Below are 57,671 nucleotides of genomic sequence, written 5' to 3' on the forward strand. Positions count from 1 at the left end.
AGGAGACCGGTATGTCATACCAGTAAAAAAGGAATACAGGGGAAAAATCAGAGGTGCGGTATTGGATACTTCGGCATCAGGTTCTACCTTATATATTGAACCTGAAGAGGTCGGTTATCAGCAGGATCAGTTAATGTATCTGAAAATGGAAGAAGACTCCGAAGTCGAAAGCATTTTACTTTATTTGACAGGCCTTGTTCAGCAGAATGAAAAAGAACTGAAGCTGGCTGTTGAAGTGATGATCAATTATGACCTTCTGTTTGCGAAAGCAAAATACAGTAAGGCTATTAGCGGGAACCCTGTTGAATTAAATGAGTCTCACTATATCTTGTTGAAAAATGCAAAGCACCCTCTCATCGGAAAAGAGGCTGTACCTCTCTCTATTGAATTGGGAAAAGAGTTTCATGCCTTGTTAATAACCGGCCCGAATACAGGTGGGAAAACGGTAACCATTAAAACTGTGGGCCTTCTTACTTTGATGGTTCAATGCGGCATCCATATTCCGGTCGATAAGGGAAGCCATATCAGCATCTTTCAAAAAATTCTCCTTGATATAGGGGACGGGCAAAGCTTGCAGCAAAACCTTAGTACATTCAGTTCCCACGTGAAAAACATTATTGAGATCCTTCAGGAAGCAAATGACAGGAGTTTAATTCTTTTAGACGAACTTGGTTCGGGCACCGATCCCGGCGAAGGGATGGGACTGGCGACTGCCATTCTACAGAAACTCTACGACAAGGGAGCTGCACTGTTGGCTACGACCCATTACAGTGAAATTAAAGAGTTTGCAGAGCGAGAAGAAGGGTTCTCAAATGGATCAATGGAATTCAATCTTGATTCATTAGAACCGACTTACAGGCTCATTGTGGGAAGAGGCGGAGAAAGCCAGGCATTTTCGATAGCTCTTAAATTGGGAATGCATCCCGAGCTTATTGAAACAGCTCACAAAGTCACTTACAAGACAGCAAAAACCTACCATGTCGAACGAGAGGATTATGAATACCGAAAGAACCTCGAGAAACAGGTGGCCATTAACCGCCACGCAAGGAGAAATCGCGAGGATAAAGATAGGAGTAAAGACAAAGTGACCCAATTTAAGATGGGTGATAATGTGAAAGTAACCTCAACGGGTGAGTATGCCATTGTCCAAAAAGGCCCCGATCAACTAGGGAACTACACCGTATTTATTAAGGGAGAGCAAGCAGAAATCAATCACAAACGGCTTGAATTGTATATTTCTGCGGAAGAAATGTATCCGGAGGATTATGATTTTGATATCGTATTTAAAACGAAGGAATACAGGAAACAGAATCATCAGATGAACCGAAAGCATGATGAAAAGAATGTTATTTTTCATGAAAAAACTGAATGATACAGTTTCGGTGTCCCTCGAAATGAGGGACATTTTTTTTGAGTAAGCAATTTACATAATTTTTAAGCAATATTGCCCCTCATTTTTGTTATAATTACGGTTGATAACTAAAGAGGTGGATTGTCCATGGAACCTAATAAACGATTCGAACAGCCAATGGAAATAAATAAAAAGAAACCTATTTTAAATAAAGTGAAGAGCCGGCTATTATATGTCGGCTTAACAATAGAGGCTGCAGGGAACCGCGCATGGAAAGGGGCTGCTGCAGGAGCAGCGGGGGTCCTGATCGTGTTTGCTGCTCTTTTCGGACTTGGTCTGGAGACCGGTCTTGGCTCTTTCGTGGATTTTTTGGTGGTTTTTATACCAGGAGCAGCTTTAGCATTATTAAGTCCTTATATACTTCTTCCTTTCATTATGCTTTTAAAGAAGATGCCGAGCCGGTTTTTGGCAGTTGTATCATCATCAGTTGTATTACTTGTCATTCTTCTGTCCCAGGTGAGAAGCACACAACATATTCTTCCACTAAGTTATGCCTTGATTGGTATCGGTATCATTTCAGGCGGGGGCATTGGATACTGGTGGAATTCGAGCCGGAAAAAAGGGGGGAACATACTGGTGCTTTGCTTTGGACTTGTCTGTCTCGGTGGATCTGCTGGTTGGCTGGTGTCTCCCGGGATTGAAAGATATCCCTTGCAGGCAGAAGGTGTTTCTCCAAAACAGCTCGAAGCTGATGATCCTTCACAAACTGGTAATTATCAAGTGAGTTCTTTTACTTATGGGAGCGGTACAGATAAGCGGCGTCTGCATTTCGGTGCTGAAGTAGATTACCATACGGATACAGTAAATGCTTCGCTTGTTGCAGGCGGCTGGAATAAATATAGAAGCTGGTATTGGGGCTTTGACAAAAATAAGGTCCCGGTGAACGGCACAGTCTGGATGCCGGAAGGAAAGGGAGAGTTCCCTCTGGTACTGATGGTTCATGGAAATCATAGGATGGAAGAATTTTCTGATACTGGCTATGCTTATCTGGGAGAACTATTGGCAAGCAGAGGGTATATCGCTGTTTCCCTGGATGAGAATTTTTTCAACACCTCGTCCTGGTCCGGGGGGCTGAATAATGAAATAAGCGCAAGAGCATGGATGATGCTGAAGCATTTGGATCAGATCAAGGACTTCGATCAATCCAAGAACAATCCTCTTTCTGAAAAAGTCGATTTTGACAATGTCGCCCTGCTTGGCCACTCAAGAGGAGGGCAGGCAGCTGCAGTGGCAGCTGAATATAACAAGCTTGAAAGGTATCCGAACAACGGGATCCTGACCTTCAACTTTGATTATAATATTAAATCGGTGATTGCCATCGCCCCGACGGATTACTTTACCTTAGGCGATAAACCTGTGCAATTGGAAAACATAAATTACTTTCTTCTCCATGGATCATATGACAGTGACCTCTCTGAATTCAGTGGAGATCGTCAATATGATGGAGTGAAGTTCACGGATGGGAACGAGTGGTTCAAATCCTCCATTTACATCCACGGTGCCAATCACGGCCAGTTCAATACGGTATGGGGAGATAATGATACTGCTTTTCCGATGAGTTTGTTCATTAATAAAAAACCGCTTATTGAAGGGGACGAGCAGAGGCAGGTTGCCAAAACGTATATTTCCGCCTTTTTAGACACTACGCTGAAAGGGAATGAGGAATATAAACCAATGTTCCGGGACTACAGTTATGCACTGGATTGGCTTCCCGATACTGTGTATGTCAACAGGTACCAAGACAACAGCTTTATTGTGATGAACGATTATGAAAATGATTATGAACTGACAACAGGGAATATTGAAGGTTTTGACTTCAAGGGAGCAAGACTGAGGATTTGGAGTGAAGGTATGCTGAAAACAAGAGAAGATGCAGATAGGGACAATTACGGGGCCTATCTGAAATGGAATCAAAGCTATTCCGATGCTGGTAAATATGAAATGAAAGTTCCGGATAGCTATTTTGCCGAAGAAACAATCAGCGAAGATGATTTATTCACATTTTCAGCTGCTAATCTTGGAGAAAGCAATAATCTTTCTGATTTCTCGATTAGGATGGAAACCTCAAGCGGAGAAACTAGCGAATTCTCATTAAATGAATGGCTGCCGCTCGCACCTCCTCTTCACATTCAGCATACGAAGACATGGTTCTATCAAAAAGCTAGATATGGCAGTTCTCATGAGCCGGTCTTACAAACATTCAGCATTCCTTTCAGCAAGTTATCAGAAGAGGGAAAAATAAAGATTTCCGACGTGACTAAAATAGCATTTGTTTTTAACAAAAGCAGCGAAGGATATATCTACCTGGACGAAATTGGGATAGATAAGGCTGGTCATTAAAGAACAGAAGCAGAGGCATAATGCTTCTGTTTTTTTTTTTTTTTTGATAAATCGCAGGTGAAATAAAAGTAAGGAGAAAATGATCTTATAGCCAAGAGTATGTTTTGACACGGATATGGGAATTCTAGTGGGTGAAAATGAAGGAGGTAATTCAAATGAAAAAATTGATTTTCCCATTGGTTTCCGTGTTCACATTACTGCTTGCCGGTTGTAATCTGAATGATGATGAACTTGGGCAGGATGGAGAAGACGGCGGCATGGGTGTACAGCAGGTCCGTTATAATACAACGAACACTGGTGAAAATAATATATATGGTGAAGCAAATCCTGCGGACCCTACATATGGCATGACAGATAAGATGGCGAATAAAGTAATGAAACTTTATGAGGTCGAGCGGGCGTATGTTTATATGAAAGGCGAAGATGCTTATGCTGCAATTGTACTCGAAAATCGGCTTGATAGTGAAGTTGGTGACGAGTTGCAGCGAAAAATAAAAGAATCTGTAATTAGTGTAAATAACGATATACAAAATGTATATGTGACAACCGACCGGGGATTAGTCAATGAGTTAAAGACTTACCGTAAACAAATTCATAGCGGCGAAGCGGTCAGGGACCTGGGTGACAGAATAGGTGAAAGAGTCACAAGACTGTTCCCAAATGTTCAATAAGGTATTCTTTTACTTCTCCATTGGTTGATGGGGGAGTTTTTTTACGCTCATTGGTAAAACCCAAGGTGCCAGAGGGAAAAATAGGATAACAAACATTATCATTTGAAACTGCTTGTGATTTTCATTTACACTTTAATAGTAGGCTAACTAGATAACTGCATTTAATAGAGAAAAGCGCAAAGAGGGTGTTCAAATGACTAATAAAATCTATGAAGAATTCAGCAGTCTGATACAGGAAAAAAGTGGAGAACTGGCACAAGAAGTCACAAAAAGACAAAATGAAAAATATCCGGAATTACAGTCAATATCGAATGATATGTTTTCAATGAGAGAAGAATTAGTTAACTTGTTTGCCGAGTCTTTTATACTCAATGAAGAGAAAAGGAAAGAAAACTTCATGAACTGGGGAAAAAAAGCCGGGACGAAGTGTGCCACATTAAATACCAGTCTCGAAGAAATGCTTAACGAGGTTCCAGAGTATAGGGACATTATTGGCGACATGCTGAAAGCAAAAGCAAAAGAATATGATCTGTCGATAGATCAATTTTATGAAATGCTCAGCATATTAGTATCGGCTATCAGTGATGTCACCTGCTACTTCAGTCTCCCATTTGTAGATTACCAGGCTGACCAGCTGAAGAACTCTAAAGAGGCATTGTTTGAATTATCGGTTCCGGTCATTCCGATATCCGACGACATTGCCGTACTTCCTCTAGTAGGGGATATTGATACCAGCAGGGCTAAGCTTATGCTGGAAAAAGCTTTGGAGAAAAGTGCGAAGCTTAAGGTGAATTACTTTATACTTGACTTGTCGGGTGTTCCGATTATTGATACTTATGTAGCTCAAATCATCTTCCAATTAATCGATTCACTTGAATTGATCGGTGTCAAAGCGAAGGTGACCGGTATGACACCTGATATCGTTCAGACAGTTGTTAACCTGGGGATAGACTTTCAAAAAATCCAAACCTACTCCAGCTTAAAACAAGCAATTAATATCATTAACGGTAGATAAGAAGTATATAGGCTGAGTGGCATATGTTCATGCCGCCAGCTTTTTTTCTATGCTGTAATGGAAAATGATTTTCTCACTGACTCTTTTCAGCTATAATAGAAAGGTTGAACGTGTAATTTATTGCATAGGGTGGAGGGGAACCCAATGGGCCAGAGTGCAAGCAAGCCGGAAACAAGACAAATGGCGACAATTTACGGAGTGCTTTTAGCCATAAGTTCCGGTCATTTCATCAATGACACACTTCAGGCAGTCGTACCCGCGATGTTTCCGATTGTTGAAAAATCGTTAAGCTTAAGCTATACACAAATAGGCTGGATTGCCTTTGTCTTAAATATGACCTCATCATTATTGCAGCCTGTGTTTGGATATTATGCAGATATAAAGTCCCGTCCGTTTCTCCTGCCATTAGGCATGCTTTCCAGCTTAATCGGCTTGATCGGCTTTGCATTATCCAATAATTTTCTCTTTCTTCTCATGTCTGTCCTGTTCATCGGATTTGGATCGGCTATTTTCCACCCAGAAGGGTCAAGGGTAGCCTATTTAGCCGCAGGAAATAAGAGAGGGCTTGCGCAATCAATCTACCAAGTCGGTGGGAATACGGGTCAATCTCTCGCACCGATTATCACTGCCTTCATATTTGTACCGTTAGGTCAAAAAGGGGCGCTCTTGTTTACAGTAGCTGCTGCTATGGGAATCATTGTTCTCGTCCGTGTGTCGAAATGGTATAAAGGGATACTTGAGTCTAATAATACTGCCTTTATGAAAAATAAGGATAAGCAGCAGCCTAAGCTAAGAAGGGAAATACATAAGAAAATTAAAATGGCTATGCTCCTGGTTGTGTTCCTTGTATTTGCAAGGTCATGGTACGGTGCAGGAATTTCTAATTACTATCAGTTTTATTTGATAGAAGATTATGGGCTCAGCATCAAACAGGCCCAGTTGTATATTTTCACCTTCATGTTTGCCGGTGTGCTCGGAACCTTCTTTGGCGGCCCGCTAGCGGACCGTTTTGGAAAGAGAAATATCATTTTCCTTTCCATGCTCGGGTCGGCCCCGTTGACGATTTTACTGCCATACCTTCCGTTGACCGTGGTCATTCCGGTATTTTTCCTGATCGGATTCATCCTGTCTTCGAGCTTCAGTGTAACCGTCGTATATGCCCAGGAACTTTTACCGCAGAAAATCGGCATGGTCTCCGGGTTGACTGTCGGGCTCGCATTTGGAATGGGTGCAGTGGGCTCTGTCCTGTTTGGAAGTCTTGCTGACGTGATCAGTATCCGATTCGTGATGATCCTTTGCAGCTTCCTTCCGCTTTTGGGCGTGTTGACATGGCTTTTGCCAAAGGACAAAGAGATCAGGGATTATAACGCGATATAAGAAAGAAACTATTGAACAAATGACATTTGGGTAAAGATAAATAATAATACCAATTTAGGGGGATATGCATTATGGCTAAAGAGCTGGAAGCAGGAACAGTGCAAGTTTTAACAGTTGATCGCGAAGTCGATTTTGGCTATTTTTTAACAAACGGCGAGGAAGATGTCTTGCTCCACTATTCACAGATTGAAGGTGAAATTGATGTTGATGACGAGGTAAAAGTTTTCCTGTTTCATGATAAAGAAGTCAGATTGACCGCAACCATGCACATTCCAAAAATACAAATCGGTTCATATGGATGGACTGAGGTCGTCGATGTAAAATCAGGTCTCGGTGTTTTTGTGGATATTGGATTAATGAAAGACATCCTTGTTTCTTCCGATGATCTTCCTATATATGAAGATTTATGGCCTGCGCCTGGCGACAAACTTTATCTTTCATTGAGAGGGGATAAAAATGGGCGTCTTTACGGGAAATTGGCCACGGAGAATATTATTGGCCAAATCGCGAGAAGAGCATCCAAGGATATGTTGAAGGCCAAAGTGAAAGGGCGGGTATACCGACTGCTTAAGGTAGGAACATTTTTGTTGACAGAACAGGGATACCGCTGCTTTGTCCATGAAAATGAAAGAAGAGAAGAGCCAAGGCTGGGTGAACTGGTAGAAGGCCGTGTCATCGACGTGAAAGACGACGGCAGCCTCAACGTGTCCTTCCTGCCTTTGAAACAAGACAAGATGGATGAGGATGCAGATATCATCACGGATTATATGGACAGCAGGGGCGGAGCAATGCCGCTCTGGGACAAGAGCCAGCCGGAACAGATTAAAGACAAGCTCGGATTAAGCAAAGCTTCCTTCAAAAGGGCTATGGGCAAATTGATGAAAGAAGGCCGGGTCTATCAGGAAGAAGGATGGACGTATTATAAAAAACAGGATTGATTGTTTGGAAACGCAAGGGCTGGTGGCCTTTGCGTTTTTTTTTGAACCGTTCTAGAATCTGATTTCAGAATTCAATCTCGTATTTAATTAGAGAGAATTCCTTATTCTAATTAACTCTTCACTACCTAATAAAGCTTTAAATTAACTGAAAGAGGGACATCATATGGATCTGAGCATCCAGTTGATGTCGTTCGCTTCCAAGGCGAGGGTATGATTCTGTTTCCTGAATAAGGATTCAGAACAAAAAAAGGAACTTACAACTAAAAAGTCGTAAGTTCCATCTTAAACTATTTCTCTAATGCACTCACACCTGAGGTGGCTACATCTTTTTTCACCTTTTTGATAGGCAGGAAAGTACCGAGCAGAGCGATTGCAGCTGATCCATACAATACTGCTTCATATCCATTAAGAGCTATCACCGAAAGTATTCCGAAGACCAGCAAATCCAGAGCAGAATCGACAATTGACAGCAGCGAAATGGTCGTTGCCCTGATTCCAGAAGGGATAAGGTCATTGCTTAGCTGGGAATAGATCGGATACCTGATTGCTCTTACATATCTCAGGACAAAGAATGCTCCGATAACCACCCACAGTGATTGTGAAAGCATGGCAGACAGCAGAAGGCCTGCGACTGCAAATAGGCCGGTTGCATGCATCAGGAAGATTCTGGTGAATTTTCCGGTCAGCCATCCAATCGAATTGGAAGCAAAATAGCCTAGTAAAGCCGAGCAGGCATACATAACACCGAGCAAATAGACAGGCAGTCCTGCGTCCGTCATCAACGGCTGGTCAAAATAGCCATATACAGCACCGGCAGGGATGAACACGAGAGTGACGTTCAGGAACATGATCAACAGTTGCGGCGCCTTCCGGATGACAGATAATCCCTCTTTTACTTGAGAAAATGGATTTTCCCGATAAGGACTTTCAACCTTAGGATTTTTCACCATAAATACAAATACAATTTCAATAATATGAAATGCCAAAGCAAGTAATATCAATAATTGAAACTGTTCGTCCTGCAGGTCTTTAGCGAGGTAAGATCCAAAAAGGACTGCGAAAATGGAGGAAATGAATCCTGCCGATTGAATTTTTCCCATTGCTCTGTCCATGAAGTCATTTTCTCCACTTTCTTTCAGTGAATCATAAATGAGTGCCTCATCTGCACCTGAAAAGAAAGTGACAGAGAAACCGTTCAAGGCGCTGTACAAAAAGAACATCCATGGATCATAGGCAAATAATAGAAGGCCTATACTTATAAATTTCAGCGCAGACCCGGTTATGAAAGAGGCCTTTGCACCGAACCGATCGGCAAAAATTCCTGTCGGGACTTCTCCCAGCAATACTGCTCCGCTCCAGAACATCAACACGATAAGGATATCGGAAGAATCCAATCCCCTTTCCATGTAAAAAAGTGTAATGACAGGCTGCAGAAAACTGATGGTGCCAAAAAACTGAACCCAGAATAGGGCTCTGATATTATGTGATGCGATAGTTTGTTTTTTCAATTTAACATTCTCCTGTTTCTATTAAAGTGTTTTTTAAATAGAAAGGCAGGAGTGTGCTGTTAACTTATTCAAAAAACAGAATTAACCGTTCACTCCTCCTTTGTTGGCGTGTAGTACGGATAGTGTTTTTGACATGTAAATTCCTCCTTAAATTATCTGAATTAATATTACCATATTGTTCTAATTTTGGTATACAAATATTTTTCACCAGATTGAAAGTCCCACCTGCCCGCACGGATTGTGAACTATTGAATATGTTATTTACGAATCCAATTTAAGGAGGTCATAAATATGAGTGCAGGTTACAATGGAGGATTTGCGCTGATTGTTGTTTTGTTCATCTTGTTGATTATCGTGGGTGCGGGAGCATTTTCAGGCGGCTACGGCGGAGGATACGGTTACTAAAATTGAAGAGGGCCTGGTTTCAGGTCCTTTTTTGTTTTTGATTATTAATTGAAACACCCTCTGATATCCGAGGGTGTTCTTTGATCTTATAGACTGTCATTTTGCTGTTTCATTTCTTCTCTTGCCATGATTTCATTGGCAAATTCCAGGTCTTGATGTTCATTGACTGAATCTCCCGGATAAGGTTCATTCACATCAAGGTAGGCACCATGTCCTGAAACAGCAGCCATTTGCTTGTCTTCTCCCGCTTTGCCTGGAGACTGGTCTTTTTTCATTCTTATTCACTCCTTCTTCCTCTTTAGCATGTCCTTTCGAAAGTGAATCATTAGTTTTTTAAAGGTACGGAATCAAAAAGAATCAGGTTCAAGGGGCAACACTACAGAGACAGTTTTAAAGTTCTCCTCAAATGGGCTGGTCTTCAATAAACAAATTTCTCAAAGCAATGAAGCCCGAAAAAGCACAAAAACAGAGTGGGATTTCGCCGAAGCGATTAACCACTCTGTTTTTGTTCCAAGTTTTGTTTTTTTCGTTACATATAAAGGAGTCTGGGTAAGTAGGAGTGTGCCTGGGTAAAAGACACACTCATTACTGCTGATTTTTATAAAGAAAGAGATTCTTCCCAGTGTTCTTCAATGAATTCGTCTCTACCAGATTTGGCACGGTCTGCTTTATAATGATTCGGGTTTTTCTTGTAGTAATCTTGATGATACTCTTCAGCAGGGTAAAAAGGTGCAGCCGGAAGGACTTTGGTTACGATCGGTTTGGCGAATCGTCCGCTGTCTTCTATTACTTTCCGTGACTCTTCAGCCATTTCCCGTTGCCATTCAGTGTGATAGAAGATAGCCGTTCGGTATGAGTCTCCTCTGTCATGGAATTGTCCACCGTCATCGGTTGGATCGATTTGAGGCCAGTATAGTTCAAGGAGCTGTTTATAAGAAAAAACCGCTGGATCGAATGTTATTTGAACGACCTCATAATGGCCGCTGTCACCTTTTTTAACATCTCTGTAAGTAGGGTTTTCTATATGGCCGCCGGAATAGCCGGAGATTACGCTTTTGATGCCGGGCATCTGGTCGAAGGGTTTTACCATGCACCAGAAGCAGCCGCCGGCAAATGTAGCTTTTTCAGTTTGTTCCATAGTTAAAGCACTCCCCGATAGTTCAATTTGCTTTTGTCTATTAAAGTGTTAAAACAATAAAATCAATAAAGGAATTTTATCACCTATTGTCAGTCAGTACAATCAAAAAATCTTGAATTAAGCATTTTTTTCTTGCGCAAAGAATCTTTGGGGTGAAATATAGGAAATGTAACAGCCACTTTTGTCAAACAAGATTTATTGTACTGAAAACCATGTTGTTCTTCCTCCAGGAAATATAGATGCCAAGTTTGAGTTTGAATCATTTTATGTAAGGAAAAAGAAGGGGAAACAGGGAATATTCTAACGTGGCATGCATAATCCTAAAGCTATGCTTCATAAAGAGAATTATGATTTATCCGGTTCATGTCTTTTAGCAATAATAGAGGTGTGAACGATTAATGAGATAGGAGGAGGAGCATTTATGAACAAAACATACGACTGTATTATTGTCGGGGGCGGCATCGCCGGGCTGCAGGCTGCTATTCAACTGGGAAGGTATGAACATGATGTTCTGGTTGTCGATGCGAATGACGGACGTTCTGCCATATGCCGATGTTATCACAACCTGCTGGGCTGGCCGGATGGAGTCAGTGGGGAAAAACTTCGTTCACTTGGCAGGCAGCACGCTGAATCCTATGGTGTGGAGTTTCAACTGGACCGTGTGATGCAGGCGAGAGAGGATAAGGGAGAGTTCATATTAAGTGGTAATGAGGGAAATCATTATGTCGGCCGTAAATTGCTTCTTGCCACTGGTGTGATGGACAATATTCCTGATATTAAAGACCTGGATCCTTGTCTGGGCCTTTCCGTGTATGTGTGTCCCGATTGTGACGGATATGAAGTTAGAGACAAAAGAGTTGTTATCCTTGGCTCAGGCGAAACAGGAGCCGAAATGGCTCAAACCCTCAGTTACTGGAGTCAGGATATAGTGTTTGTCAACCATCAGGGGAAGGGAATTTCTGGTAAAACGATGGGTGAACTAAAAGAAAGTAAGATCAGCTATGTAGAAGGTAACATCACAGAAGCGATTGTGGAAGGAGAAAGCAGCTTTAAAGGAATCCGTCTTGACAGCGGAGAAGAAATCAAAGGGGAGCGGGGTTTTATAGCTTTTGGAGGAAATAAGGTACACACTGAACTTGCAGAACAGCTGGGTGTCGACATTATGGAGAATAGGCACATCAATGCAGATGCCAGGTCCAAAGAAACCAATGTAAAGGGTGTGTGGGCAGCAGGGGATATTGTCGCACATTCTGAACAAGTTTCCACCGCAATGGGAGATGGGTCAATAGCAGCGATCTGGATTCATAAAAAACTGCTTTCTGATAAGAAATAAAAATATATGCTTTACAAACTGGTTCAGATTTTTTAATATGAGACTATACCTCATAATTCTAGGTAGGTGAAAATATGTTCAATCGTGAACTGGTTAAAGGGAGTACTTCTCTTCTTCTTCTGCAATTATTAAACGAAAAAGATATGTATGGGTATGAGCTGGTAAAGGAAATGGAAAAGCGGTCTGAAAACAATCTGCAAGTAAAAGAAGGAACATTATATCCTGCTCTCCACAAACTTGAAAAGCAGGAATACATTGAGTTTTACTGGCAGGAGCAGACGAAAGGGCCGGCACGGAAATATTATAAAATCACTGATGAAGGAAAAGAAATCCTGAAAGAACGGACAAAAGAATGGAATCGTTTTGTCAATATGATGAATAAGATGATTGGAAAACCGGGACATGATTCAATCTAGAGACAGCTTCCTCGGTGAACTTGAGGACCTTTTGGCTTCCCATCAAGATAAAGGACGTGTCTTAAGAGAGTATGAAGAACACATCAATCACCTGATGGAGGAAATGGACGAGGCTGACAAAGATAAACTGACCTGTTTGATTCATGAGAAAATCGGTACACCCAAAGAAATAGCCTCGATATGGAATGCAGAATGGTCAGTTACACCAGGCAAAACACAATGGCTTTTTGTATCGGCAAATATTTTGCTTTTCATCAGTGGAAGCATTTTAACACTCCTCTACAATCAGTATTCATGGGGTTGGCTTCACGTTTTCTGGATGAAGCTGACAGGGGTCCCTTCCGTCATCATCGCAGTGTATATCGTGTTCTGGGTATTGCTTGGGTATGAGATAGGTAAGGAATTTGGTTCAAAAGGGAAGACGCTTTTGTTTAGGACGATGCTCCTGAGCCTGATCCCAAACATATTATTGATGAATCTTGTATTGTTTCATTTAATCCCTCATGAATGGTTTGATCCGCTGTTAAATCGTTCCTTCATCATGACTTGCATTTTATTTACCATCTTGCTTTTTCCGATCAGTTGGTTTGGATACAGGTGGGGAAGAAGAGCCTCTGTGTAGAACGCTCTTTTTTTACCATAGTACATAGGATTACTATATAAGTAGAATAACAATATAGGGGGAGAAATTATGAAGAAAAAAAACAAAGTGCTCATTGTCTGTTGTATCATTATGGGAATGATTGCTAACTGGCTTTTTATCGACCATTCATTAGGGGTGTCAGTTTTGCTGTTCGTTACATTTTACTATTGTTTATTTTATTGGCAGATTAGAGGGAGAGTTGTATCCAATCGAAAAATCGGTTTTCTTTTGATGTTATCTGTGCTGGCTTTATCCTTGAGTTACTTTTTATATTGGAATATTGTATTTTATTTATTAAATCTCATTGTACTGCCCGCCTTAATAATCATTCACTCGGTATTGATCACCAGGAAAGCTACCACTGCCTGGAACAGTCCCAGGTTTATCGTTTTCATGTTTTCTCTTTTAGGACATTGGATTTCATTTGCTGCCGGCCGTTTGAGCCTGGTGAAAAATATCTTTCAAAGAAAAGTGGCCACAGGGACGTACCGGACTCTCAAACTTGTAATTATAGGGCTGGCAATCTCTGTACCGCTTGTCATGTTCACCGGGCTTCTGTTGATATCAGCAGATAATCATTTTGCAGACCTAATAGGCAAACTGCCAGTCAAAGTGTCCAACCTGCACCTTGGTGATGAATTCTTCAGGTTTGTGTTTATACTGCTGGTGTCATTAGCGCTGTACTCCTTCTTGAAAGTCATCATTAATAAAAATGAATCTTTGTGGGAAGAAGCTAAAGGACCAAGGATGAAATGGGAAAGTATCATTGTTCTAACTGTACTGTTTTCGCTGAATGCACTTTATGCTCTGTTTACGGTGGTACAGTTCCAGTATTTCTTCAGCGGATCACTCGCCAGCGGGTTTACTTATGCAGATTATGCAAGAAGGGGTTTCTTTGAATTGGTCGTCGTGACACTCTTCAATTGGTCGATTGTCGTGGCTGTCATCAAAACGGCTGCAGATGAGAGTACGGCTGTAAAATCAGTGAAGAACATACTGCTTACGTTACTGATCGTGATGAGCGGTATCATGCTGTATTCAGCTTTTATGCGATTACACTTATATGAAGAAGCATACGGATTCACGCTGTCCCGCATTCTGGCACATGCTGCTATGGGGTTAATCGGTGTCATACTGTCGTTCACTCTCCTGAAGATCTGGTATGACCGATTATCATTAAGCCGATTTTATATCATAACATTCCTGCTTTTTTACAGTGCATTAAACATCATTGATCTTAATGGATGGATAGTGGATAGCAATATTCAGCGATTCCAGGAGACGGGTAAGATTGATTTGCATTATTTTGAACAAATGTCATATCCAGGAACACTTGGACTTATCGAATTATATAAAAAAGACCCAGATATTCCTGGTTTAAGAGAAGTTTTGGAAAGGGAAATGAATGAAGCGCAATATTGGGAAATAAGCTGGCAGTCGAGTAATCTGGACAAAAAAAGAGCGTTTGAAGCCTTGGAAGAGCTCGACTTTCATTAACTTGCGCACTGATACCTAGAATTGCTATGTAAAAGGGGAATATAAGGTGAAAAAGATAGTGTATACCATTGTGTTACTCTTCATATTTCTGGTCTCTAATCTGTTTGGACCTTATAATATGTTTCAGGATATAAATGCAGATGCTATTTTAAAAGATGTCCAACTTAAAATGCATTTTACTACTAATCCAGTTCAATCAGCAGACTATTTAGGGAATGGCACCTATCTGATTGTTACCTCAGAAGGAACGGAATATGTCGCTAGGCAAGAATATTTTTCAATGATGAATTACAAATGGAAAATATATAAACAGGACAGGGGAGATAGGAATGAGTAGACAAGCAGTGATTTTTGATATGGATGGAACCCTTTTTAAAACGGATAAAGTATTGATTGCTGCATTGGAGAAGACCTTCGCGTGTCTGAGAGGATTAAACCAATGGGAAGGAGAAGCACCGGTCGAACAATATTTGAAAATCATGGGTGTGCCGCTGCCAGAAGTGTGGCAAAATCTTCTGCCTATGCATGAACAGCAGCTTCATGATAAGGTCAATCGGATCTTTCACATCCACCTTTTCCGGGAAATCAGGAGCGGGAATGGCGAGCTTTACCCGAATGTATTGTCCCATTTGGAAACAATGGCAAAAGACTATCGTTTATTCATAGCAAGCAACGGACTTCATTCATATTTACTGGAAATCATAAATCATTTCAAATTAACAGACTACTTTCAAGGAGTATACAGCATTGAAGCCTGTCCATCAGGAAAAAAAGGAGATTTGGTGGCAATGATAATAGATGATCACCATCTTTCTTCAGCCATCATGGTGGGGGACAGAAGCTCGGACATTCTTGCAGGAAAACAGAACAACCTATATACAGTTGGTTGTTCATGGGGCTTCGCTGCAGAGGGGGAGCTTGATGAGGCAGATGTCGTTATGAAATCGTTTGTGGAAATAGAAGACATCTTGGAAACACAGAAGGTTCACATATAAGAGAAATTAAGCCTGTAACTTTGCTGCAGGCTTTTTTTATGTAACTCGAGCAGAGTATTCAATAGGCTGTTTTCTTAAAAATTGTGATTTTTCATCTCGTATTTTATATAAAGTGTTGTTGATTATAGCGGAAATCATTCTATTTAATTGGAATCAATTTATCCCTTTTACCGAAAAAATGCGATAATGTACGAACAGTATCGTCTAATGAATAGATAACTATTTTTTTGAGGAGAAACCGATGTCTAAACAGGAGAAAATATCAGAATGGTTTCATCGATACAGTGATGATGTGTTCCACTTCCTCATCTACCGGATGGGAACCGGCGACGTGGAGGATCTGGTGCAGGAAGTCTTTATCCGTGCGATCAGGGGGATTGATTCGTTCAATGGGAACTCAAGTCCAAAAACATGGCTTTTCAGTATTGCCAGAAACCTCGCTATTGATGAAATGAAAAGCAAAAGGTGGAAAAGGATCATCCCTTTTCAGCCCTTCCATGAACCCAAAAGCGAGATTACACCAGAGAAGCTTTTTCAAGAAAATGAAGAAACTCAAGAGCTTTATAAAGCAATCAGAAAACTTAAAGACAATTATCGGGACGTCATTATTTTAAGGGGAATCAAGGAATTTTCCGTGGATGAGACAGCAGAAATACTGAACTGGACACCAAATAAGGTAAGGTCAACCTATCACAGGGCAAAATCGGCATTACAGAAACAGTTGGGAGGATAGTGTATGCATGATTCAAGGAAGGATGAGCTGGACTCCAAGTTAAAGTCCATGCCTGTTGTGAAAATAGATGATGCCTACAAAAAAGAAATGCATCAAAATTTAATGGAGCAAGTCGTCATACATGAAAATATGAGCATGAAACAGCGACTGAAAAATCGTATCCTTGTTTCCATCGGAAGCCTGTTGGTTGTTGGATTTTTGCTGCTGTTAGTTTATATATCCATGGGTGGAGAAATAAATGGATTCAGCATGGGAAAGGGAGAAAATGTCGTTATGCATTATGACAGCGTTGAAAACTATGCTGCTTTTCAGGAATTCCTGGAAGATATAGAGGAACGAAGGAATTCAACTATCAGCGTGACCAGTTATGGGATTGAGGGACAGGAGTGGGTTCGTTCTCTTGATTATAATGGGTACAACATTGCGGTTAAACTTATGGTGGATGGTGAGTTTATCGAAAGCCATTTCTGTACATCAATCCTAACAAAAGAGATGAAAGACACTTTAGAATACACTCTAAATCAATGTGGAAAGACGAAAACGGAATATCCTTTTTTGATAGTGCCTAAATCAATTTACGATTCAAAAGAATTGCATACTAGTAATTACTTTTAAAAATGATTACAGAGTTACTAATTCTTGATATGATCGATTGGATCGGAAATCAGGCAACATATAATTAACAAGAACTTCAACAAAGCCAATATATATAATAAGGAAAGAACTTGATTTATGAGCTGAATGGCCATGTGCACCTTCTATCAATGTAAAAGAAAATAAGTATTGTCATTTTTACTCGAATGCTATACAATCACTTAGTAGTTTACTAGTGAAACTTTTAGCGGTTTTTATCGTCTAATCTACTAGAATAAATTTAAGTTGTTTTTCTATAAAAAAGGATCTGGATTAAAATTCAGAAAAACAGCCAAAACCAAAGAAGGTGCATGTATGAATTCACGCTTGGAATATAAAAAGAAAAGGAAAAGAAGAGGCCTTAAAACGGTTCTATTCTTACTATTTATGATAACACTTCTACTGGGATATGCAGGTATTCAGTACTACCAGGGCACTCAAATGGCTTCAGGTGAAGGAGCGGAACCTAAAGAAGAAAATTATACATTCAATGGTGTTAAAGATGAAAACGGCCGAATTAACGTCTTGCTGCTTGGAGTAGACAGCCGTGGTGAAGAACAATCAAGGACGGACACAATGATGATTGCCCAAATTGATCCGGAAACAAATGAGACCAAGCTTGTCTCCTTTATGAGAGACATGTATGTCGAGATTCCCGGTTACCAAAACTATAAGTTGAATACCGCTTTCTTCTTAGGAGGGCCGGATCTGTTGAGACAATCATTAAAACAGAATTTTGGCGTAGATGTACAATATTATATGATTGTCGATTTTAAGGGGTTTGAACAGTCCATTGATATTTTGGCTCCTGATGGAATTGAAATGAATGTCGAAAAAGCAATGTCGGAAAATATCGGGGTTTCCCTGCAGCCTGGGCTGCAAAACCTGGATGGCAAAGAGCTTCTCGGATATGCCCGGTTCCGTGCAGATGCGGAGGGAGATCACGGCAGGGTTGAAAGACAGCAGCAGGTTATCACTGCTGTTAAGGATGAGGCTTTAAGTATCGGAAGTGTAACCAAGCTTCCGAAGATGATAGGTGCTGCCCAGCCTTATATAGAAACGAACATGAGCAAGCTTGATCAGATTGGCATAGTAAAAGACATCTTCCTTGGTACAAGCAGTGATATTCAAAAGCTGACGATTCCTGTGAAAGATTCATATACGGATGGATACTATCAACATGCAGGTGCCGTTCTGGAAGTGGACTTCGATACAAACAAAGCTGCACTGCAGGAATTTTTAAACCAATAATACAATGCTAGAACCAGGCATTTACTGCCTGGTTCTTTTTTATATGTTCAGTTTGTTTCCTAACAAGAATGGTTGTGGATTTGTACTTGATAGCAGCAATTCTAAAAAGAATAGCTTTAAAAATTCAAAATATATTTTTTTCATCAATGGTCTGTTTTTTGCCCAAGAAGGCTTTCATGCCAAGCTTCATAGAGTTAATTTTCTGATTAATCAGGTAATATATGCGAAAAAATAATCGTGATATAACGTCCTGTGGCCGTATATATGGGGATTATTGCTTATTAGAAACGCTCATCCCGAAATGGTAACGCTTACACTCACTAATTCAATCATATACACCAAACATTGTAAAAACCCCTTGAATATGAAATTGTACGTGTTACGATTGTAAACGTTGAAAAAAGAGCGAACAAAAATGCGAACAAAACGTGAAATTGAATTGACTATGAAAGTTAAAAACGAAAACAAAACCAAACATTGGGAGAGGATTTATTTGCTAAACAAACAAAGAGTTGCTTTTCTGGGTGCAGGTAATATGGCAGAGGCGATGATTTCAGGGATCGTTGAATCAAACAAAATTCCAACTGAACAAGTTATCGTTTCCAACCGAAGCAATCAAGGGCGTTTGCAAGAACTGAAAGCAAAATATGATATTACGGCCGTTACAAAAGATCAATTAAATTTTGATGAAATCGATATGTTGATCCTGGCGATGAAGCCTAAGGACATTGATGCTGTATTAGAATCAATAAAAGATCAAATCAATCCAAAAACAGTGATTCTTTCCGTGCTTGCGGGAATTACAACGGAACATATGGAAGACGGTCTTCCCCAAGGACAAAAAGTAATCCGCGTTATGCCGAATACTTCCAGCATGATGAGAGAATCTGCAACCGCTATTGCTGCAGGAGAGTACACAAATGCTGAAGAAATGAGTACAGCGAAAGAATTACTTGAATGCATTGGTGAAGTTTATACCATCAAAGAAGAGAAGATGGATATCTTTACAGGAATCGCCGGCAGTGGTCCAGCATACTTTTACTATCTAATGGAGCACATCGAGAAAGCTGGAGAAGAAAGCGGTCTTGAACCGGAAGTAGCCCGTCAAATCGGAGCACAAACCATTCTTGGTGCAGCAAAGATGATCATGGAAAGAGACGAAACACCCGCAGAGTTACGTGAAAATGTAACATCCCCGAATGGAACCACAGCCGCTGGGCTAGATGCACTTGCAAAATTTGGCGGAGGAGAAGCAATCTCGCAAGCCGTCAAAGGAGCAGAAAAACGTTCAAAAGAAATCAGTTCCCAATTCAAAAAAGTATTAGTAGCCAACTAGTGATAAGAAGGGAAACCCCTTCGCTGCATTAACGCATTACCGCAGCGGGGGACAGTCCCTTGATAAGTTAACGCGTTACTGCATTAGTGCATTAAAAGGGCCTGTCCCTCTTAGTGGATTAACGCATTAAAGGATCGATATAAATATTTATTTAACAGGAGTGATATGATGTCTCCGGACACCAAGAAGAAGCGAATCGTAATCAAAATAGGAAGCAGTTCTTTAACAAGCCTTCACGGGGAGATGAGCCGCAGAAAGCTGGAAAGATTGACAGACGAGGTTGTTCGTTTGAAAGATGACGGCCATGAAGTATTGCTTGTGTCATCAGGTGCCGTTGCAGCAGGGTATAGAAAGCTGGGCTGCCTTACAAGACCAAGCACACTTCCGGAAAAGCAAGCAGCAGCATCTATCGGTCAAGGATTGTTAATCGAAGCTTACTCTGACCTATTTTTATCAAACGGTTATGTAGCTTCTCAAATTCTCATCACGAGAAGCGACTTCTCTGATGAAAATCGCTATAACAATGCGAAAAACACAATAAATGTCCTGCTTGAACGCGGCATCATCCCAATTGTTAACGAAAACGATACCGTAACAATCGACCGCCTTAAATTCGGTGATAACGACACACTTTCTGCGAAGGTCGCCGGACTTGTAGATGCAGATAAGCTGATTATCCTTTCTGACATTGACGGACTTTATAATGATGATCCACGCAAAAATAAAGATGCCAAGCTTCTTGACCAAGTGAATGAAATCACTCCGGAGATAGAAGATATGGCAGGTGAACCTGGAAGCTCTGTAGGTACAGGCGGAATGCGTTCGAAAATCGATGCTTTCAAGATTTCGATGGCATCAGGCATCCCTGCATTCCTGGGTAAATCAGGTGTAGCTAATATCATTTATGATGCGGTTCAGCATACAGCAACAGGAACGTATTTCGAATCAAAAGAAGATGTCGTGAACCTGGATACAAAACAGCAGTGGATTGCATTCAACTCAGGACCGGAAGGCGAAATCACGATTGATAATGATGCAAAGAAATTAATCCTTGAAAGCAAAAAAAGCTTGAGCGCAGCAGGGATCTACGCTGTTAAAGGAAGATTCAAGAGTGGCGCTGTCGTCAGGATTGCAGACCTGAACGGCGAAGAGATCGGTCTGGGTGTCGTCAATTACAACAATGAAGAGCTTAAGAAATTTAACGGAATGCCGGAAGAAGAATTAGAAAAGTATGAAGAAGCCGCAGTGGAAATTGATCACCTGGTGTGTCACATAGAAGTGCCGATTCCTGTAGGCGTCTAACAAATATAAAACCAAGTAAATAAATCACTTTACGGAGGTATTGGATGACAACACTAACCAAAACGAATGTAGAAGAACAGGCAATTGCAGCAAAGAAAGCAGCTAAAGCCTTATCACTTTTGACAACAGAAGAAAAAAATCATGCATTATTGACACTTGCAAATACACTGGAAGAGCAGTTTGAAACAATCCTGGAAGCAAATGAAAAGGATTTAAACAGAGGCCGTGAAAAGGGCTTTGATGAAGCATTCATGGACCGTTTATCTTTATCCAAAGACCGTATCTTTGATTTTGCGAACGGACTTCGTGAAGTTGCAAATCTTGAAGATCCAACTGGTTTGACAGTTAGCGACTGGACATTGGAAAATGATTTGAATGTTGCTAAAGTGACAGTTCCTCTTGGCGTCATCGGCATGATTTATGAAGCACGCCCTAATGTTACGGTCGATGCAACTGGTCTTGCTTTGAAATCAGGTAATGCCATCATATTGAAAGGTGGATCCAATGCTATCACTTCCAACAAAGCGATTGTGGATGTTATGCATAATGCACTGGAAGAAACCAAGATTCCAAAGGAAGCTGTTCAGTTCATCAATACCACTGACCGTGAAGCGACTCAACAGCTGTTCACAATGAAAGAGCATGTTGATGTATTGATCCCACGCGGAGGCGGCGCATTGATCAATGCTGTTGTTAACAATGCGACAGTTCCTGTTCTTGAAACAGGTGTAGGTAATTGCCATATTTACATTGATAAAGATGCAAAAACAGAAATGGCGCTAAACATTCTTATCAATGCAAAAACAGACCGTCCGGCAGTATGCAACGCAGCAGAAACAGTGATTGTTCATAAAGAATGGCTGGCTGACAACAAGGAAGAGTTAATTGCTGCTTTTAAAGACAATAACGTCTCTGCACATGGCGATGAGTATGCATGTGAAGTCATCCCAGGCTGCACACCTGCAGGAGAACAGGATTGGGCTAATGAATACCTAAGCCTTGATATTGCTGTTAAAACAGTCGATACAACGGATGAAGCAATCGACCATATCGAGAAATACGGTACAAAACATTCGGAAGCAATCATCACCGAAAATGCAGATACAGCGAAAATGTTTATGACATTGGTAGACGCTGCGGCCATCTATCACAATGCATCCACTCGTTTCACTGATGGGGGAGCGCTTGGATTTGGTGCAGAGATCGGAATCTCTACTCAAAAACTGCATGCACGCGGACCAATGGGGTTGCCTGCATTGACTACGGTTAAATATATGATGACTGGAAACGGCCAGGTTCGATAAATTTCGTCAGGAAGAGTGTTCCCTTTTTTAAGGGGCACTTTTTTTGTTTCTAGGGTTAAATTTTCTTGTTTTAGAATGGCTCTCTTCTTTAACTTTGTTGCGATTTAAATAATAAGAATTACTGCGAGGAAGGGAAGGGCTGCTCTTCCTATTCAGAGAGATTCTCTTTGTATCAAGCAGATATCCGAATGCAGCAATCTATACGAAAACAGCATTTGAAAAGAACACCGGAAAGTTACAAGGCCGTACCACCTTATTTATTTTTATCACCGAAAATACAGTATTTTGATTCGTGTTCAATCTCTGCACTTTATTCCCCTCAATAGAAAATGAAGAATTATTAGCCCAAAACTGAGGTGTTTTCCTTTATAATGAAGGGTACAACTTGATGTATAAAAGATAATTATATATAATTATCTTTATTATATATAATCCCATTTTTTATGTGTAACAATAATCGGTAAAGGAATGTATTGTATGGAGAAAGCCAATAAAGCGAGATCGCTCGTTTCCTTAAAAGATGAAGTGAAACAAAACTTGAGAGATGAAATCATTAAGAATAAACTCAAGCCAGGCGACAGGATTGTCGAAACAGAAGTGGCAAAAAAATTTGGTATTAGCCAGGTTCCTGTAAGAGAAGCTCTTAGAGGCCTGGAAGAAGAAGGGTTAATTAAGACAGTTAAGTATAAAGGTGCCTTTGTTACAGAAATCAACCCAGTTGAGATGTATCATATATTCTCCCTGAGAGCAGAGATTGAAATGAATGCAATTGAAATTATCCTGCCAACGCTGACCAAAAAAGATATTGGTGAATTGTATGATATTGTGGAGAAGATGAAATACGGCAAACACGATTATGCAGTTCAATCTGAATTGGATATGGAATTCCACAGGACCATCATAGAAATGTCAAAAGTTGATGTCTATATGAGAATCTGGACAATGTTAACCAGTCATATCCGAAGATATATTACTATTTTGAATCCGCAAGTTCAAATTCTCCCGGAAGAAGTGTATCAGTATCATTTTGACCTTGTTAAAATGCTGGAACAAAAAGATGTGGAAAAATCGAAAGAAGCTTTCAAAGGGCATATCATGAAAATGGTTTCAAAATAAAGATTAAATTCAGGCTATTATATATAATTCGGTTAATTATATATAATAGCCCTTTACACGCCTTTAAAAATTATATATAATCTTAATTATTATATATAATATGAAAATAACACTGTAAAATATAATTAAGGATTTCTTCTAAAGTTCTTGACATTGCTTGAGATTATACAGTGTTGATGGAGCACACGATTTAGCCACGGCCGGCAGAGTCCTCTTGCTTGGGCGAGGTAGTCAATACACTGAACTTCTTTTAGGGCAGCCGCATTTATGGAAAGCTTTTTAAAAAGAGAAAAATGAGAGCGTTTACAATGATGTGCTGCTGTTTATGTGAATTTTCAATTCAGTATCTACAGCTATTCATGCTGTGTCATACAATTACATTTCAAATTAGGGGGAGAAACATGAAAAAGAGTTGGAAGATCTTAATCCTACTTATTACAGTTATCTTGTCAATTGGTTTAGCAGGATGCGGGAAGAGCCAGAGTGGTTCTTCAGCAAATGGGAAAGAAGACATTACATTAAAGCTTGGACACAACCAACCGACAGAATCCCAGTTCCATGCGGGTGCAGAAAAGTTTGCAGAGCTAGTTTCTGAAAAAACAGATGGGAAAGTAAAAGTGGATGTTTACCATAGCAGTCAATTAGGGGATGAAGGGGAACTTGCTGAAGGAACAAAGTTAGGAACAGTGGATATTTCCCTTGTTGCTTCAGGAAGTGTAACAAAGTATTATCCTAGATTCTCAATCTTCGATTTGCCGTTCCTATTCAGAGATTCAGAGCATGTAGATAAGGTTTTGCAGGGCGAAGTTGGAGAACTGCTTGCTGAAGAAGCAGAAGAACAAGGCGGATTTAAAGTCATGAACTACTGGGAGTCTGGATTCCGACACTTCTTGAATAGTAAGCAGCCATTGAGTTCACCAGAAGATCTGAAAGGACTGAAAATTAGAACACCGGAATGGCCAGTACTAATCTCAACAACTGAGTCACTGGGAGCCAATCCAGTTCCAATGCCTTTTTCAGAGCTTTACATGGCTGCCCAGCATGGTGTAGTGGATGGTCAAGAGGGACCGGTTTTTGCTATTAAGAGTTCTAAGATGTATGAGGTACAAGATTACATGGTCCTTGATGGGCATACCTATGCTTCAATGCTGCTAATTATGAATCCTGGCAAGTTTGATGGTCTTGATAAAGATGTACAGAAAGCTCTGATGGAGGCTGCGCAGGAAGCGGGAGACTATGAAAGAGAATTAATCCGTGAAAATGAAAAGAAAGAAATTGAATTCCTCGAGACTGAGGGAGGATTGACAATTGAAAAAAACCCGGATAAAGAGGAATGGAGAAATTCTGTAAAATCTGTATACGATGAATATAGCGATGAGTTTGGAGAAGAGCTCATTCAACAGATTATCGATACAAAATAACGCTAAAACATAAGGGGCTTTTTGCCCCTTATGTTTTAGCTCAAATGTTCTATTAGGAGGGATCACTTTGGAAACGTTAAGACGAATTGGCCTGATTCTGGAAAAGTTGATCATTTACACAGTATCCTTGCTTATGGCCGTCTTGATTTCACTCGTATTCATGCAGGTGGTGCTTCGGTATGTTTTTTCCAGCGGAATGGTATGGGCAGAAGAGCTTGACCGTTATCTCTTTGTATGGTTAATGTTCCTTGGAATCACAATGGGAATTTACAAACAAAAACATATTGCCATCACCTTTATTACAGATAGACTGAGAAAAATGAAAAAAACGATCGAATCATTAGTTCAACTCATTATGGTTGTGTTTTTCGTTATTTTACTATGGCAGGGTTATCAATTTGTGCTGATAAGTATGTCAGGTATGGCTTCTGTCCTTCCTATTAATCTGGGAGTGGTTTATGCAATCATACCAGCCTCGAGTTTGCTGGCGATTATTTTTCTTATCATATTAGTAGTGAATCGGAAGGAGGAGAAACTTTGATTGCTTTATTGTTTATAACTTTTTTTCTTCTGCTGATAATAGGTGTTCCAGTGGGTATTTCTCTAGGGGTATCCGCAATTTTCATCATTGTATGGGAAGGTGCCATCCCCTTATTGGTGATACCGCAAAAAATGTTCATTTCAATGAATAGTTTTACTTTATTAGCGATTCCCTTTTTCATGCTCACGGGCGTAATTATGGATAAAAGTGGGTTGACTCAAAGGCTCGTTAATTTTGCAGATTCAATTATCGGCTGGACGAAAGGCGGAATGAGTTATGTTAGTGTCACATCCGGGATGCTGATGGGAGGGATTTCAGGCTCAGCACCTGCAGATACAGCTGCCTTAAGCAGCGTCATGACGCCAAGTATGGTGAAAATGGGCTATCCAGCAAGGTTCGCTGCTGCATTGCAGGCTGCCTCAGGCTCCATCGGCATCATCATTCCACCCAGTATTCCGATGGTTGTATTAGGTGGGATAGCAAGTATTTCTGTCGGCAAGCTTTTTTTAGGTGGAATTATACCTGGATTGTTAATAGGTGTGTTATTAATGGTTGTTTCAGGAATCATTTGTACTAAATATAAGTATGGTGTTTCTGAGACGAATTCTTTTTCGCTCCGATATTTCACTGACAGTTTTAAAAAAGCTATATTACCTCTGTTTGCTCCCATAATTATTGTGGGTGGGATATTAACAGGAGTATTCACACCTACAGAGTCAAGTGTCATTGCTGTGGTCTATACTCTTGTGCTGGGACTGATCGTCTATAAAAGCATTAAGATTCGTGAATTACCGAAAATTTTCATGGAAGCAATCGTAAGTTCCGGCAATGTAATGTTGATCATATCCGCTTCTTCCTTATTCAGTTGGATTCTTGTGAGTCATAACTTCCCGACAATTTTGAGTGATTTAATCACAAGTGTTTCAGACAGCCCGATTTTTATCATTTTTGTAATCAACGTCATATTCATCCTTGGTGGTATGTTTATTGAAGGGCTGGCATTGCTGATAATGTTTGTTCCGATTTTATTGCCAATTGCGATGAGCGCTGGTATGGATCCGGTAGTCTTTGGTGTCATGATTGTAATTAATATTGCAATAGGAACATTGACGCCGCCGGTAGGTGTCTGCTTATTCGTTGCATGCTCCTCCTCAGGTGTTAAGCTCGATCATGCTATGAAAAGCGCCATCCCATTTGTCCTTGTGCTTTGTTTTGCATTAGTGTTAATTGTGCTGTTTCCATCATTGGTTACATTCATCCCTAGTTTAATAGAATGAATTATTTAAGTTGATAGAAGAAGAATTACAGAAAAACCAGAAGGAGAGATACATATGACTCAGAAATTATTTGATTTAACAGGAAAGGTTGCAGCCATAACCGGAGCTACCCGAGGCATTGGCAAATCAATGGCAGTCGCTTTAGCGGAAGCAGGAGCTGATATTGCTTTGCTTCAGAGAAACCCTGGACAAACTAATGTTAAGGAGCAAATTGAACAAATTGGGAGAAAATGCTTTATCATCCCGTGTGACCTTGAAAAGAAGGATGAAGTGAAATCAGCAATTCCAAAAGTAATTTCCGCTCTTGGGAAAATTGATATCTTAGTCAATAATGCTGGTATCCAACGACGCTCTCCAGCAGTTGATTTTTCTGAATCAGATTGGGATGATGTACTATCAATTAACCTGAAAGTTGTTTGGTTATTATGTCAGGAAGCAGGGCGATACATGGTTTCTAAAGGAGAGGGAAAAATCATCAACATTGCTTCGTTGCTTTCCTATCAAGGAGGCTATACAGTTCCAGCCTATGCAGCTGCCAAAGGCGGGGTAGCCCAGATGACAAAGGCACTTTCTAATGAATGGGCGAAAGAGGGTGTAAATGTCAATGCGATAGTGCCGGGCTATATTGCAACTGATATGAATACAGCCTTGATAAATGATCCAACCCGCAGTAAACAAATTCTGGATCGAATTCCTGCAGAAAGATGGGGGGATCCGGATGACTTTATGGGAACTGTAGTCTATCTTGCCTCAAATGCTTCAAATTACGTTCATGGCCATTTATTGGCAGTTGATGGAGGATGGCTTGGAAGATAGAAGAAGTGAGAAAAGGTATACCTACTGTGGGCAATATAAGAATCCTCTCCAATCCTAAGAATAGATTGGAATTGAAGAGATTTTTCTAATAGGCTTGCTAAAAAAAATTTAAATGTAACATCAACAAAAAGATCGGTCCTGCTGACCGATCTTTTTTGTTGATGTAATATTGTTCATATCTCAACTGCTTCATGCAACTCCAATATCGTTTCTACTTCTTCTTTTTTGCAAAGCCTTAAAAGTTCCTTGAAGATTTCCGCTGTCATGATTGCATCATTCAATGCATGATGCCGGTCTCTTCTCGTAATGCCGAATTTCATGACCAAATCATCAAGGTAGCATTCATCATCATTCAGCAGTTCCTTTGCAAGTGCATAAGAGTCAATGTATTCAGGATCAAAAGAGGGAAGGTCCCATTTGCTGATTCTCTTTTGCAGAAAGTTGATATCAAAGGAGGCAGGATGTGCAACGAGGATTGTTCCTTTGCTGAACTCTAAGAAGTCTTTTAATCCAACCGGCAGTGTTTTTGCCTTGATAAAATCCTTTTTTCTTAATCCAGTAAATTTCTTTGTTTCAGCAGACACTGTTTGCAGTGGATTGATAACTTCGTAAAAGGCTTTTTCATCCAAGATCCTCTCACCTTGCATTTTTACTGCGCCGATTGATATAATCTCGTCTCCGATTTCAGGGAAGAACCCGGTTGTCTCCAAGTCGAAAATCGTGAAAACACAACTTTTCAGCATTTGCTGCTGAAGAATTGGTTTTTCTTCTTCAAACTCTTTCAGCATGGCTTTCAGCTTCTGATAGGAAGGGCTCGTTTTTTCCTTAGAAACTTGCTTTTTGAACAGGTATCTATGCCATAGATAATATTTGAAAATACGATAGCCTACATTAAATCCAGTGTCACTCATGTTCAGACCACCCGGTTCCGGTTGAAACTTATCTCCATGACCTGCTGCATCCGATTGGCGATTTGCAATGCTTCTTTCAGTTTTCGTTTGTCTTCTTTTGTGATTTGGTCGATGGACAGTTCATTGCTGAGCTCGAGGTCATCTGCAAGTTCGGAAAGGTTTTGGTTCAATCGGTAATAAAGAAGGTAATGCAGCGCTGTCTTGGCATTTTCTGCATCACGGGGATGAAAGACTTTCTTCTCCTTCAATGCTTCAAGACGCTGAATGGTATTCACTTCTTTTATTCCATTTTTTATCGAATGGATGCGGACCATGTTAACGATTTGCATGAGACCTGCTTTTTTAATATTAAATTTTTTATTACGGCCTTTCAGGTTGATTCTTCCTAATGCACCTACCGGTATACGGAAGCGAATGGCATCTTTGCGAAGCAGCTGCTGAAGATTCAATTTGTTCTGTGACTTCTGGGCGATATAACCACGAATGTCTTCTGCCAGGCTGTAGTCACCGAAAATAGGGCGAAAATCGTAAAACATCGTAAAGTTTTGAACTTCTTCAGCATCAATCTCATGAAGCCAGTCATCAATTGAAACACGCCATTCACTAAAGGATTTACGCCACTTTGGTTCTTTCGCCATAATTCCCCCAGTGCATTCTTGAAATCCGCATGAGGCAAGCTTTGTGTTGATTTTTTCAGTAAATCGCTCAAAATATTTTTCAATGGAGTCAGCATTTTCGAAATGATCATAGTCAGCTATGATGATTCCGTTATCTTGATCGGTATTAAATGACTGTTCACTCCGGCCCTGGCTTCCCATTACGATGAAGCAGTAATTCACAGGCGGCGAACCAAAACCTTCAGAAACCATTTCACCTTCTGAAAGGAGGATGACTTTTCGGTAGAGACGGTCATTATAATTCGTTAAAACCTCACTGACATTATAAGCGAAGCTGTCCTGATCCAGTAAATTACTGATAAAAGAGGAGAATGTCTTGTTTTCAACCGGTGACAACGGAATGAGGTCATGGGTTTTGGAAGCAGATGTAATACTGTAGGACAGATCCAGATAGCTGGAGTCATGAATGTTGACAAAGGAAGACCCCGACAAGATGCCAATGACCTTGGAATTCCTAAGGACAGGAACGTACTTGGCACCTTCATATTTAAAAAGGGAAAGGGCTTCATAGGCAAAGGACTCGTCTCTTACCCAGTAAGGCTTCTTATTCATCCAATTTACCACACCAGGATCATTTCCAGGATGAGTCATGTAATGAAGAATTTCTTTTTGAGTCAAGATTCCTTTAAGGGAAGTTTCCTCATCACATACTACAATCGCTTCTGCATCTTCCTCAAGCATTTTCCTTGCTGCATCTTCCATCGTCGAACTTCTCGAAATAAAATGGGGAGTATCCATCAATACATTTACTTTTGTTCGGAAAAGCGCTAGGTCTGCACTTTCTTCCTGTGACTCCTTGAATTTAATCTCATCATAAAGCGTCTTCATGCGGTTGCCGACACTCTCAAAAATGATTTGCGAGAAATCCTTATTGTTGGTCAGCATATCAAAAAACACTTTTTTATTGAAACGGAATAATGTGCAATCTTCAATGGCCTGTACAGAAAAGCTCATATCTCCGCTAGTCCAGAGAATCATCAATCCGACAAGGTCACCGGGATAATAATAGCGAAGCGATATTTGTTTCCCGGAAGGTCGGTGGAGTACATTTTTTGCAGTGCCGGAAATTAAAAAATAGACGTCCAATTCTTCCTGTGACTCTTTTTCGTGAAAAATGAATTCATTTTTCGCATATCTCTGGTAATGAGCATTGGACACCAATAGTTCCAGTTGTTCATCTGATAAGTGATCAAATGGATAGGACGTTTTAATCATATTGTAGAATTCGGCTTTTTCCAATTTAACAGCCTCCTTTGTCACTATGTATCTATAAGTACCTTAACATAGATTGAGCAGGTCCTTAACGATTTTGCATGAACAAAAGGAGCAGCCTGCTTAAAGACAGAATGATAAAAAGCCGGAAACAGTACGTCTCTGCCCCGGCTTGATGTTTATGCTGAAAAATGATCGTGGTTTCTCAATTTTTTATTTTTTTTGGAAAAAGGCATATACCAGTTCCAATCACCTAGAAGTTTCATAAGTGAAGGGACGAGAAGCATCCTGATGATGGTGGCATCAATGAAGATGGCAATCGCAATTCCGACTCCGATTTGTTTCACAGGCATCACACCGGTAAAAGCAAAGGCCCCTGTAATCACCATCATGATCAGGGCGGCAGAGGTAATGATTTTACTCGTTGAGGTAAGACCTTCTACTGTGGCTTCTGTATTATTGCCGGTCTCCAAGTAAATCTCATGGATACGCGAGATGAGGAATACCTCGTAATCCATACTCAGTCCAAATACAAGACTGAAGACGAGGACTGGGAGAACAAGGGCGATGTCAGATGCCTGCAGTCCAAAATGGCCTCCCTGGAATAACCAGGCAAGAATTCCAAATGTTTCCTACCGGTAAGATGCCGATGATCAAGATCACAAGGGCTGAAATTGAAATCAGCAGTGGTTTTTTCATTACAAATCGCGCAAACGAACGCCAGCCTTTTGAGCTATCTTCCTTCCGCTTGATAACAGTCCACTTGTTGATGGAAGAACCAAGAAGTATCAAGACAGCCGGAAGCAGCGTCAGAGACGAAATGACAGCGATGGAAACCACAACCATGCCGCCAATTGCAATCGTTTGGAAAATATCGATATTGATTACACTCATGGCAGCAAGACCGATAAATACACAAACAGCTGAGAATATGATCGATCTTCCCGCAGTCTGGATCGTCGTTTTGACAGCTTTCAGTTTTTCAGATTTTTGGAGTTCCTCCCTGTACCGGTTAATGAACAGGAGGGCAAAGTCGGTGCTTAAAGCAAGACCGATCATCAGCACGACATTCAGGAGAAAGACGGAAAGCTCCATCTTTTCCCCAATCAAAGTCAAAATGCCAAAAGAAGAAACAACCGTTATTCCTCCAATGATAATGGGCACAATAGAGGCAATAATACTTCCAAATGCAAAAAGCAGTACAAGCAGTGCAACGGGCAGGCCGATAAGTTCAGCACGCTTCAGGTCTTCCTGGCTGGCTTTGTTGATATCAGCCGAAATCACGGGCCCGCCGGTTAAGACAATATTCTCTTTCGATTCTATTAAACTATCAATCGTCTTAATTTCATCATCAACATTCGATTCATCAAACGAAATGGGTGCATAAGCTGTGCCGTCCTCTCTCAATGAATCGTCTTCAAGAGGGGACTGGATGGAAGCTTCACTTATTGCATCTTGGATGCCTTCCAAGGTTGCCCGGATGTTACTTTCGAAATCAGCTTCACTTTTGCCATTCTGTTCAAACAAGAGCAGCAGGGTGTTCTCTGGAAAATCAAACTCTTCTGTGAGCGTTTCATTCACTTGTTTGAATTCTCCATCTGTCTTGAAGCCATCTCCACCCAGGATAGAAGGCAGCCCGACTGCAAAGTAACCCAGGCCAAGTGCTATGAATATCCAGAGAAACAGAAATAATTTATAGAAGTATGTTATTTTCCTAGATAAAAATATAGTATTTTTTACCACTATTTAGTTTACTTCTATAGATACATAGATTCAAATATTATTAATTATCAAGGTGCCATAAGGTTGGCACTAAAAAAAACCTTCAGGACCTGTTCTGAAGGTTAGTGGTTATTGGCAATCCAAAGGGCTGCCTCATACAAGGAAGGGAAGGTATGGTCAGCAATCTTAAGAGGATCTTCATTTGCAATGAATACTGTAGAACATCCTGCTTTCTTACCCGCTTCAATGTCCGGCTCTCTGTCCCCAACCATAAAGCTTTTCTTCAGATCGAGATCATATTTTTCAGCGAGACTTAGAATCATTCCTGCTTCAGGCTTTCTGCAAGCGCATCCTTCATGAGGTTTGTGTATACAGGATGCGAATTCCTCTATCTTTCCGCCTTCTTCTTCAATGTCCTGCTTCATTTTTGTATGGATATTTTCCAATCCGGCTTGAGAGAGGTATCCGAGTCCCACGCCTCCCTGATTCGTTACGACAAAGAGCTTATAACCTGCATCAGTCAATAATTTGACCGCTTGCGGAACTTTTTCAAGGTAGTAGATATCAGACAGCTTGTTCACAAACTTAACCCTCTTCGACAATACTTCATTTATTACTCCGTCACGATCAAGAAAAACAGACTTATTCACTATAATTCTCCTTTTTAGAACATTTTCCCCCGCTTTACATCGCATCTTGTCGTTTCTTGCGCTTTCCGGGGAAATAGTTGATGGAATATTCAGAATATCAAATTTTAGAATTCTTTTCCTCAATTAGTATTCTCTTTTTAAATAGTTTCTATAATTCCCATGTCCCAGGAAGTTTTCAATCTGATAAAAAAGGGAAATCAGTGGGTAAGAATACAAAATGAAACTTCTAGAAGAGAGAGGAGAAGACATATGAATAAGGAACAAGCTAAAGGACAAGCCAAAAAAGGCGCACATGAGGCAAAACCCTGGGTAAAAGGGTTGGGGCGTATGGGATACGTTGCAAAAGGCAGTGTATATGTTCTGATTGGAGTACTGGCATTCATGGCGGCCATAGGAGTGGGGGGGCAAACGACCGGTACTAAAGGAGCTTTGGCCTCGATTGCCGCCAAGCCGTTCGGTGAAATCATCTTATGGATTCTCGCTATTGGCCTGGCCGGATACGTTATCTGGAAAATCGTTGAGGCCATTACAGATCCTCAAAACAAAGGGCGCGATGCAAAGGGGATTCTCATCCGAATCGGCTTCATCTTTAGTGCAATCGTTTATGCAGGACTGGCTATGAGAGCCGTCCAGCTTGCCTCAAATGCAGGCAGCAGCGGGGGAGGCGGAAGCAGTAAACAAACCATTACCGCTCAAATCCTTTCCCAGCCCTTCGGACAATGGATGGTGGGCCTTGCCGGGGCAGCTGTCATCGGTTTTGGTATCTACGAAATCTACAAAGGATATAGTGAAAAATTCACTGAATCGTTCCATACAGGTCAAATGGATAAACATGAGTACAAGCTTGGCAAGAATGCCGGGAAATGGGGCTTAATGGCAAGAGGAGTCGTATTTTGCATCACTGGTTACTTCTTAATCCAAACAGCCATTACCGCACAACCAGAGCAGGCAAAAGGTCTCGATGCAGCACTTTCTAAAATCGCTCAGCAGCCCTTCGGGCAATGGATGTTAGGCCTGGTAGCATTTGGGCTGGCAATGTATGGAGTATTCCAGATTCTTAAAGGCAAAAACAAGAATATGGCCTTTTCATAAAGTGAGGACCGCCGTTTTTGGCGGTCTTTATTATTGCTCTTTTTGTGGATGTGGTTGTTTTTCCGTTTTATAAACCTCTTCAGATGGTGCTGCCTGATTTCCGCTCCGGCCATGCGATTCCGTGTGTTACCTTCATCCTGTATGAGACCGCACACCTTTCGTTCCAATAATATTTGTATATTCTCTGAATTAACTTTGCTTATCAAAAAAGCCTGATCTTCGTAGGATCAGGCTTTCAAACTAGTTCCATAAGAACTTCTTTATTAATTTATCTACTTTTTCTGTTTCATGAAGACCGCTGTGGTCTATTTTTTTATCATCGATTAATTCTGTTTGCAATTGATCCTTCTTAATGATTGACCCTATTCCAAATGCACTTTCTACTTCAACGACCTGATCGCCCGCTCCTGCAATTGCCAGGACCTGTATATCAGCAGGGAGATCTTCTCGGTTTTTGACAAGAGCTTTCAATGCTTCTGATCCAGGCTTCAAGTCTATGACAGCCTCACCGGTGTTTACTCTATGATACGACTCTTTATCGATGCCGTTGAACGGGCTGCCAATCACCGCCAATTTCACAGTGTGAGGGTACTTGTCGTTTCCGCTTGATTTCTCCAAATAATCAACGGATACAAGGCCGCCCATCGAGTGCCCGACAAGATTGACATTATTGATGCCGAACTTGGTTTTTAAACCTTCCATTACATTTTGGAGGTGCAGTGATGTTTCGGAAATGGAAGCTTTATTATTTTCAAACACAACCTGTATTAGTGAAGGAAGTTTGGTTTCTTCAGGAAGAGTGCCTTTCCATGTGACTTCACCCTCAGCCGATACATATACGACGAGTTTTCTTGAAGCCCACTCATTTTCTTCAAAGCGGTAAAGCATGGTTTTAAAAGAGTTGTAGGTTCCTTTATAGCCGTGCACAAAAACAGTAGGAATATGTGATTGAGCCATTGAAACGTTTTCTTTCGATTCGGCAATTTGCGATTTAAGAGTTACATATATTAGTGAAAAGGCCAGTAGCAATAGAGCCCCGGCAGAAAGCATTTTTTTGTTGGTACTTATGTTAGCCATTAGAAGTGTGACTCCTTTAAATTACGGATATATTTATCATAAACGATTATGTATGACTTGAGAATGTTTTATCTGAAATTCTTTTGTAATATTAAGGGTAATATATGGGAATTTTTAAAATGTCACATAAAGAAGCCAATCCGGCCGGAAGAACAAGGCTGAATTGGCTTCTTTTCAAGGTTTATTAGGAAAATGTTTTCTCGCTTACCACTTTGTGTTCTTCATTTTCGACTAAAACTTTTGCCGGCTGGTTTTCTTTAGCGAGACGTTCAGCTTCTGCAATGGCTTCTGACTGGCCGTTGTATAGAGTTGTGGGAGCAACATCTTCGATTTTGACATACCAGCCGCTGTCATCCTTGTTAGGTACTACGTAATATTCTTTCATGATAATCGCTCCTTTCTTTGTCTTCAGTTTTTTGTTTCCCTGATAAAGAAATCTCGAAACATACGTTAGGTAATAAAGAAGGAAATCCTATTTAAGTAACTTATTTCCCGATTTTTTTAGGAGAGAACTGTTTATTTGAGCCAGCGTCAAGAGAAGACAGCATTTGTAAGAAAATCTGGAGCCGTTTCAGGTGCGGCGGTTTTTAAAAAAGGGGTCATCAATAAATAATTGTTCTACTGCTTGTCTATAAAGGAAACCTGCATTACTCATTGTCCTTTTCTTCACGTATGTGTTTCTGTTATAATAGTCTTTTACAAGATCACGAGATGTACGTTAATTGGAGTGAATATCATGAGTAAGAGCAAGGGAGGCGGCACTGGCAGAGGAACTGGCAAGAAAGGCTGGAACCGCTGGCAGAAGAGCGCCAAGAAAAAAGCAAGTTTTAAGCCGTATACAAGTAAAGGTGTTAAACACAACACTGGATCGAAAAATAATTCAAATGATAGTGATAAAGAATAAGAAGAGCGGCCGATCCATTTGATCGGCCGCTCTTCTTATATTAGTATGCCCAGTTGCCTTTACGGAAAATTGGCTCTGTAGTTCCGTCTTCGCGTTCCCCATCAATGTCCAGATTTCCGGAACCGATCATGAAGTCAACATGGGTGAGACTTTCGTTAAATCCAATTTCTTTGAGTTCATCTTTGCTCATCTCTTTGCCATTTTCAACACAGATAGAAAGAGCATTGCCAAGAGCAATATGGCAAGAGGCATTTTCATCGAATAAAGTGTTATTGAAAATGATATTCGTATTAGAGATTGGTGAATCATGCGGCACGAGTGCCAGCTCGCCAAGGAAAGAAGCACCTTCATCCGTTTCGAGCAATCCTTTTAAAGTGTCATAGCCTTCTTCTGCATGAAATTCAGTGACTTTACCATCCTTGAACGTAAGGCTGAAATTGTTGATCAGGTTTCCGCTGTAGTTCAACGGCTTGGTGCTGCTGACAGTACCATTTACGCTGTCACGCACCGGAATGGTGAAGACTTCCTCGGTCGGAAGGTTAGGCACAAAATGTACACCTTTATCATTTGTGAATTGGGCGCAAATCCATTTGCTTTTTGGATGCAATTGTACAGAAAAATCTGTTCCAGGTCCCTTATAATGAAGCTTTCTGTAGGCACGCTCGTTAAGGTGATCGGCATTTTTGTTCATATTTTCAATATGCTTTTCCCACAAATGAACAGGGTTTTCCTGATCAACTCTGGTTGTATAGAATATGTTATCCCATAATTTCTCAACAGCTTCCTCATCGGACAATTCCGGGAATACGCTTTTTGCCCATGCCTTGGAAGGCACTGCTGCTATAAGCCAGCTGATACGGCCGCCAGAGATGTAGGAAGAGAAGTCTTTGAATGCTTCTCCGCTGGCTTTGTTCGCCATAGCTACACGCTTGGCGTCTATGCCTTTAAGCAGCGACGGGTCCGGGGAAATCAAATTAAGTACGGCGACATTATTCTTGGCCATTTCCACAAATCCTTTGGCTTTCCAGTGAGGGAAATCCTTTAGCCCTTCTACCGGAGCTTTTTCCATTTTCAATTTTCTCACTTTGTCATCGGAATAATCTACAATTACGTCTTTGGCCCCTGTATCATACGCTTTTTCAGTCAGTTGGGCAACGAAGTCTGCTTCAGTCACAGGCGCATTGATAAGCAGTGTTTGGCCTTCCTGTAAATTTATTCCTACTCTGATCAATAAATCGGCATATCTCTCTAATTTTGTTTCTTTTGAAGCCATTAATATGATCCCCCTTTTAAGTAGCTTGCAAATTAAATATACTACGAGTTACGTAAATTTACCATTTATATATGAAGCGCTTTCATACATTAACGCGCTAAGAGGGACTGTCCCTCTTAGTGCGTTAAAGCACTAAAAAGCTCCTGGTTCCGAATGGAATCAGGAGCTTGCTGTTTGTTATTGTACGTCTGCTGGCATTCCACCATTTGGCGGCGGCAGGTCTTCCTCTTGTGCACTTACTGTCGTTCCTGCTGAAAGGGCCATAAGCACTAGGGATGCAATGATGATTCTTTTTAGTTTTTTCATACGTAATTTCCTCCTATAATCCTATTATTTTTTCATATGCCACATTAGCCTTTGTCAGGTAATGGGCGGCATATTTATATTTTCTAATTCCTTGATAGTAATTACCAAGGAATTTAGAATACTGGGCTAGAAGGTGAGGGTTTCCCGATTTCTCAAAGAAGGGGAGGGCCTCGCTCTTCATAAATTGTTCAAAATCTTCATCCAATTGATCAACAGCAAATTCGTAGATTTTGAATTCATAATATTTTTCCTGGTTGCTTTGTCCGATAGCCAGCTGAATCCCTTCAACAAGCCATTCTTTGACTTCATCGAAATCCTTCAGTTTGTAGTACTCTTTGACTAAAGCAAGCATCGTTGTCAGTTTGCTGTTTTGGTTTGCACTCTTGAACTCAAGGCTTTTAAGGTAATGGGAGATCGCTTCTTCTGTGCGATTTTCCATCCCTTTAAGGAAGCCGAGGTTTTGTTCAACATTGCCTCTTAGAAGTGCATAATCTATGCTCATGCTGATTTCATTTGCCCATTCATAATGGGAGATCGCTTCCTGGGTATTTTGAATCCGCCGGTAGCAGACGCCAAGCAGCAAGTGGATTTCAGCACAGCGTTTGTTATGGTAAAGGCTCTGATATAATGCCAGAGATTCTTCAGAATAATGGATGGCAAGCGCATGTTTTCTTAACTGAACGAGTGTCAGCGATTTTAAATAGAATAAATCCGCTTTTTCCTCATTATTTGTAATGCTTCCAAGAACAAAATAGTGCTCCGCCTCTTTAAGATGATTACTGGCTTCTTCGTAGTTTCCCTGAGTGTAACAAAAGTTCCCTGTAAATTTATGAAAGTAAAAGCGATGTTTATCAGAGAGGTCTTTATAGTTTTTCTCGAGGGTTCTTATTATTTTCCATGGACTTTCGTAATCTTTTAATAAAAGATGATAGCGGATCATGAGGATATGGTAGCTATTCAGCAGGCTGATATCCTCAATCTGGTTGATATGATGCGATACCTTTTCATACAGGTGTCCGGCTCTCTCACAGTCATTTCTCAGCAATGCTTTATTCCAGTCAGAGAAAGCCTGGAGGAGAACATCATCGTTTTCCTGGAATAAAGCAATCCCAAGCCGGTTACAAAGTAGTTCGATTACTTCTGAGGAAGCGGCTGTTTGGTTATTTTCAATCTTGGAAAGATAAGAGACGGAAAGAATTCCGGTTGCAAGTTCTTCTTGTGTTAATTTCTTTTTCATCCGATGGTAACGAATCTTGCTTCCAATCGACACGTTATTTCTCCTCTCTATCTATAGTAATAGTATAAAGTATATACCTCTGTTAGAACGAGTTTGGCCACTTGGGAAAATGGCCTTCATCACCCCTTTGTGAATGAAGAAAATAGGTGGTTTTCGATGAAAATTTTCATAGAGATGAGATCTCAACAATATTAAGATTACCACACAAAATCTTATAAAAGTCCGAATATTCCTATAATTATATTTTGGATAAGTTTACTTGGGATTAACAGGAAAAAAGGCATCTTCATAGAATAATGTTATAATTTAATAGGAACTTTTAGTTAGGTGTAAATACATAGATTGGAGTTGTTATCGATGATTGACTTGCGGAGTGATACAGTGACGAAACCGACAAAGGAAATGAGAGAGGCAGCTTTGCATGCTGCTGTCGGAGATGATGTGTATGGTGAAGATCCGACTGTAATTGAACTTGAAGAAAGGGCTGCAGGGCTTTTGGGTAAAGAAGCGGCTCTATTTGTGACGAGCGGGACACAAGGCAACCAGATTGCGGTGCTTACCCATTGTTCACCAGGGAATGAAGTGATATTAGAAGCAGAATCTCACATTTTTTATTATGAATCAGGGGCTATCTCTGCCTTTGCCGGTGTGCAGCCAAGGACGCTGAAAGGGACCCGCGGAGCGATGGATCCTAATGAGGTTGAATTCGCTATCCGCGAAGATGATCAGCATTTTCCTGAAACAGGCTTGATTTGTTTGGAAAATACGCATAATCGTGCAGGGGGTGCTCTGGTCCCATCTGCGAATATGAAGGAAATATATGAAATTGCCCGGAAGCATGATATTCCTGTCCATGTAGACGGTGCCAGATTATTCAATGCAGCTGCTGCTGCCAACGTTCCGCTGACGGAATTCACCCAATATACCGACACGGTACAAGTGTGTTTGTCCAAGGGGCTCGGAGCACCGGTAGGCTCTATCATTGCCGGAAGTTCGGATTTTATTAAAAAAGCCCGTAAATGGAGAAAACGGCTGGGCGGCGGCCTTCGCCAAGCAGGGATAATAGCTGCACCAGGATTATATGCCCTTAACAACATGAGGGAGCGACTGACTGCAGACCATGATAATGCCAAGCTTCTTGCAGAAGGGATAGAAGCAATAGGTACACTGGCTATCGTCAACCAGGTAGATACCAATATTGTTGTAGCGGATGTTTCCGAAACAGGAATGAACTCAGCCCAATTTACTGAACGATTGAAGCAAGAAGGAGTTCTTGCTGTTACATTCGGGCCAAACCTTGTACGCTTTACCACCCATTATGATGTCAGCAAAAAGGATATTCAAAGAACAATTGCCATCTTAGAAAAAGCAATCAAGCAGTAATATGAAGACAGGGGCCGCTTTCAGCCGGTTCCTGTTTTTCTATTCAAGAAATGGTGTATTCCTTGCTTTTCAAAAGTGTAATTAGTATCATTTTCAGCAAAAGCATATCTGATATGACAATACATAATTAAATCTTTGTTTAGGTACCTGTTTTTTAGAAAAGATTGTTTATAAGGCAGAGGTTAAGAAAGGATGAAACAAGCATGTGGAAAGAATTCCTGTCCAGTATCGGAATAGGCAACATCAAGGTTGATACCATTGTGAAGGATAAAACATTGACCCCTTCAAGTGAACTGACCGGCGAGGTAGTTATTGAAGGCGGAATGTCAGACCAAATCGTCAATAAGATCGTGCTGACGGTGTTTGTGCGTACAGAGGATTATCGAGAAGATAGTGATTTTTCCTATCATGAAAAAGAAATGTACGGTTATGCACTGAATGACATCGGGACGGTGAAGGCTGAGGAAGTGAAACGGATTCCTTTTAAATTTTCCCTTTCAAAAAATCACCCGCTTACAGATAAAGAGACAGAAACATTTTTAAGAACGACTGTCGACATCCCACAATCGGTCGACCCAACGGATGAAGACAGCATCAAAGTCGTAGAAAAAATATAAACGACTGCAAAAGGACAAAGGAGGAGAAACATGAAAGCATTAATCCATGAAGGCAAACAGGGGATGAAAGGACTTTCACTGCGAGAATTTCCAGAGCCTGAAGTGAATAAGGGAAATGTCAAGCTCAAGCTTAAAACAGCTGGTTTGAATCGCAGGGATCTTATGGTACTGACAAGGCATAAAGAAGACCAGCCGCCATTGATTATTGGTTCTGATGGTGCGGGTATTGTTGTAGAAACTGGAAGCGGAGTGAAGGATATTTCAATCGGGGATGAAGTCATCATCAATCCGGGACTCGGCTGGAAAAATAACAGTGACGCTCCTCCGTCCGGTTTCGAAATTGTGGGGCTTCCTGACCATGGCACTTTTGCAGAATATATTACATTGCCAGCGGAGAATATCGCCGGCAAACCAAAGCACTTAAATTGGGAAGAGGCAGGCGTGCTTTCCCTGGCAGCTCTTACAGCCTATCGGGTTTTGTTTACGAGGGCAAAGCTGAAGGAGGGAGACACAGTCTTAGTACCGGGAATCGGCAGCGGTGTCGGAACATTCCTGCTTAAATTCGCAAAGGCTGCCGGCGCAAGGGTCATCGTTACTTCGAGGAGCAATGAGAAGCTGGAGAAGGCAAAAGCTTTGGGAGCGGATGTTACCCTCCTCACAAACAGTGACTGGACTGAAGAGCTTAAAGATGAAAAAGTCGACATTGTCATTGAAAGTATCGGAAGAGCCACTTTTGAAAAATCTTTGCAGGCAGTAAGGAAAGGTGGGACAATCGTCACCTTTGGTGCAACAACAGAAGATGAAGTGGAAATCGATATCCGCCAGTTCTTCTACGGCCAATATAATTTACTGGGCTCCACGATGGGGAGTGGAGAAGAGTTGGCTGATATGCTTCAATTCATTACCGATCATGATATTCATCCGGTCGTGGACACAGTGTATTCAATTGAAGACTATGAAGGTGCCTTCCTGCGTTTGAAAAATAGTGAAAATCTTGGGAAGATTGCTTTTCGTATCTCAGAGTAATTAAACGGCATTAAAAAGGATCTTGCCTTGATAGATGGCAAGATCCTTTTATTATGGTGATGCACTATTTTTGTGCGGTTGAATTGTAATACTGAACAGATGTCTGGGCACCTTCGCTGACCATCTTATTATCTTCTACATCTTCAGGATAAGGATGGCCGGCTTTTTCAACTGGAAAATCTTCTTTGTTGCGGTTTTTCCATTTATGTTTCAAGCTTTCCATCATATTTTGCATTTTCACTCGGTTGTCTTTTTTGCTCATCATCAATCCTGCACCTGCTGCAGCTCCAACAATCAAGGTTGAACTCAATGGTTTAAGTCTCATACCCTTATGCCTCCTTGTAAATTTGGTTAACTGTCCTTGTTACTTCATTACCCTTGAATCTACAGAAGTAAACATACACTGCAGAAACCTTCCTAAATGTCTGTTTAAGTTGGCAGTAGAAAGGAAAAGGGAAGAATAGTACGTGTAATGGGAGGTTCCTGATGAGTTATAATCATATTTTTATCTTACTGTTGATTGGATATATTGTGTTTACAATTGATAAAAAACAAAAAAACTTCCCTGTTCCGATGGTTCTCCTGCTGATAGGTATAGGACTGTCGTTCACCCCTTACTTTTCATCCGTCGAGATAACGAAAGAGATGATTTTTAATGTTTTCCTGCCTTCGCTTCTTTTTATCTCTGCCTATCAATTCCAAATAGGCGGATTGAAGAAGAACATCGGAGTCATAAGTGTTCTCAGTACGCTAGGATTAATTTTGACAGTTTTTGTACTTGGCGCATCGATTTATTTTGTTGGCCTTGTCTCATTATCTTTTGCAGGGGCATTATTGATTGCTTCAATTCTTACTCCTACAGACCCTGTATCAGTTGTATCCATTTTAAAGAAATCGTCCAATAACCCTAAAATAGCGGATGTGGTAGAAGGAGAATCAATGGTCAATGATGGGACAAGCATCGTGTTATTCACCATCATTTCGCATATATTTTTAACCGATGAGAAATTTCAATTAGGCTCAGCTTTTTGGGAGTTCCTAAAAATATCCATTGGAGGATTGGTGATTGGAGTCATATTGGGCTGGCTTGTCAGCAGAGCGATCCATTTTACCCACCACCGCCAATATCAAGTGATACTCAGCATTGTGCTTGCATACGGAAGCTTCTATGCTGCTGAACAATTAGGGGTTTCCGGTGTACTGGCTTCTGTATCGGCGGGAGTCATGTTGTCCTGGAAACTTGAAACAACTATTAGAGAGAGCGACTATAGAAGCTATCTGAACTCTTTCTGGGAAGTGGTTGAACCCAGTATCCTTTCAATCCTCTTTTTACTTATTGGAATTGAGTTTATGAAGCATATTGATTTTCAGAATGTTGGTTTCATATTTATCATCTTTGCCCTTTCATTAATTGTCAGGTTTGTCGTGTTGGCGGGTATATTCAAGTTATTTCCAAAGTGGAGAAGGGAATTTCTTTGGGATGACATTTCCATTATCACCTGGTCTGGGATCAAAGGGACCATGTCGGTTGCCTTGTTGTTAGGCCTGGCAGCAGAAAGTACTGGAAAGGCAGATACGATATTGTCACTCACATACGGAGCAATCGTCCTTTCGTTATTGATTCAAAGCCCTCTTGTTTACCCTTTATCCAGGTTGTTTTCTAAAAAGAGCAAGTGATGTAGAGCCAGCCATCGCGGCGGGCTTTTTTTTAGAAATAGAGGAAAGTGTCAACCTGTATAGAAAAAGATAACATATAAGAAAAAGGAGGCCATCGTAATGGAGAATACATATTCAAGAATCATGACATTAAAAGAAAGAGACCAATTTCGCGACAGGGTGCTTGATGAAAGGCTTAATACGATTCTGCCTAAACTGATGAAAGACCATGATGTCCAGATGTGGGTCATCATAGGAAGGGAATACAACGAGGATCCTGTCATCAGTACCTTTTTTCCAGCGGCTGTTGATAGTTCAAGGAGGCTGACAGTTTTTGTGTTTTGCATGAATGAGAGCGGGGAATTAAATCGATTTGTCCTCAATAGGAACCCTGCTTTCCAACCATATTATGAGAATGTATGGAATGCTGCTGAAGAAACTCAATGGGAATGCCTTGCAAGACTAGTCCAGAAAGTGAATCCTGCTGAGATAGCGGTTAATATGGGGGATTTACATGCAGCGACGGATGGGCTGACAGTAAGTCTTTTCAGCAGCCTGGCCAATTCGGTTGATCAGGAAAAGCATCGATTTGTTAGTTCAGAATTAATAGCTGTAGATTGGCTTCAGACAAGGAGTACATTGGAATTAATGGCCTATCCCCATATTTGTGAATTAGCCAGGGAAATCAGTGAAGAGGCTCTATCCAACAGGGTAATCCATCCTGGTGCGACCTCTACTTCCGACGTGGTGACATGGATCCGCCAGAAGGTAATGAATCTCGGACTCGAAACGTCCTTCTATCCAACTGTCGATGTACAAAGGCAGGGGACAGATACAGACAGGCTGGAGAATACCATCATTCTACCGGGTGATATCATCCATCTGGATTTTGGCATCCATTATCTCGGCCTCGCCACTGATACACAGCAGCTGGCCTATGTATTGAAAAATGGTGAAGATACCGTTCCGCCAGGATTGTCAGCGGCATTTGAAAAGGCTTTGAGGTTTGCGGACATTGTAACAGGCAGAATAAAAGACGGAATAAGCGGGAATGAACTCTTCACTGCCAGTATCAGTGATTCCAGTGAGGAAGAAATAGACTCTATGCTGTATTCTCACCCACTTGGCGTCCATTGTCATGGGGCAGGGCCATGGATCGGCCTTTATGACAGGCAGGAAGAAATCGCTGGAAGGGGAGATTTGCTCATCAAGGACAACACCTGCTATGCACTGGAATTCAATATACGCCGATATATTCCTGAATGGAATCAGGAAGTCCCGATTTATCTGGAAGAACCAATTTCATTCATTGATGGAAAAGTTAGCTACATGGCAAAAAGACAAAAGGAATTTTATATCATCCGTTGAAATGTAAGCCAATGATTTGCTATGCAGCTCTGTTTCAGAATGAAAAACAATATATGGAATCGAGCATTGAATTACAACACAATTTGATGCTCTTTTTTTATGATCTTTAAAAAGATTGTTTTTTGTCACTTGAATTTGATTGGAGGAGAAGGCGTACGACCTCCGGAGGGATTAGCATAACGACAAGTTTCAAAGCGCACCCCTTCGTAACATTTGCTTGTCAGGACTGACAAGACGCTTCCGCTTTTGATGGCAGGTGAGACGAAGGTTACGTACCGCTGGAACGTAAACCCCACAGGCAAAGTTGAGGAGGCCAATCAAGTTCTTTTCAATCTTTTAAGCGTGATATTAAATGAAATTCAAAAGTTGTTTGACATACAAACCATCCAAAGAGTATATTGTGTATATACAGTATACACAATTATTTTAGAGGGGAGTTTTCACATGTTATCTTTGGATGTCAGAAATCTAAATAAGAAATATGAACATTTTCAGTTAAAAGATGTTTCATTTCAACTGAAAAAAGGATATATTATGGGGTTTATCGGTGCCAATGGTGCTGGAAAAACAACCACTATAAAATCAATTTTGAATATGACTCAAATTGATAGTGGGGAAATCAGTATTTTGGGTAAGAATTTTATCGAAAACGAACTTGAGATGAAGCAATTAATTGGGTACGCATTTGGTGGTGTCAATTATTATACGAGAAGCAAAATCAAAAAAGTAACTAATGTGATTAAGAAATTTTATAATAATTGGGAGGAAGAAACCTATAACAATTATCTTAAAAGATTTAATTTAGATGAAAATAAAAAAATAGCAGAATTGTCAGAAGGAATGAAAGTAAAATACAATTTGGCTCTTGCTTTATCCCATGGTTCAAAGCTTCTCATCTTGGATGAACCGACAAGTGGACTAGATCCAGTAGCGAGAGACGATCTGTTGGATCTTTTCCAAGAGTTGGTAGAAGAAGGAGAAATCAGTATTCTTTTCTCAACTCACATAACATCTGACTTAGAAAAATGTGCAGATTACATTACTTATATCCATAACGGCCAAATCATTAATAGTTCTGAGAAAGAAGAATTTATTAACGCCTATCGATTGGTGAATGGAAATGATAGTCAACTTGAAAAGGTTAAAGAACAATTGATTTCCTATAAAAAAAATTCATTCGGCTTTACAGGATTGATTCATGAGAAAGACTTTGATTCAAACTCAGATATTAACTCAATCCGTCCTAATCTTGAAGAGATTATGATTTATTTTTCAAAAAGGGAGGATATGTATGTATAACTTACTTTTGAAGGAATTAAAACTGGGTGTAAGTCCCATCTTTTATATATTACCCTTTTTGACAGGTGCTTTAATGTTAATTCCCGGATGGCTGTACTTTATTGTTCTTCTATATTTTTGCTGGATAACTGTACCTAATCTGTGTGGGACTTATAAAGCTCAGAATGATTTACAGTTTTCTTTTATGATGCCCGTTACTAAAAAAGACATTGTAAAAGCGAAAGTAGCGGTATTTGTAATTTTGGAGTTATTGCATATTGTAATTGCAGTCATCTTTGGCTTGATTAATACTCAATTATATCCTAACTTCACCAATTTTTTCTTTGGACCAACTGTAGGTTTTTGGGGACTTGCTTTTATGATGCTGGCTATATTCAACTTGATTTTCATATCTATGTATTTTAAGACAGCCTATAAATTCGGAGCTCCTACAATAGTAGCGATTACGGGTGCTATGCTATTTGCAGGAGCTGCCGAATGGTCAGGAATACAAAATTCTATATTGTTTGACTTATTTAAAGGCAGTGGTGCTGATAATCTAGTAATACACATACCTATCCTTTTGACAGGAATTACATTATTTGCAGTATTCACCCTCGTCGCTTATCAAATTGCCCTTAAACAATTTCAGAAAGTGGATATCTAATGAACTTAGCAATTTCAAATGCTTCTGAAAAACCAATCTATCAGCAGGTTTTTGAACAAATCAGTGCTCAAATTCTCAAAGGTGAGATTGAACCTGGCTATAGTCTTCCTCCAATACGACAAGCGGCCAAGGAACTGCGTGTCAGCATTATAACCATAAAAAAAGCTTGGGAAGAACTTGAACGAAGTGGTTTGATCTATACTGTAACTGGAAAGGGCTGCTTTGTAGCAGAACTTTCAACTGAAGATATTCTTAAAAAGCGTAATGAAATGATCGAAAATAAAATGGCCGTGGACATATCCTATTACAAATCATTAGGTCTGACATTAGAAGAGGTTGTTGAACTTCTGAGGAAGGTTTATTAAAAAGGTGTAGGTAGTTCTCGAATGAACTATTACATTCTTACACAAAGAGTGTAGATTGAAAAAATCTGAAAGATCCCCACCTCCTTAACCAAAACAGTTTTCTTGCTAAGTTGAGTGAGGTGGAATTTCTTTTGTTTTATGTCATCTTAATAATCATGCTGATTAATGGTAAATATTTAAAAATACACTAGGACATGTTAAAAATTCATCAAGAAGGTCTTAATCCCCAACATGGCAGAATAAAATATTCATAACAACCACTTAACTTCAAAGAGAATAGGGGTGGCAAGATGTTTTCGGTTACGGAAATGCGTACCTTTGAGCTGTTTTCCAATCCCCACATCACAGTGCTCTTGGTTTTTGTGGCTATTTCGTTATTCCTTGTTATCTTTAGAGTTTTTCTCAAACCATACCAGTCCATAATAAAATGGACACTATTCAGTATTTTGGCATTGAGTGAATTATCTGCACAAATATGGGTAATTGCGACAGACCAGTGGGAATATGGCAGTTTGCCGTTGCACCTGTGTTCCATCAGTACATTTATCTCGATTTATTTATTTTTTAAGCGCAGCAAAAAAGCATTTTATTTATTGTTCTTCACTGGATTCCTTCCTCCCATCCTGAGTATGGTAACCCCGGAAGTGTTTTATCAATTTCCACATTACCGTTTTTTGAAATATTTCCTGCATCATTCGGCCATTGCCTGGTCCGTATTATATTTTGTTATATACGAAGGTTACAGATTACCGAGAAAAGCGGTGTGGACCGGCTTCTTGATGCTCAACATTATTGCCATTCCTATATTTTTCATCAATCTTCTCATGGACACCAATTTCTTCTATCTGGCTAATCCCACCGAATCCAAAACCATCTTATCTTTCTTCGGATCTGGCATCATGTATTATATCAACCTTGAAATCGCAGCACTAATTGTCTTCTCCTTAACGTACCTCCCAATGGGCATGCTGTTAAAACGAGAGAGGAAAAGGGCAGGCCAGTGAAAGAGGGAAGGTTGAACATTCTTAAAAGTTTTTTTATGAAAGATGGTATAATAGTAAGAAAACGTTTTTTAGTCAGTCAGGAAGAAAGCTGGGAGAGAGAAAAGTGCAAGAGTATATTAATGAAAACAAAGAGGAAATGCTTAAACTAATTGAAACACTGGTGAATATTGATAGTGGTTCTAACAATAAAGAGGGCGTTGATCGAATCGGCGCTATTTTGCAAGAAGAGTACAGAAGGATCGGATTTAAGGTGAATGTCATAACCCAAGAGGATTATGGGAATCATCTGATTATAGAACATGAAGAAGCTGAGGATCCGCAAATCATGGTGATCGCTCACATGGATACTGTTTTTCCAGACGGCACAGCTGCTGAAAGACCTTTCAGAATTGAAGAGGACCATGCATATGGCCCGGGAGTCATCGACATGAAGTCAAGTCTGGTCACTCTCCTGTATGCGGCAAAGACTTTGTTGCAAGTGAATTTGCCAGCCTGTAAGAATCTTCAAATCCTGTTGAACAGTGATGAAGAAATCGGTTCCCCTTCTTCAAAAGAATTAATTATGAAAACAGCCAAGGGGAAAAAGTATGCATTGATCATGGAGCCTGCGAGAAAAGACGGTTCTCTCGTTTCCGCGAGAAGAGGGAAAGGCAATTATACCCTCAACGTCATCGGAAGAGCCGCTCATTCAGGCATAGAGCCGGAAAAGGGCAGAAGTGCAATCGAAGAACTGGCCCATAAAGTCATCCAACTGCATGAACTGAATGACCATGAAAACGGCATTAGTGTGAATGTCGGGCTTATTGAAGGCGGTTCTTCAGTCAATACGGTTTCGGACCATGCAAGTGCACAGGTCGATATCCGGATTTCTGAATCAGATCAGGCTTCATCTGTTGAAGAAAAAATGGAAGAAATCTGCTCCAAGACAGATGTACCCGGAACAGAAATTATTCTTGAAGGCGAAATGAACAGGCCTCCAATGGAAAAGAACAAACGAAATAAACAGTTGCTCAACAGAATTGTCCAAGTAGGAGAGGAGCTCGGGATTGAAATTACTGATACCTCTACTGGCGGCGGTTCTGATGCTTCCTTCACCTCTGCGGCAGGAGTCGCTACGATCGACGGCATGGGACCGGTTGGAGGCAATGCCCACAGCGATAAGGAATATATGGAGATTTCATCACTTACCGAAAGAACGCTTTTGTTAGCCAAAGTTATAGAAAAGCTTTCTCAAGAATAACGAGGTGTGTTTCATGAATCACGAAATCCTGGCTGAACTGCAGTCCATTGAAAAAGAATATAGTGTCGAGATTTTGTACGCAGTTCAAGCCGGAAGCAGGGCATGGGGATTCTCATCTCCTGAAAGTGATCATGATATAAGGTTCATCTACCGTCATTCTTTAGAATGGTACCTGTCTCTGGAAGAGAACAGGGATGTTATAGAAAAACAGCCTTCCAGCAGAATGGAGCTGAGCGGATGGGATCTCAAAAAAGCTTTGAAGTTGTTCAGGAAATCGAATCCTTCCATACTGGAGTGGCTTCATACTGAAGAAAAGCTCATTGCGGATCCATCCTTTTGTGAAAAAATCCTGCCTTTACAAAGCAAGGCATTTTCACCATCTTCCTGTTACTATCATTATCTTAGTATGTCGAAGTCTAATTACCACAAATGGCATAACCAGGGGTTTCAGTCCGTAAAATTAACTCTCCATCTGCTCAGAGGCATTCTTGCCTGCAGGTGGATAAGGCGGAATGAAGCGTTCCCGCCGGTAAGATTTGAAGATTTGCTTTCCCATACAGTCAGTGATTCAGCCGTGAAAGAAGCTATTACCTCTATTCTGGAATTGAAGAAATCAGGAGCTGCTGAATGGGAAGGGAATCAGGAACACCTGCTATCTTTTATTGAAAAGGAAATGATGAATCTTATTGATAGGAAGCCTTCTTTTCAAGAAGAAGGAATGGCTATAAAAAAGGATCTCGATGAACTCTTTCGTTCGCTCATTTTAAAGTAATCTCTGGCTGCCGGCATGGGCAGCCATTTTTAATCGGTAATGAGATATAAATTGAAAAGTATGGTAAATTCAAATGGGAGAGTTTTGGAGAAATAGAGCCTGTTCCTTCAAGGAAAAGGTAATGAAATGGAGGAGATTCAGAACGTGGATATGATTTCACATAACAGAAAAGCATGGAATAACAAGGTGGAAGAAGGCGCTGTGTATACGAAAGCCGTCAGTGCAGAATTGATTGAGAAAAGCAAAGCCGGTGAATGGGAAATTACGGTCACGACAGTCAGGCCGGTACCAAGAGAATGGTTCCCGGAATCACTGGAGGGAAAGAGGGTTCTTTGCCTGGCTTCAGGCGGCGGGCAGCAAGGACCAGTTTTGGCTGCTGCAGGAGCGGATGTTACAGTTATGGATATTTCCGACAAGCAGCTTGAGCAGGATCGTGCCGTTGCCGAAAGGGATGGGCTTGTTTTGAAGACCGTTCAAGGAAATATGTCTGACTTGAATATGTTCAGTGATGAAAGCTTTGATTTAATTGTCCATCCAGTTTCCAACTTATTTGTTGAGGATCTGGCACCTGTCTGGAAAGAGGCGTCCCGGGTATTGAAGGCTAAAGGAGTGCTGATCTCAGGGTTTACGAACCCGCTTCTTTTCATATTTGATGATGAACAGGAAATGAACGGGGTCCTTGATGTCCGTCATTCCATCCCTTCCAATTCACTGGATAACATGTCAAAGGATGAGATTGAAAAGCATCTTGCGGATAACCAAACAGTTGAATTTGGACATACGCTAGAGGATCAAATCCAGGGACAGATAGAGGCTGGATTCGTTATAGCCGGCCTGTATGAAGACGACTTCGGTGGAAACAGGCTGCTGGACAAGTACATAAAAACGTTCATCGCTACAAAAGCAATCAAGATATAAATGGAACATAATCCCTTGTGGCTCTTTAATAATTTTATAGGATTTGTTAGTTAATGATGTTGTTATTTAGTATAAAAGAATCCATTGGTTAACAGACTGCATTTGTTTAATTGGTAGCCTGTACATCCTGAAAATCTGATTATAAAATCAATCTTGTGTTTTTTATTTGGAAACTAAGGTTGATTGGAGCGGAAGGTGTGCGATCTCCTGCGGGACTAGCGGGACAGGTGAGACCCCACAGGCAAAGCCGAGGAGGCTCACCGCCCGCCCCGCGGAGTCGTGCACCTGGAGCAGAAATCATGCAGCACTATTTAAATAGGTTTATAAAAAAACATTACTCTTTAACACAGCCATTTTATAAAAAGGAGTGTATTGGATGAACAGTGATATTCGAGCTTTGTTTGAGAATCTAGCATCTAAAGAAAAAACGGAACAATATGAAGCTTACCAGAAAATAATGGAATTGACCGAGAAGGAAGTCGATTGGAGTTATGATGTTTGGGACAGATTAATCGAAGACCTTTCAAACAAGGATCCACATAAAAGATCAAGAGCAGCACAATTTCTTTCCCATTTAGCAATCAGTGATCCTGAAAACAAAATACTGCAGGACTTTCCTATGGTTTGGGAAATAACCAAAGATGAAAAGTTCGTTACAGCAAGACATGCACTTCAGGCCATTTGGAGAGTTGGTTTGGCAGGAAAAAGGCAAAAAGAACTCGTCGTTAGTCATTTAATAGACCGATTTCATCATTGCACAGACGAAAAAAATTCTACACTCATTCGATTTGACATCATCCAGGACTTAAGAAATCTGTTCGATATCTTAAGAGATGAAAGTTTGAAAGGACTGGCTTTGGAATTGATTGAGTCTGAAGAGGACAGCAAGTATAAGAAAAAATATGCTTCAGTATGGAAAAACGCATAAACATCAGTACAGCAATCTCACTTGAGGGGATTGCTGTTTTGCGATATAGAGAAATCCCATTGGATTTGCATGCTGCCGCTTACATAAATTGAAGAGAATGCCGGATGAACTGTTAAAAGAAATAAAATTCATTCCTTTAATTTGAATACCCTACGTACGAATGGATAAAGCATATATCCAGCCGCAGCTCCCAAAACGTTCAGCAGCAAATCATCAATATCCAAGCTGCCGCGGCCAGTTATAAATTGCAAGATTTCAATCAAGCAAATGCCCGCTGTTGTAAAAAGGATGACGCCGGTATAGGAAGCCTGTTTAACCATATATCGATAATATAGACCGAATGGAATGAAAAACCCGATGTTCGCTCCAATATTGTAAAATGCGATAAGAAAATCCACATAGCCCGTCAGATAAAAGAGAATTGTCCTGAATGGAATCAGATTGATACTATTATATACCTGGTTATTGGGTCTGAAGAATAACAGAACAAGCAGACCGGCACTATAGAAAAAGATCAGGATATTCAATAATCTTTTTGAAAAGGTAACCTCCACCTGTTTCCATAAACATAAAACAAATAATAGACTAAAAGAATAGCAGACCCAGACAATCAATATGACAAAAGGGTGAAGGTAGCGGGTCAACTCCAGCCATAGAGGTGTTAAAAGCAAAAACACAATCTGAGTAAGGATCAGGACGTTTCTCATTATTTCCTCCAGAAAAATTAAAGAATGAATAAATAGGGAAAGCGGCATTTATGAAGAGCGCTTTCCCATTCTTGTTTTATGTGGATTAGCCACGTGGATATCCATCAATGCAGGTTATTCTTTATCTTCTTTGTCGAACCATAACAGCTCTTCATCATCGACTTCACCGTTATAATTAATGAGGATTTCTTCCCCTGCCTTGATATCTTTGTAAGCGTAAAAATCGAAAGTATGGTTTGGGAAATTAATTTCATAATCCGCGTTCGGCTCGTAGGCATGGTTGAAAAGCATCCCATATCCCAAAAGCAAGCAACTGTGGTTTATTCCGTATTCAAATGCATAATCAGCAAGCAGTGTCTTTTCAATGTGGACGTGCTCTTTATTGGGGTAGGGAAGGACAGGTGCTTCGTGGATCAATTCGCCTTTTTTAATATCCCTGACAGCAAAGACTCCCCGATTTAATTCTCCATCACTCAATTGAGATGTTCTTACTTCTATCATATACTCACCTTCATTCTGTCATTTTTCAAAGCATGTCCCTTCAGTTTGTCAGTTGAAAGGAAAGAATGCAACTTTTTTCGATTATGTTATGCCTTTTCAAGAAGAAGTCCTGTTGTATTCAGAAAAAACAGAATATTTATGGTAGAATATTGGTAATGTTTTAGAAGTGATTGCCAGCCGGTGGAATGAAATGTGTGTGAAAAAAAGGGGGCATTCAGCTTGAAAGACAGACATAATTTAAATTGCTTCATAAATGTGCATTGAAATTAATAAGATGAAGAGACTCTATTTGAAAAGGAGAGATTTAATGAAGATTATTCGTTTAGGACATGCGATGTATCTATTTGCCTCAAAAGGGGGGAAACGTTACCTGGTTGACCCATTCTTTGATATGAATCCCGGCTGTCCAGAGGAATTTCAAACAGATGATTTCATGAAAAGCCTTGATGCGGTGTTTCTGACTCATGGGCATTTTGATCACACCAGCGGACTATCGAAACTAAAAACTTCTAATCCGGAATGTCTGGTGATTGCTCAGTATGAACTGGCCATGATCCTTATGCAAAATGGGTTTCAAAATGTATTCCCATTAAATCTTGGAGGGTCCTTTGATTTGGAAGATTTGACATTGACGATGGTACAGGCCAAACATACCTCCAGCTATGGGGAGACGGAAGGTACACCTGTATATGCCGGGGAGGCAGCAGGCTACATAATGGACTTTGCCGATGACCATACCGTTTATCATTCAGGTGATACAGCACTGATGCTCGATATGAAGCTGATCCAGGATGTGTATAATCCAACGATAGCGATTTTGTCTTCTTCAGGGCAATTTACCATGGGTCCTAAAGAAGTGGCTTATGCTGTTGAAAAACTTCTAGATGTGAAATACGCCATTCCAAGCCATACGTTTCCTTCTAAAGAGACAGCAGCTTCTGCCGAGACGCTGGAGGCTCTTTTGGAAGCATTCCCTGTAGTCGGGAATATGATTGGAAGAGATACCGAATTACAAGAACAGTTAAGCGGTCAAAAGAAGACTGAAGTGATCATCATGGGGTACGGCGAGGAAACTGATTTTTAACATGAAAAGACGCTGGTGATGTTCAGTCTCCAGCGTCTTACCGTTTGTAGGGTACCAACTGTTTAGAAAGGTCTTCTTTATTCTCTATTGAATAGATAAGATCAGGGGTCAGCTGCAATGTCCTGTTTTGATAACTGATGCCAAAATGCCGGAACTCTATGCCCATTTCTTTTAATTCAAACAGAAGTCCGGCAGCTTCCTCAACCTCCTGATTCTCGTTATGTTTAGAAATAGTGACATCCTCAAGTGATACTCCGATTTCAATGCTCGATTGATAAATGTAATCTACAGGGTCTCCTGCCTCTGATATAGGGCTGGTCTCTATTGAATAACGGGAATCTTTTGAGAAATATTTCTCAACTATTGGTGTTATTTCTTTCTTGGCATGATATCTCACAGCCTCATAGTGGTAAGCATCATCAATTTGCCCGGAACCCCTCATTTCGCCTACATGAAAAATGATCTCGGGTTCATCTGTTGCGTGTGCGTAAGCATTATAAGTGCAGCTATGAAAAAAATCATAAGAAACGTCTTCTACAACATAGTCTTTTTCATATTTTGCTTCCAAATACTCGGTGAATCTGTCTTTGGTGGTCCACTTGCCCCATGGCGGTCCAAAAATGTATGAAAACAAGGAGGCAATTACAATAATTGATAGATTTTCGCAGAATAGATAACCGCCCTGGATTTGTAAAATGTCATTCTGCTGACCTGATAATATCCGCTTGCAGTTCTACCTCGACATTTCCTTTAATGGCCCTTGTGATCATGCAGGAAGACTCTGCTTTTTCTGCGAGCCTCGCTGCAAGGGAGACATCTTTTTCTGTTGCTTCTTTCTTCAATGTAATTCGCGGGCGGTGAATGATCTTTTTATAGGTGATCACCCCTTTGGTGACATCGACGATTCCTTCCGATTCCAAGGTCAGATCGTTCTTTTCAAGGCCGCTTCTTTCCATCATGGCCGCAAGCGTAATGATGAAACAGGTCGCTGCCGCACCAAGAAGCATTTCATCAGGGTTCGTTCCGATTCCAGGACCATCCATTTCTTTCGGAATCGAAATGGCTGTTTTCATATTCTCGGTCTCAATATCTCCTATGTCATTGCGAAGTCCCGGCCAGTTTGCTTTCAAGTGAAAGTGATGCTCTGCCATTTGTCATTCCTCCTAATAAAAAATCCAGTACCTCCATTTTAGCAGAATTTACGAAAGAGAAGGATATCCGGAGCTTAAGTCGAATGTATTGGAATAACTTACTGCAGAGAGAAGATGAAACCATGGAATGCAATGTAAAGTACGGTACGATACATTATAAAGTGTGTGGAGAGGGGAAACCCATCGTCATCCTTCACTCAATGGGAACAGACCATAGGGCGATGAGTGCCTGGATTGAACCTTTGTTCACTGAAAATAGCAATTTCAAGCGGATCTATGTCGATCTGCCTGCACATGGCTGCAGCAAAATCAACGACCAATTTAAAGGCACAGAAGATATCGTTAAAAGCGCTCAGGAGCTAATAGAAAAAGTAATCGGGGAAGAACGATTTTCCTTAGTCGGTATGTCATACGGGGGGTACGTGGCTCAAGGAATCCTGGACACTATCAAGGAAAAGGTTGAAGGCATCTGCCTGCTTGTTCCGGCAGTACATAACAGGACTGGGAAGCTTCCGGAGAAAATTAGTTTAGTTGAGGAGGAAAACCTAACCTTGCAGCTTCAGGAGGATATCAAATCAGCATACAAAACGTTGATGGTGATCCAAAACAAGACCACTCTTGAACGTTTTCTGTCAGAAGTACAGCCCGGAAGAGAACTTGCCAACAGAGATTTCCTTACATCAAATTGGCGGGAAAGTGATTACTTCCTGACAAAAGAACCTTTCTCAGAATGCGTAGAACTTAATGTCCCTGCTTTGTTCATCCTTGGTAAACAAGATTCAATATGTGGTTACGAAGATCAGTTCCAGCTGTTCCAAAAGTTTTCTAATGCGACTTTTACGGTAGTGGATGGGGCAGGGCATATGGTGCCGATAGAAAAGAGAGAAGTGGTTCAGCACCTTCTGAATGATTGGCTTTCCAGAGTTTCAGATGCAAGGTGAAGTGTGCAGCATGAGTCCATTGTGTTCATATAACAAAACGCCGGCTGCAGCCGGCGTTTGAACACTCATACATGAGTCTTTTCTTCTTTTTCAATTAAATAAAAACCTATGTACTCCAAGGCTGCCTCCAGGTTTGCCACCTTTTTGACAGAGGAAGAAAGAAGAGCGGCGTTATGCGCTTCATACCGTGCTATCTCCGGCGTGATGCCAGTGATGATGCTTTCAATGCCCATGAGGTGAAGTGACTGGATAATACTAGTCACGACAACCGGAAAGTGGTCATCCAGGATGATCAGTCCGGATAAATCGATGATAAAATAATCAATATCTGAACTACTACAATAACTGAGGACGACATCGGTAATCTTTGCAGCTCTTTCTTCATCGATCATACCTTGGATGGTCAAAGCTGAAACCCCATTCGTTATAGGGATGATAGGCACGTTCAGGAAAGACATATTGAATTGAGTTTGATCCAGATGGACGATGTGGGACAAGACAGCGGCCATGGATTTAAGATATTCTGCATCATCCTCTGAAAAATCTTTCTTTTCACGATCCATCACACATAAAGTGCCAAATACTTTACCTTCCAAATCATAAAGAGTCACACCCATGAAGCCTTTGACTTTTAATTGAGAAGTAACTTCCAACTCCCTGGTCATCGCATCTTGTGTTAAATCAACGGTACTTAACGTACTGTCCTGGCTGGAAATAATCAGCCTGCAGTAGGTTCCGCCGTACTCTACTGAATAACCTTCAGGAATGATTTCTTCTTCTTCATTAAATGAACTAAGGACGGTCATCGCTGTCGAACCTCTTTTGGTCACATAGGCCGTGTTCACATTAAGTCGTTCTCCAATGCTTTTGAACATTTTTTTAGATGCAGTCTTTAAGGACGGAAAATCTTCGGATGAAAAATGATATTTAGTAGTAATATGAATCTCTCCCTTTAATAGTATTTACCAGAAAACAACGTGTCAGTTCTGTTGTAAAACACAAGAACTATATGGAATTACAGAATGGGAAAAAATTCATATAGCTAAATGATGTATTACCAGCTTAACAGTTTTAAAGAAAGAACGAAAATTCATTATGGAAATTTAATACCTATTGTAAATTTAGATCCATTGATTAAGAAAGGCAAAAAATACTGAAAGTAAACTGAAATCCACCTATAATAAGACACAAGGACACAAGTCATAGAGGAAATTGGAGCTTTAAAAAATGGAAGGAGACTTAATAATGAAACTTTATCGTGTCATTATACCTGTCACAGATATTGAAAAGGCAGCTGACTTTTACAGAATGGTATTGGGGATAGAAGGAAAACGTGTCTCCAACGGCCGCCACTATTTTGATTGTGGTGGAACAATCCTTGCCTGTTTTGACCCTGGGGCTGATGGAGACGTGGCGGCAGTGTCTCCCAACCCTGAACATATCTATCTTTCTGTCTCAAATCTTGAAGGGGTTTACGATTGTGTAAAAAACTCTGAACCACTTTATATAGAAGAAGGTATAATGAAGAGGCCATGGGGGGAAGAATCTTTCTATGCAAAAGATCCATTCGGGAATCCGCTTTGCTTC

Annotated in this window: 59 protein-coding genes and 1 pseudogene (2 of these 60 only partly in view); 42 read left to right on the forward strand and 18 right to left on the reverse strand. The window is 40.6% G+C overall.

The window, feature by feature from the left end:
• From M1E09_RS08960 to M1E09_RS08985, 6 genes are all read left to right on the forward strand, one after another.
• Positions 1–1,372, forward strand: partial view of an endonuclease MutS2 gene (locus M1E09_RS08960; RefSeq protein ID WP_456274491.1) — the 3' portion only. The gene continues 566 nt to the left of window position 1, outside the view; 1,372 of the gene's 1,938 nt are visible here — the last part of the coding sequence; its start codon lies beyond the left edge, outside the window; the stop codon is at positions 1,370–1,372.
• Between the two features lie 126 nt (positions 1,373–1,498).
• On the forward strand, positions 1,499–3,751 hold the full coding sequence (locus tag M1E09_RS08965; RefSeq protein WP_456274492.1) for an alpha/beta hydrolase family protein: 2,253 nt from the start codon (positions 1,499–1,501) through the stop codon (positions 3,749–3,751).
• Positions 3,752–3,906: 155 nt separating this feature from the next.
• Complete coding sequence (locus M1E09_RS08970; protein ID WP_456274493.1) at positions 3,907–4,422, forward strand: YhcN/YlaJ family sporulation lipoprotein; 516 nt, start codon at positions 3,907–3,909, stop codon at positions 4,420–4,422.
• A gap of 193 nt (positions 4,423–4,615) precedes the next feature.
• Positions 4,616–5,437: an STAS domain-containing protein gene (locus tag M1E09_RS08975; RefSeq protein ID WP_456274494.1), complete on the forward strand. Its 822-nt coding sequence runs from the start codon at positions 4,616–4,618 to the stop codon at positions 5,435–5,437.
• 144 nt (positions 5,438–5,581) lie between these two features.
• Positions 5,582–6,814, forward strand: coding sequence for an MFS transporter (locus tag M1E09_RS08980; protein ID WP_456274495.1), 1,233 nt, complete (start codon positions 5,582–5,584; stop codon positions 6,812–6,814).
• A gap of 71 nt (positions 6,815–6,885) precedes the next feature.
• Positions 6,886–7,752, forward strand: coding sequence for a CvfB family protein (locus M1E09_RS08985; protein ID WP_456274496.1), 867 nt, complete (start codon positions 6,886–6,888; stop codon positions 7,750–7,752).
• Between the two features lie 287 nt (positions 7,753–8,039).
• Here the strand turns inward: M1E09_RS08985 and M1E09_RS08990 are convergent, their stop codons facing one another.
• Positions 8,040–9,260: an MFS transporter gene (locus M1E09_RS08990; RefSeq protein WP_456274497.1), complete on the reverse strand. Its 1,221-nt coding sequence runs from the start codon at positions 9,258–9,260 to the stop codon at positions 8,040–8,042.
• A 291-nt stretch (positions 9,261–9,551) separates the two neighbouring features.
• On the opposite strand from M1E09_RS08990, the gene M1E09_RS08995 reads away from it, so the two are divergent.
• Positions 9,552–9,665, forward strand: a complete 114-nt coding sequence (locus tag M1E09_RS08995; protein ID WP_456274498.1) for a YjcZ family sporulation protein — start codon at positions 9,552–9,554, stop codon at positions 9,663–9,665.
• 86 nt (positions 9,666–9,751) lie between these two features.
• On the opposite strand, the gene M1E09_RS09000 is transcribed toward M1E09_RS08995, so the two are convergent.
• Together M1E09_RS09000 and msrA are read right to left on the reverse strand one after the other, a co-directional pair.
• Positions 9,752–9,940 carry a hypothetical protein gene (locus tag M1E09_RS09000; protein WP_456274499.1) on the reverse strand — a complete coding sequence of 63 codons (189 nt, stop codon included), beginning with the start codon at positions 9,938–9,940 and terminating at the stop codon, positions 9,752–9,754.
• 323 nt (positions 9,941–10,263) lie between these two features.
• Positions 10,264–10,803, reverse strand: a complete 540-nt coding sequence (gene msrA, locus M1E09_RS09005; RefSeq protein ID WP_456274500.1) for a peptide-methionine (S)-S-oxide reductase MsrA — start codon at positions 10,801–10,803, stop codon at positions 10,264–10,266.
• A 421-nt stretch (positions 10,804–11,224) separates the two neighbouring features.
• Here msrA and M1E09_RS09010 point away from each other — a divergent pair, with 421 nt between their 5' ends.
• From M1E09_RS09010 to M1E09_RS09090, 17 genes are all read left to right on the forward strand, one after another.
• Complete coding sequence (locus M1E09_RS09010; protein ID WP_456274501.1) at positions 11,225–12,136, forward strand: NAD(P)/FAD-dependent oxidoreductase; 912 nt, start codon at positions 11,225–11,227, stop codon at positions 12,134–12,136.
• 74 nt (positions 12,137–12,210) lie between these two features.
• The gene (locus tag M1E09_RS09015; protein WP_456274502.1) at positions 12,211–12,552 is read left to right on the forward strand and encodes a PadR family transcriptional regulator; all 342 of its coding nucleotides are present in this window, start codon (positions 12,211–12,213) and stop codon (positions 12,550–12,552) included.
• Positions 12,539–13,174: an HAAS signaling domain-containing protein gene (locus M1E09_RS09020; RefSeq protein WP_456274503.1), complete on the forward strand. Its 636-nt coding sequence runs from the start codon at positions 12,539–12,541 to the stop codon at positions 13,172–13,174. The genes M1E09_RS09015 and M1E09_RS09020 overlap by 14 nt, the downstream gene beginning before the upstream one ends.
• A 69-nt stretch (positions 13,175–13,243) precedes the next feature.
• Positions 13,244–14,692 carry a DUF4153 domain-containing protein gene (locus M1E09_RS09025; RefSeq protein ID WP_456274504.1) on the forward strand — a complete coding sequence of 483 codons (1,449 nt, stop codon included), beginning with the start codon at positions 13,244–13,246 and terminating at the stop codon, positions 14,690–14,692.
• A 46-nt stretch (positions 14,693–14,738) separates the two neighbouring features.
• On the forward strand, positions 14,739–15,029 hold the full coding sequence (locus tag M1E09_RS09030; RefSeq protein WP_456274505.1) for a hypothetical protein: 291 nt from the start codon (positions 14,739–14,741) through the stop codon (positions 15,027–15,029).
• A complete protein-coding gene (locus M1E09_RS09035; RefSeq protein ID WP_456274506.1) occupies positions 15,022–15,687 on the forward strand; it encodes an HAD hydrolase-like protein in 666 nt (221 codons plus the stop codon). The genes M1E09_RS09030 and M1E09_RS09035 overlap by 8 nt, the downstream gene beginning before the upstream one ends.
• Positions 15,688–15,928: 241 nt before the next feature.
• Positions 15,929–16,420 carry an RNA polymerase sigma factor gene (locus M1E09_RS09040; protein WP_456274507.1) on the forward strand — a complete coding sequence of 164 codons (492 nt, stop codon included), beginning with the start codon at positions 15,929–15,931 and terminating at the stop codon, positions 16,418–16,420.
• 3 nt (positions 16,421–16,423) lie between these two features.
• Positions 16,424–17,035 (forward strand): hypothetical protein, encoded by a 612-nt coding sequence (locus M1E09_RS09045; protein WP_456274508.1) that lies wholly within the window; start codon positions 16,424–16,426, stop codon positions 17,033–17,035.
• Positions 17,036–17,368: 333 nt separating this feature from the next.
• Positions 17,369–18,304, forward strand: coding sequence for an LCP family protein (locus M1E09_RS09050; RefSeq protein ID WP_456274509.1), 936 nt, complete (start codon positions 17,369–17,371; stop codon positions 18,302–18,304).
• A gap of 445 nt (positions 18,305–18,749) precedes the next feature.
• The gene (gene proC / locus M1E09_RS09055) at positions 18,750–19,640 is read left to right on the forward strand and encodes a pyrroline-5-carboxylate reductase (protein WP_456274949.1); all 891 of its coding nucleotides are present in this window, start codon (positions 18,750–18,752) and stop codon (positions 19,638–19,640) included.
• Between the two features lie 168 nt (positions 19,641–19,808).
• Positions 19,809–20,942 (forward strand): glutamate 5-kinase, encoded by a 1,134-nt coding sequence (gene proB, locus M1E09_RS09060; protein WP_456274950.1) that lies wholly within the window; start codon positions 19,809–19,811, stop codon positions 20,940–20,942.
• A gap of 44 nt (positions 20,943–20,986) precedes the next feature.
• The gene (locus tag M1E09_RS09065) at positions 20,987–22,246 is read left to right on the forward strand and encodes a glutamate-5-semialdehyde dehydrogenase (RefSeq protein ID WP_456274510.1); all 1,260 of its coding nucleotides are present in this window, start codon (positions 20,987–20,989) and stop codon (positions 22,244–22,246) included.
• A gap of 477 nt (positions 22,247–22,723) precedes the next feature.
• Positions 22,724–23,362, forward strand: a complete 639-nt coding sequence (locus tag M1E09_RS09070) for a GntR family transcriptional regulator (RefSeq protein WP_456274511.1) — start codon at positions 22,724–22,726, stop codon at positions 23,360–23,362.
• A gap of 401 nt (positions 23,363–23,763) precedes the next feature.
• A complete protein-coding gene (locus M1E09_RS09075; protein WP_456274512.1) occupies positions 23,764–24,783 on the forward strand; it encodes a TRAP transporter substrate-binding protein in 1,020 nt (339 codons plus the stop codon).
• Positions 24,784–24,850: 67 nt separating this feature from the next.
• On the forward strand, positions 24,851–25,324 hold the full coding sequence (locus tag M1E09_RS09080; protein ID WP_456274513.1) for a TRAP transporter small permease: 474 nt from the start codon (positions 24,851–24,853) through the stop codon (positions 25,322–25,324).
• Positions 25,321–26,601, forward strand: coding sequence for a TRAP transporter large permease (locus M1E09_RS09085; protein WP_456274514.1), 1,281 nt, complete (start codon positions 25,321–25,323; stop codon positions 26,599–26,601). The genes M1E09_RS09080 and M1E09_RS09085 overlap by 4 nt, the downstream gene beginning before the upstream one ends.
• 54 nt (positions 26,602–26,655) lie before the next feature.
• Positions 26,656–27,417 carry an SDR family oxidoreductase gene (locus M1E09_RS09090; RefSeq protein WP_456274515.1) on the forward strand — a complete coding sequence of 254 codons (762 nt, stop codon included), beginning with the start codon at positions 26,656–26,658 and terminating at the stop codon, positions 27,415–27,417.
• 173 nt (positions 27,418–27,590) lie between these two features.
• Here the strand turns inward: M1E09_RS09090 and M1E09_RS09095 are convergent, their stop codons facing one another.
• The 4 genes and pseudogenes from M1E09_RS09095 to M1E09_RS09110 form a co-directional block, all read right to left on the reverse strand.
• Positions 27,591–28,328 (reverse strand): 3'-5' exonuclease, encoded by a 738-nt coding sequence (locus tag M1E09_RS09095; protein WP_456274516.1) that lies wholly within the window; start codon positions 28,326–28,328, stop codon positions 27,591–27,593.
• A 2-nt stretch (positions 28,329–28,330) separates the two neighbouring features.
• A complete protein-coding gene (locus tag M1E09_RS09100) occupies positions 28,331–30,244 on the reverse strand; it encodes a DUF294 nucleotidyltransferase-like domain-containing protein (RefSeq protein ID WP_456274517.1) in 1,914 nt (637 codons plus the stop codon).
• Between the two features lie 152 nt (positions 30,245–30,396).
• A pseudogene (locus M1E09_RS09105) lies at positions 30,397–31,960 on the reverse strand (MMPL family transporter).
• A 101-nt stretch (positions 31,961–32,061) separates the two neighbouring features.
• Positions 32,062–32,589 (reverse strand): D-glycero-alpha-D-manno-heptose-1,7-bisphosphate 7-phosphatase, encoded by a 528-nt coding sequence (locus M1E09_RS09110; protein ID WP_456274518.1) that lies wholly within the window; start codon positions 32,587–32,589, stop codon positions 32,062–32,064.
• 249 nt (positions 32,590–32,838) lie between these two features.
• On the opposite strand from M1E09_RS09110, the gene M1E09_RS09115 reads away from it, so the two are divergent.
• Complete coding sequence (locus tag M1E09_RS09115) at positions 32,839–33,681, forward strand: DUF1206 domain-containing protein (protein WP_456274519.1); 843 nt, start codon at positions 32,839–32,841, stop codon at positions 33,679–33,681.
• Between the two features lie 240 nt (positions 33,682–33,921).
• On the opposite strand, the gene M1E09_RS09120 is transcribed toward M1E09_RS09115, so the two are convergent.
• Together M1E09_RS09120 and M1E09_RS09125 are read right to left on the reverse strand one after the other, a co-directional pair.
• Entirely contained in the window at positions 33,922–34,758 is an 837-nt protein-coding gene (locus M1E09_RS09120) for an alpha/beta hydrolase (RefSeq protein ID WP_456274520.1), read from the reverse strand.
• Between the two features lie 184 nt (positions 34,759–34,942).
• Positions 34,943–35,143, reverse strand: coding sequence for a DUF2188 domain-containing protein (locus tag M1E09_RS09125; RefSeq protein ID WP_456274521.1), 201 nt, complete (start codon positions 35,141–35,143; stop codon positions 34,943–34,945).
• Positions 35,144–35,494: 351 nt separating this feature from the next.
• On the opposite strand from M1E09_RS09125, the gene M1E09_RS09130 reads away from it, so the two are divergent.
• Complete coding sequence (locus M1E09_RS09130; RefSeq protein ID WP_456274522.1) at positions 35,495–35,662, forward strand: DUF3934 family protein; 168 nt, start codon at positions 35,495–35,497, stop codon at positions 35,660–35,662.
• 40 nt (positions 35,663–35,702) lie between these two features.
• On the opposite strand, the gene M1E09_RS09135 is transcribed toward M1E09_RS09130, so the two are convergent.
• The 3 genes from M1E09_RS09135 to M1E09_RS09145 all read right to left on the reverse strand — a co-directional run bounded on the left by M1E09_RS09135 (position 35,703) and on the right by M1E09_RS09145 (position 38,511).
• Entirely contained in the window at positions 35,703–36,935 is a 1,233-nt protein-coding gene (locus M1E09_RS09135; protein ID WP_456274523.1) for an aminopeptidase, read from the reverse strand.
• Positions 36,936–37,112: 177 nt separating this feature from the next.
• Entirely contained in the window at positions 37,113–37,241 is a 129-nt protein-coding gene (locus M1E09_RS09140; RefSeq protein WP_456274524.1) for a hypothetical protein, read from the reverse strand.
• A 13-nt stretch (positions 37,242–37,254) separates the two neighbouring features.
• Positions 37,255–38,511 carry a tetratricopeptide repeat protein gene (locus M1E09_RS09145; RefSeq protein WP_456274525.1) on the reverse strand — a complete coding sequence of 419 codons (1,257 nt, stop codon included), beginning with the start codon at positions 38,509–38,511 and terminating at the stop codon, positions 37,255–37,257.
• Between the two features lie 324 nt (positions 38,512–38,835).
• Here M1E09_RS09145 and ltaE point away from each other — a divergent pair, with 324 nt between their 5' ends.
• The 3 genes from ltaE to M1E09_RS09160 all read left to right on the forward strand — a co-directional run bounded on the left by ltaE (position 38,836) and on the right by M1E09_RS09160 (position 41,504).
• Complete coding sequence (gene ltaE, locus M1E09_RS09150) at positions 38,836–39,861, forward strand: low-specificity L-threonine aldolase (RefSeq protein ID WP_456274526.1); 1,026 nt, start codon at positions 38,836–38,838, stop codon at positions 39,859–39,861.
• Positions 39,862–40,064: 203 nt separating this feature from the next.
• Entirely contained in the window at positions 40,065–40,478 is a 414-nt protein-coding gene (locus tag M1E09_RS09155; protein WP_456274527.1) for a sporulation protein, read from the forward strand.
• Positions 40,479–40,508: 30 nt separating this feature from the next.
• A complete protein-coding gene (locus tag M1E09_RS09160) occupies positions 40,509–41,504 on the forward strand; it encodes a zinc-binding dehydrogenase (protein WP_456274528.1) in 996 nt (331 codons plus the stop codon).
• 64 nt (positions 41,505–41,568) lie between these two features.
• Here the strand turns inward: M1E09_RS09160 and M1E09_RS09165 are convergent, their stop codons facing one another.
• Entirely contained in the window at positions 41,569–41,829 is a 261-nt protein-coding gene (locus M1E09_RS09165) for a hypothetical protein (RefSeq protein WP_456274529.1), read from the reverse strand.
• Between the two features lie 161 nt (positions 41,830–41,990).
• On the opposite strand from M1E09_RS09165, the gene M1E09_RS09170 reads away from it, so the two are divergent.
• The 10 genes from M1E09_RS09170 (at position 41,991) to M1E09_RS09215 (ending at position 51,700) form a co-directional block, all read left to right on the forward strand.
• Complete coding sequence (locus M1E09_RS09170; protein WP_456274530.1) at positions 41,991–43,181, forward strand: cation:proton antiporter; 1,191 nt, start codon at positions 41,991–41,993, stop codon at positions 43,179–43,181.
• A 99-nt stretch (positions 43,182–43,280) separates the two neighbouring features.
• Complete coding sequence (locus tag M1E09_RS09175; protein ID WP_456274531.1) at positions 43,281–44,528, forward strand: M24 family metallopeptidase; 1,248 nt, start codon at positions 43,281–43,283, stop codon at positions 44,526–44,528.
• A gap of 444 nt (positions 44,529–44,972) precedes the next feature.
• Positions 44,973–45,827: an ABC transporter ATP-binding protein gene (locus tag M1E09_RS09180; RefSeq protein WP_456274532.1), complete on the forward strand. Its 855-nt coding sequence runs from the start codon at positions 44,973–44,975 to the stop codon at positions 45,825–45,827.
• Positions 45,820–46,473, forward strand: a complete 654-nt coding sequence (locus M1E09_RS09185; RefSeq protein ID WP_456274533.1) for an ABC-2 transporter permease — start codon at positions 45,820–45,822, stop codon at positions 46,471–46,473. The genes M1E09_RS09180 and M1E09_RS09185 overlap by 8 nt, the downstream gene beginning before the upstream one ends.
• Positions 46,473–46,838, forward strand: a complete 366-nt coding sequence (locus tag M1E09_RS09190) for a GntR family transcriptional regulator (RefSeq protein ID WP_456274534.1) — start codon at positions 46,473–46,475, stop codon at positions 46,836–46,838. Before M1E09_RS09185 ends, M1E09_RS09190 begins: the two co-directional genes overlap by 1 nt.
• A gap of 290 nt (positions 46,839–47,128) precedes the next feature.
• Positions 47,129–47,842, forward strand: a complete 714-nt coding sequence (locus M1E09_RS09195) for a YwaF family protein (RefSeq protein WP_456274535.1) — start codon at positions 47,129–47,131, stop codon at positions 47,840–47,842.
• Between the two features lie 103 nt (positions 47,843–47,945).
• Complete coding sequence (locus M1E09_RS09200; protein WP_456274536.1) at positions 47,946–49,082, forward strand: M20 family metallopeptidase; 1,137 nt, start codon at positions 47,946–47,948, stop codon at positions 49,080–49,082.
• 13 nt (positions 49,083–49,095) lie between these two features.
• Positions 49,096–49,854, forward strand: coding sequence for a nucleotidyltransferase domain-containing protein (locus M1E09_RS09205; protein ID WP_456274537.1), 759 nt, complete (start codon positions 49,096–49,098; stop codon positions 49,852–49,854).
• A gap of 150 nt (positions 49,855–50,004) precedes the next feature.
• Positions 50,005–50,772 carry a class I SAM-dependent methyltransferase gene (locus M1E09_RS09210; RefSeq protein ID WP_456274951.1) on the forward strand — a complete coding sequence of 256 codons (768 nt, stop codon included), beginning with the start codon at positions 50,005–50,007 and terminating at the stop codon, positions 50,770–50,772.
• 376 nt (positions 50,773–51,148) lie between these two features.
• On the forward strand, positions 51,149–51,700 hold the full coding sequence (locus tag M1E09_RS09215) for a hypothetical protein (RefSeq protein WP_456274538.1): 552 nt from the start codon (positions 51,149–51,151) through the stop codon (positions 51,698–51,700).
• A 128-nt stretch (positions 51,701–51,828) separates the two neighbouring features.
• On the opposite strand, the gene M1E09_RS09220 is transcribed toward M1E09_RS09215, so the two are convergent.
• Positions 51,829–52,407 carry a VanZ family protein gene (locus M1E09_RS09220; protein WP_456274539.1) on the reverse strand — a complete coding sequence of 193 codons (579 nt, stop codon included), beginning with the start codon at positions 52,405–52,407 and terminating at the stop codon, positions 51,829–51,831.
• Positions 52,408–52,521: 114 nt separating this feature from the next.
• Positions 52,522–52,908: an SET domain-containing protein gene (locus M1E09_RS09225; protein ID WP_456274540.1), complete on the reverse strand. Its 387-nt coding sequence runs from the start codon at positions 52,906–52,908 to the stop codon at positions 52,522–52,524.
• A gap of 307 nt (positions 52,909–53,215) precedes the next feature.
• Here M1E09_RS09225 and M1E09_RS09230 point away from each other — a divergent pair, with 307 nt between their 5' ends.
• Positions 53,216–53,992 carry a metal-dependent hydrolase gene (locus M1E09_RS09230; protein ID WP_456274541.1) on the forward strand — a complete coding sequence of 259 codons (777 nt, stop codon included), beginning with the start codon at positions 53,216–53,218 and terminating at the stop codon, positions 53,990–53,992.
• Positions 53,993–54,029: 37 nt separating this feature from the next.
• Here the strand turns inward: M1E09_RS09230 and M1E09_RS09235 are convergent, their stop codons facing one another.
• Positions 54,030–54,626: a hypothetical protein gene (locus M1E09_RS09235; RefSeq protein ID WP_456274542.1), complete on the reverse strand. Its 597-nt coding sequence runs from the start codon at positions 54,624–54,626 to the stop codon at positions 54,030–54,032.
• A 64-nt stretch (positions 54,627–54,690) separates the two neighbouring features.
• The gene (locus tag M1E09_RS09240; RefSeq protein WP_456274543.1) at positions 54,691–55,143 is read right to left on the reverse strand and encodes an OsmC family protein; all 453 of its coding nucleotides are present in this window, start codon (positions 55,141–55,143) and stop codon (positions 54,691–54,693) included.
• An 83-nt stretch (positions 55,144–55,226) separates the two neighbouring features.
• On the opposite strand from M1E09_RS09240, the gene M1E09_RS09245 reads away from it, so the two are divergent.
• Positions 55,227–56,084, forward strand: coding sequence for an alpha/beta fold hydrolase (locus tag M1E09_RS09245; RefSeq protein ID WP_456274544.1), 858 nt, complete (start codon positions 55,227–55,229; stop codon positions 56,082–56,084).
• A gap of 65 nt (positions 56,085–56,149) precedes the next feature.
• On the opposite strand, the gene M1E09_RS09250 is transcribed toward M1E09_RS09245, so the two are convergent.
• Positions 56,150–56,929: an STAS domain-containing protein gene (locus tag M1E09_RS09250; protein WP_456274545.1), complete on the reverse strand. Its 780-nt coding sequence runs from the start codon at positions 56,927–56,929 to the stop codon at positions 56,150–56,152.
• 400 nt (positions 56,930–57,329) lie between these two features.
• Here M1E09_RS09250 and M1E09_RS09255 point away from each other — a divergent pair, with 400 nt between their 5' ends.
• Positions 57,330–57,671, forward strand: the 5' portion of a protein-coding gene (locus M1E09_RS09255) for a VOC family protein (protein ID WP_456274546.1). 30 nt of this gene lie beyond the right edge of the window; the window shows 342 of its 372 coding nt (coding positions 1–342); the start codon lies at positions 57,330–57,332; its stop codon lies beyond the right edge, outside the window.

The organism is Bacillus sp. AK031, from assembly GCF_053903065.1.

Excerpts from the sequence above, each read along its gene's own strand:
- M1E09_RS09050 (WP_456274509.1), top strand. The coding sequence starts at position 17,369 with ATGAATTCACGCTTGGAATATAAAAAGAAAAGGAAAAGAAGAGGCCTT.
- M1E09_RS09165 (WP_456274529.1), bottom strand. The coding sequence starts at position 41,829 with ATGAGACTTAAACCATTGAGTTCAACCTTGATTGTTGGAGCTGCAGCA.
- M1E09_RS09225 (WP_456274540.1), bottom strand. The coding sequence starts at position 52,908 with ATGATAGAAGTAAGAACATCTCAATTGAGTGATGGAGAATTAAATCGG.
- M1E09_RS09120 (WP_456274520.1), bottom strand. The coding sequence starts at position 34,758 with ATGGCTAACATAAGTACCAACAAAAAAATGCTTTCTGCCGGGGCTCTA.
- M1E09_RS08980 (WP_456274495.1), top strand. The coding sequence starts at position 5,582 with ATGGGCCAGAGTGCAAGCAAGCCGGAAACAAGACAAATGGCGACAATT.
- M1E09_RS09185 (WP_456274533.1), top strand. The coding sequence starts at position 45,820 with ATGTATAACTTACTTTTGAAGGAATTAAAACTGGGTGTAAGTCCCATC.
- M1E09_RS09040 (WP_456274507.1), top strand. The coding sequence starts at position 15,929 with ATGTCTAAACAGGAGAAAATATCAGAATGGTTTCATCGATACAGTGAT.
- M1E09_RS09155 (WP_456274527.1), top strand. The coding sequence starts at position 40,065 with ATGTGGAAAGAATTCCTGTCCAGTATCGGAATAGGCAACATCAAGGTT.
- M1E09_RS09000 (WP_456274499.1), bottom strand. The coding sequence starts at position 9,940 with ATGAAAAAAGACCAGTCTCCAGGCAAAGCGGGAGAAGACAAGCAAATG.
- M1E09_RS08965 (WP_456274492.1), top strand. The coding sequence starts at position 1,499 with ATGGAACCTAATAAACGATTCGAACAGCCAATGGAAATAAATAAAAAG.
- M1E09_RS09045 (WP_456274508.1), top strand. The coding sequence starts at position 16,424 with ATGCATGATTCAAGGAAGGATGAGCTGGACTCCAAGTTAAAGTCCATG.
- M1E09_RS09170 (WP_456274530.1), top strand. The coding sequence starts at position 41,991 with ATGAGTTATAATCATATTTTTATCTTACTGTTGATTGGATATATTGTG.
- M1E09_RS09020 (WP_456274503.1), top strand. The coding sequence starts at position 12,539 with ATGATTCAATCTAGAGACAGCTTCCTCGGTGAACTTGAGGACCTTTTG.
- M1E09_RS09095 (WP_456274516.1), bottom strand. The coding sequence starts at position 28,328 with ATGAGTGACACTGGATTTAATGTAGGCTATCGTATTTTCAAATATTAT.
- M1E09_RS09025 (WP_456274504.1), top strand. The coding sequence starts at position 13,244 with ATGAAGAAAAAAAACAAAGTGCTCATTGTCTGTTGTATCATTATGGGA.
- M1E09_RS09140 (WP_456274524.1), bottom strand. The coding sequence starts at position 37,241 with ATGAAAAAACTAAAAAGAATCATCATTGCATCCCTAGTGCTTATGGCC.
- M1E09_RS09190 (WP_456274534.1), top strand. The coding sequence starts at position 46,473 with ATGAACTTAGCAATTTCAAATGCTTCTGAAAAACCAATCTATCAGCAG.
- msrA (WP_456274500.1), bottom strand. The coding sequence starts at position 10,803 with ATGGAACAAACTGAAAAAGCTACATTTGCCGGCGGCTGCTTCTGGTGC.
- M1E09_RS09240 (WP_456274543.1), bottom strand. The coding sequence starts at position 55,143 with ATGGCAGAGCATCACTTTCACTTGAAAGCAAACTGGCCGGGACTTCGC.
- ltaE (WP_456274526.1), top strand. The coding sequence starts at position 38,836 with ATGATTGACTTGCGGAGTGATACAGTGACGAAACCGACAAAGGAAATG.
- M1E09_RS09065 (WP_456274510.1), top strand. The coding sequence starts at position 20,987 with ATGACAACACTAACCAAAACGAATGTAGAAGAACAGGCAATTGCAGCA.
- M1E09_RS09035 (WP_456274506.1), top strand. The coding sequence starts at position 15,022 with ATGAGTAGACAAGCAGTGATTTTTGATATGGATGGAACCCTTTTTAAA.
- M1E09_RS09230 (WP_456274541.1), top strand. The coding sequence starts at position 53,216 with ATGAAGATTATTCGTTTAGGACATGCGATGTATCTATTTGCCTCAAAA.
- M1E09_RS09090 (WP_456274515.1), top strand. The coding sequence starts at position 26,656 with ATGACTCAGAAATTATTTGATTTAACAGGAAAGGTTGCAGCCATAACC.
- M1E09_RS09160 (WP_456274528.1), top strand. The coding sequence starts at position 40,509 with ATGAAAGCATTAATCCATGAAGGCAAACAGGGGATGAAAGGACTTTCA.
- M1E09_RS08975 (WP_456274494.1), top strand. The coding sequence starts at position 4,616 with ATGACTAATAAAATCTATGAAGAATTCAGCAGTCTGATACAGGAAAAA.
- M1E09_RS09195 (WP_456274535.1), top strand. The coding sequence starts at position 47,129 with ATGTTTTCGGTTACGGAAATGCGTACCTTTGAGCTGTTTTCCAATCCC.
- M1E09_RS09075 (WP_456274512.1), top strand. The coding sequence starts at position 23,764 with ATGAAAAAGAGTTGGAAGATCTTAATCCTACTTATTACAGTTATCTTG.
- M1E09_RS09070 (WP_456274511.1), top strand. The coding sequence starts at position 22,724 with ATGGAGAAAGCCAATAAAGCGAGATCGCTCGTTTCCTTAAAAGATGAA.
- M1E09_RS09215 (WP_456274538.1), top strand. The coding sequence starts at position 51,149 with ATGAACAGTGATATTCGAGCTTTGTTTGAGAATCTAGCATCTAAAGAA.
- M1E09_RS09130 (WP_456274522.1), top strand. The coding sequence starts at position 35,495 with ATGAGTAAGAGCAAGGGAGGCGGCACTGGCAGAGGAACTGGCAAGAAA.
- proC (WP_456274949.1), top strand. The coding sequence starts at position 18,750 with ATGAAAGTTAAAAACGAAAACAAAACCAAACATTGGGAGAGGATTTAT.
- M1E09_RS09010 (WP_456274501.1), top strand. The coding sequence starts at position 11,225 with ATGAACAAAACATACGACTGTATTATTGTCGGGGGCGGCATCGCCGGG.
- M1E09_RS09015 (WP_456274502.1), top strand. The coding sequence starts at position 12,211 with ATGTTCAATCGTGAACTGGTTAAAGGGAGTACTTCTCTTCTTCTTCTG.
- M1E09_RS09245 (WP_456274544.1), top strand. The coding sequence starts at position 55,227 with ATGTATTGGAATAACTTACTGCAGAGAGAAGATGAAACCATGGAATGC.
- M1E09_RS09135 (WP_456274523.1), bottom strand. The coding sequence starts at position 36,935 with ATGGCTTCAAAAGAAACAAAATTAGAGAGATATGCCGATTTATTGATC.
- M1E09_RS09180 (WP_456274532.1), top strand. The coding sequence starts at position 44,973 with ATGTTATCTTTGGATGTCAGAAATCTAAATAAGAAATATGAACATTTT.
- M1E09_RS08985 (WP_456274496.1), top strand. The coding sequence starts at position 6,886 with ATGGCTAAAGAGCTGGAAGCAGGAACAGTGCAAGTTTTAACAGTTGAT.
- M1E09_RS08970 (WP_456274493.1), top strand. The coding sequence starts at position 3,907 with ATGAAAAAATTGATTTTCCCATTGGTTTCCGTGTTCACATTACTGCTT.
- M1E09_RS09205 (WP_456274537.1), top strand. The coding sequence starts at position 49,096 with ATGAATCACGAAATCCTGGCTGAACTGCAGTCCATTGAAAAAGAATAT.
- M1E09_RS09175 (WP_456274531.1), top strand. The coding sequence starts at position 43,281 with ATGGAGAATACATATTCAAGAATCATGACATTAAAAGAAAGAGACCAA.
- proB (WP_456274950.1), top strand. The coding sequence starts at position 19,809 with ATGTCTCCGGACACCAAGAAGAAGCGAATCGTAATCAAAATAGGAAGC.
- M1E09_RS09125 (WP_456274521.1), bottom strand. The coding sequence starts at position 35,143 with ATGAAAGAATATTACGTAGTACCTAACAAGGATGACAGCGGCTGGTAT.
- M1E09_RS09115 (WP_456274519.1), top strand. The coding sequence starts at position 32,839 with ATGAATAAGGAACAAGCTAAAGGACAAGCCAAAAAAGGCGCACATGAG.
- M1E09_RS09220 (WP_456274539.1), bottom strand. The coding sequence starts at position 52,407 with ATGAGAAACGTCCTGATCCTTACTCAGATTGTGTTTTTGCTTTTAACA.
- M1E09_RS09210 (WP_456274951.1), top strand. The coding sequence starts at position 50,005 with ATGATTTCACATAACAGAAAAGCATGGAATAACAAGGTGGAAGAAGGC.
- M1E09_RS08995 (WP_456274498.1), top strand. The coding sequence starts at position 9,552 with ATGAGTGCAGGTTACAATGGAGGATTTGCGCTGATTGTTGTTTTGTTC.